This window comes from Amycolatopsis bullii (assembly GCF_014654205.1).
GTDB classification, from domain to species: Bacteria; Actinomycetota; Actinomycetes; order Mycobacteriales; family Pseudonocardiaceae; genus Amycolatopsis; species Amycolatopsis plumensis.
Map to the genome: position 1 here is coordinate 111179 of NZ_BNAW01000012.1, position 56635 is coordinate 167813.

The window sequence follows — 56635 nt, forward strand, 5'->3', positions numbered from 1 at the left end:
CGGCGGTGCTCGTGTTCACGGTGTCGGACCGGCCGCTGGCCGGGTTCATCTACCAGCTGAACACGAGTGAGCAGGCGGCGGCGACCACGCCCGGCACGCTGGCCGACTACTTCGAGGCGAGCGTTCAGCCGGGTCGGTAGGCGATCGCGCCCGCCGGTTAGAGTGGGTTCGATGCGGATCACGGTTTTCCGGCGGCTGATGGCCGAGGAGTTCGGTCCCGGGCGGGCCCAGGTGCTGGCCAGGGACCACGTCCTGAGCGGGCTCGGCGGACGCACCGTCGACCAGGCGCTGACCGCGGGAATCCCCGCCAAGGAGATCTGGCGCGAGGTCTGCGACGCCTTCGACGTCCCGGCCGAACGGCGCTGACCTGCGGTTCTGTGGACCGGCACCGACCCGGGCGGGGGAAAATCCTACCGCAAGGGTGTGTCGCTGCCGACCTCGAACAGGTGTTCGTCTAAGGTGTTGTCCACATCGGGTCCAGCGATCCACAGATTGGGCGCCGCGCCTGGAATTGTCGGTCCCCGCCGCTAGCGTCGGACCGGACAGCTGAAGAACCGACACAGAGAGCCCTCGACGGGGCCTCCGACCAGCGAGGTGGACTTTCCATGCCTGCAGCACCCGACAAGGACAAGGCGCTCGAGCTCGCGCTCGCGCAGATCGACAAGCAGTACGGCAAGGGCTCGGTGATGCGCCTCGGCGAGGACACCCGGCCGCCCATCGCCGTGATCCCCACCGGCTCGATCGCCCTCGACGTCGCACTCGGCATCGGCGGGCTGCCCCGCGGCCGCGTCGTCGAGATCTACGGCCCGGAATCCTCCGGTAAGACGACGGTCGCCCTGCACGCGGTGGCGAACGCGCAGCGCGCCGGCGGCATCGCGGCGTTCATCGACGCCGAGCACGCACTCGACCCGGAGTACGCCAAGGCCCTCGGCGTCGACACCGACGCGCTGCTCGTCTCCCAGCCGGACACCGGTGAGCAGGCGCTCGAGATCGCGGACATGCTGATCCGCTCCGGCGCACTCGACATCCTCGTCATCGACTCCGTGGCCGCGCTCGTGCCGCGCGCCGAAATCGAGGGCGAGATGGGCGACTCGCACGTCGGCCTCCAGGCCCGCCTGATGAGCCAGGCGCTGCGGAAGATCACCGGTGCGCTGTCCAACTCCGGCACCACGGCGATCTTCATCAACCAGCTCCGCGAGAAGGTCGGCGTCATGTTCGGCTCCCCGGAGACGACCACCGGTGGCAAGGCGCTGAAGTTCTACGCGTCGGTCCGCCTGGACGTGCGCCGCATCGAGACGATGAAGGACGGCGGCGAGGCGGTCGGCAACCGGACCCGCGTCAAGGTCGTCAAGAACAAGGTGGCCCCGCCCTTCAAGCAGGCCGAATTCGACATCCTGTACGGCCAGGGCATCTCCCGCGAGGGCTCGCTCATCGACATGGGTGTCGACCAGTCCATCCTGCGCAAGTCCGGCGCCTGGTACACCTACGAGGGCGACCAGCTCGGCCAGGGCAAGGAGAACGCGCGCCGGTTCCTGCGCGACAACCCGGACATCGCCAACGAGATCGAGAAGCGGATCAAGGAGAAGCTCGGCATCGGCCCGCAGCTCGACGCCGCCGCCGTCGAGGCCGTTCCGGCGCCGGTCGACTTCTGATCGGAGAAGCTGCGGGATTGGGTGAGGTGTGCTGCGGGATTGGGTGAGGTGTACTCGCGGAGTGCGCTCGCCCTTATCCCTCCGCCGTGTTCTCCGGGGGTCGAACCCCCGGACCCCCGCCAGGGGGCGAGCCCCCTGGACCCCCGGTGGGGTTGCGTTGCGCGTTGACCCGCGCGCCGGGTGCTGCGCGGCATCGGTGATGCTCGGTTTGGTCACGTGCGGGCCGGGCTGGTGAGGAGCTGCGGGATTGGGTGAGGTGTGCTCGCGGAGTGCGCTCGCCCTTATCCCTCCGCCGTGTCTTCCGGGGGGCGAACCCCCGGACCCCCGCCAGGGGGCAAGCCCCCTGGACCCCGGTGGGGTTGCGTTGGGTGGTGACCCGCGCGCCGGGTGGTGCGTGGCATCGGTGACGCTCGGCTTTGGTGGTGTGCAGCTGTGGTTGGCGTGAGAACGAGGAGTGATCTGGGTGGCCAGGGCGCCGAAGGTGCCGCCGGCCGAGCTTGCTCCTGAGGAGCGGTACAAGAAGGCCAAGGAGATCTGCTTCGATCTCCTGGCCGCTCGGCCGCGGACCCAGGAAGAGCTGCGGCAGGCGTTGCACCGCAAGGGGTTCGACGAACAGACCTGCGAGACCCTGCTCGGCAAACTCGACCGGGCAGGGCTGGTCAACGACGCGGAGTTCGCGGAACTGTGGGTGAAATCCCGGCACGCGAACCAAGGCCTGTCCCGCACCGCGCTGGTGGCCGAGCTGCGACGCAAAGGCGTCGACGGCGAGGTCGCCGCGCAGGCGGCCGGCGAAGTCGACCGCGAATCCGAGGAACAGATGGCCAGGGAACTGGTCCGCAAACGCCTCGGCTCGCTCGGCAACGTCGACGAACAGACCGCCCTCCGGCGGCTGCTCGGCTTCCTCGCGCGCAAGGGCTACCCGCAAGGGCTGGCCTACACCGTGATCAGGGAGGAACTCCGCGAGTACGGCGCGGAGTCCACCCTGCTCGACGACGCGGTCATCGACTGACCGGCACCGGACGCGGGCCGGGGGCCAGGGTGAGGTGCGCCAGCCTGCGGGCGGGGTCGGGGGCGGGAGCGAAGTCCGCCGGTTGGTGGCGGCCCTCGCTCACCTGTTGCCGGGTGCGGGGTTCGGTCGGCGAGCCGGGACTCGTGCCAGGGCGGCTGGCAGCCGGTACCCGGCGGTCCGAGCGGTGCTTGCGGACCGCCGGCAACAACTACAGGCCGGCAGCCTCCGCGGCCAGCTTCTCGATCGTGGCCGGGTCGAGCGAGGCCGTCAGCCACGAGCCGCCGATGCAGCCGACGTTCGGCAGCGCCAGGTAGGACGGCGCCGAAGCCACGGTGATCCCGCCGGTGGGGCAGAAGCGCAACGACGGCAACGGACCCGCGATCGACTTCAGGTACGCGACGCCGCCGGAGGCCTCCGCCGGGAAGAACTTCAGCGCCGTGAGCCCGCGCTCGGCCAGCCGCATCGCCTCGGACACCGTGCTCGCGCCGGGCAGGAACGGCAGCCCGGTCTCGAAGCACGCGTCGACGACGGCGTCCGTGCAGCCGGGCGTCACGAGGAACTTCGCGCCCGCGTCGGCCGCCTGCTTCGCCTGGTCCGGCGAGACGACGGTGCCGGCGCCGATGACGATGTCCGGCACCTCCGCGGCGACGCGCTCGATCGCCGACAACGCGGCCGGCGTGCGCAGGGTCAGCTCGATGACCCCGATCCCGCCGGCGAGCAGGGCCCGGGCCGTGGGCACCGCGTCGTCGGCGTCGTCGATCACCACGACGGGCATCACGGGGGACAGCTCGAGCAGGTCCTGACCGGTGGTCACTGACCAACCTCCTGGGTTGTGAAAGCGGGCGTTCCGAAGTGCTCCGGCGTCAGCCCGCCGAACACCGATGCGCCCTGGTCAGCTGGGCCGACGGCACGGCGCAACGCGGCGAACAGCTCTCGGCCGGTGCCGGTCCAGGATGCTTCGGACGGCGGGGTGTCCACAAGTTCACGCCGGGCGAGTTCTTCGTCACCGACCAGCACGTCGAGCGAACCCGCGGAAGCGTCGAGCCGGATCACATCTCCGTCCGCGACGCGGGCGATCACGCCGCCCGCCGCGGCTTCCGGCGTCACCTGGATGGCGGCCGGGATCTTGCCCGACGCGCCCGACATGCGGCCGTCGGTGAGCAACGCCACGGCGTGCCCGCGGTCCATCAGCACACCCAGCGCGGGTGTCAGGCCGTGCAGCTCCGGCATGCCGTTGGCCTGCGGGCCCTGCTGCCGGATCACCACGACGACGTCCCGGTCCAGCTCGCCGGCCTCGAACGCGGCGGTGAAGTCCTCCTGGGTGGTGAACACCCGCGCCGGCGCCTGGACGACCCGGTGCTCGGGCGCCACCGCGGACACCTTCACCACCGCGCGGCCGAGGTTGCCCTCGACCATCCGCAGCCCACCGTCCGCGGCGAACGGCCGCCACGCCGGGCGCAGGACGTCCTCGTCGAGGCTGCGGGTGGGGACGTCCCGCCAGACCAGCTCGCCGTCGGACAGGATCGGCTCGGCGCGGTAGCGGTGCAGGCCGAACCCGGCCACCGTGTGCACGTCCTCGTGCAGCAGCCCGGCGTCGAGCAGCGTGCCGACCAGGAACTGGATGCCGCCGGCGGCGTGGAAGTGGTTGATGTCGGCGCTGCCGTTGGGGTAGACCCGCGCCAGCAGCGGCACGACGGCCGAGAGGTCGGAGAAGTCGTCCCAGGTCAGCTGGATGCCCGCGGCCGCGGCGATCGCGACCAAGTGCATCGTGTGGTTGGTCGAGCCGCCGGTCGCGAGCAGCGCGATGACGCCGTTGACGAACGCCTTCTCGTCGAGGATCCGCGAGACCGGCGTGTACTCCTCTCCGCGCGAAATCGCCACGACCCGGCGCCCGGCTTCCTCGGTGAGCGCCTGGCGCAACGAAGAACCCGGCTGGACGAAGCTGGCACCAGGCAGGTGCAGGCCCATCACCTCGACGACCATCTGGTTCGAGTTGGCGGTGCCGTAGAAGGTGCAGGTGCCGGCCGAGTGGTACGACGCCGCTTCGGCGTCGAGGAGGTCTTCGCGGGTCGCGCGCCCCTCGGCGTACAGCTGCCGGACGCGCGCCTTCTCCTTGTTCGGCAGCCCCGAGTTCATCGGGCCCGCGGGCACCAGCAGAGCAGGCAGGTGACCGAAGGACAGCGCACCGATCAGCAACCCGGGCACGATCTTGTCGCAGACGCCCAGCAGCAGCGCGGCGTCGAACATGTCGTGCGACAGCGCGATCGCCGTCGACATCGCGATGACTTCGCGGCTGAACAGCGACAGCTCCATGCCCGCGCGGCCCTGCGTGATGCCGTCGCACATCGCGGGCACGCCGCCGGCGAACTGGGCGACCCCGCCGGCCGAGCGCACGGACTTCTTCAGCCACGCCGGGTACTCCTGCATCGGCTGGTGCGCCGAGAGCAGGTCGTTGTAGGACGACACGATCGCGACACCGGGAGCGCGCGCGGCCCGCAGCGCTTCCTTGTCGACGCCGTCCATCGCGGCGAAGCCGTGGGCGAGGTTGCTGCACGCGAGGCCGCGGCGGACCGGGCCGTCGGCGTGCGCGGCGGCCATGCGGTCGAGGTAGGCGGTGCGGGTCGCGGCACTGCGCGCGGCGATGCGGGCGGTGACTTCGGCGATGACGGGGTGCAACGATGGGGTCGGGCTCATGTCCGGCTCCGGATCACTGGGGATGGGGTGGTCCGCGGGACGGCAGCGCTGACGCCTCAGGGTCGTGACACTGGCCACACTACCTCGGGAAAACGCCGGATCAAAATCGATTCAGAAGATCGATTTGCGTGACCCCGATCACCTCCGGAACCGTTAGTGTGCTAGTTGTCACACTGCACGACGCGTGGCAGTGCCTTCGAAGGTTGCCTTCGCCGGTTCCCTGCCAGCCCCACCACACGGGAGGCATGATGTCCACCTCCGAGATCGCCGAGCTGCGGCGAACCATCGGCCAGCTCCGGCAGTGCGTCGGCGCACTGCGCTCTCGCTACGGCGACGCGTCGGCCGTGCGCCGGCTCGCCAACGACGTCGAGCGCCTCGACATCGACACCGCGGACCTCGACGGCGTGCCCCTCGCGGTGCCCGCGCAGGCGAAGGCCGCGGAGCGCGTCCCCGTCCCCGACACCCCCTACGACCCGGCGCTGTGGCACGGCGCCGATGACGAAGGCGTCGGCGGCTACAAGCGCGACCAGCGGTGAGCGCTCCCGCTGACAACGGCGTCGGCACCGGCGTCCGGGCTCCCAAGCGGGCCCGGATCGCCGAGCGCACCCTCCGCACGGACCGGTGGTGGCTCCAGCCGCTGCTGACCGTGCTCGGACTGTCGGCGTTCATCGTCTACGCGACGGTCCGGTCGTTCGTGCGCACCGCCTACTGGGTGCCCGACTACCACTACCTGACGCCGTTCTACTCGCCCTGCCTGTCCACTTCCTGCGTCGAAGGCTCGAGCCACTTCGGCCACTGGTTCGGCGACCTGCCCGGGTTCATCCCGCTCGGCTTCGTCGTGCTGCCGTTCCTGCTCGGGTTCCGGCTGACCTGCTACTACTACCGCAAGGCCTACTACCGGTCGGTGTGGTTCTCCCCGCCCGCCTGCGCCGTCGCGGAACCGCACGCCAAGTACACCGGCGAGACGCGGCTGCCGCTGATCATCCAGAACGTCCACCGCTACTTCTTCTACGTCGCGCTGATCGTCTCGCTGGTCAACACCTACGACGCGATCACGGCGTTCCACGGCAAGACCGGCGGCTTCGGCTTCGGGCTCGGCAACATCATCCTGCTGGGCAACGTGATCCTGCTCTGGGCCTACACGCTGTCGTGCCACTCGTGCCGGCACGTGACCGGCGGGCGGCTGAAGCACTTCTCCAAGCACCCGGTGCGCTACTGGATCTGGACGCAGGTCACGAAGCTCAACACCCGCCACATGACGCTGGCCTGGACGACGCTCGGCACGCTGGTGCTGACCGACTTCTACGTCATGCTCGTCGCCAGCGGCGCGATCTCGGACCTTCGGTTCGTGAACTAGTTCTTCCCAACAACAGACGTCCCCAGTTCCGAGGTGGAATCTCTTCATGACCGAGGTCGAACGGCACAGCTACGACGTGGTGGTGATCGGTGCCGGTGGCGCCGGTCTGCGCGCCGTGATCGAAGCCCGCGAACGCGGCTTCCGCGTCGCGGTCGTGTGCAAGTCCCTGTTCGGCAAGGCGCACACGGTGATGGCCGAGGGCGGGTGCGCGGCCTCGATGGGCAACGCGAACTCGAACGACAACTGGCAGGTCCACTTCCGCGACACCATGCGCGGTGGGAAGTTCCTCAACAACTGGCGGATGGCCGAGCTGCACGCCAAGGAGGCGCCGGACCGCGTCTGGGAGCTCGAGACCTACGGCGCCCTGTTCGACCGCACCGCCGACGGCCGGATCAGCCAGCGCAACTTCGGCGGGCACACCTACCCGCGGCTGGCGCACGTCGGTGACCGCACCGGGCTCGAGCTGATCCGCACGATGCAGCAGAAAATCGTTTCGCTGCAGCAGGAGGACTTCGCCGAAACCGGGGACTACGAAGCGAAGATCAAGGTCTTCGCCGAGTGCACGGTCACCGAGCTGCTCACCACCGAAGGCCGCATCGCCGGCGCGTTCGGCTACTGGCGCGAGAGCGGCCGCTTCATCCTCTTCGAGGCACCCGCGGTCGTGCTCGCCACCGGCGGCATCGGCAAGTCGTTCAAGGTGACGTCGAACTCGTGGGAGTACACCGGTGACGGCCACGCGCTGGCCCTGCGGGCGGGCGCGAAGCTGATCAACATGGAGTTCGTCCAGTTCCACCCGACCGGGATGGTCTGGCCGCCGAGCGTCAAGGGCATCCTCGTCACCGAGGGCGTGCGCGGTGACGGCGGCGTGCTCAAGAACTCCGACGGCAAGCGGTTCATGTTCGAGTACGTGCCCGACGTGTTCAAGGGCCAGTACGCGGAAAGCGAAGAGGAAGCCGACCGCTGGTACACCGACGCGGACAACAACCGGCGCACGCCGGACCTGCTGCCCCGCGACGAGGTGGCCCGCGCGATCAACTCCGAGGTCAAGGAGGGCCGCGGCTCCCCGCACGGCGGTGTCTTCCTCGACATCGCCAGCCGGCTGCCGTCCGAGGAGATCCGCAAGCGGCTGCCGTCGATGTACCACCAGTTCAAGGAGCTGGCGGACGTCGACATCACCGCGGAGCCGATGGAGGTCGGCCCGACCTGCCACTACGTCATGGGCGGCATCGAGGTCGACCCGGACACGGCGGCGGCGAGCGTGCCCGGCCTGTTCGCGGCCGGCGAATGCTCCGGCGGCATGCACGGCTCGAACCGGCTCGGCGGCAACTCGCTGTCCGACCTGCTCGTGTTCGGCCGGCGGGCCGGGCTCGGCGCGGCCGAGTACGTGCTGGGCCTCGAGGGCAGGCCGGTGGTGCAGGAGTCCGATGTGGACGCCGCGGCGAAGATGGCGCTCGCACCGTTCGACCCGCCTTCCGGTGCGTCCGCGGAGAACCCGTACACCCTGCACACCGAGCTGCAGCAGTCGATGAACGACCTGGTCGGCATCATCCGCAAGGCGGGCGAGATCGAGCAGGCGCTGGTGAAGCTGGCGGAACTGCGGGAGCGGATCCTGCGCGTCACCGTCGAAGGGCACCGGCAGTTCAACCCCGGCTGGCACCTCGCGATCGACCTGCGCAACATGCTGATGGTCAGCGAGTGCGTCGCCAAGGCGGCGCTGACGCGGACCGAAAGCCGCGGCGGGCACACACGCGACGACTTCCCGAGCATGGAAGCCGACTGGCGCAACAAGCTCCTCGTGTGCTCGGCCTCCCAGGGTGACAACCCGGTGGTGCCGGACATCGAGGTCGAGGTCAAGGCGCAGGAGCCGCTGCGGCAGGACCTGCTGGAGCTGTTCGAGTTCGGCGAACTCGGGAAGTACTACACCGATGCGGAGCTCGAGACGCACCCCGGGAGCAAAGCATGAGCTACAAGGCGAGTTTCCGGGTCTGGCGCGGCGACGCCGACGGCGGCGGGCTGCAGGACTTCACGGTGGAGGTGAACGAGGGCGAGGTCGTGCTCGACATCATCCACCGGCTGCAGGCGACGCAGGCCGCGGACCTCGCCGTCCGCTGGAACTGCAAAGCGGGCAAGTGCGGCTCGTGCTCGGCGGAGATCAACGGCCGCCCGCGCCTGCTGTGCATGACGCGGATGTCGACGTTCACCGAGGACGAGGTGATCACGGTGACGCCGATGCGGACGTTCCCGGTGATCCGCGACCTCGTCACCGACGTGTCGTTCAACTACACGAAGGCGCGCGAGATCCCGTCGTTCACCCCGCCGGCGGACCTGAAGCCGGGCGAGTACCGGATGCAGCAGGTCGACGTCGAGCGTTCGCAGGAGTTCCGCAAGTGCATCGAGTGCTTCCTTTGCCAGAACACCTGCCACGTGGTGCGTGACCACGAGGAGAACAAGGAAGCCTTCGCCGGGCCGCGGTACCTGATGCGCATCGCCGAGCTGGAGATGCACCCGCTGGACGTCGCGGACCGCCGTGACGCGGCGCAGGACGAGCACGGCCTCGGGTACTGCAACATCACGAAGTGCTGTTCGGAGGTGTGCCCCGAGGGGATCCACATCACCGACAACGCGCTGATCCCGATGAAGGAGCGCGTCGCGGACCGCAAGTACGACCCGATCGTGTGGCTGGGCAACAAGCTCTTCCGCCGGGACAAGTGAGCCGTCCCCACCTGGCATGGTGGGGACATGGAGATCGCACAGCTGCCGCCGTCGGCTGACCACGCCGTGATCGAACGGGTCACGGCGCTGGTCAACCAGGTCTACGCCGAATCCGAGAAGGGGCTCTGGCTCGGGAGCACCGACCGGACGTCCGTCGCCGAGGTCGCCGGGTTCGTGGCGGCCGGGGAGATCGCCGTTGCCTTCGTCGAAGGCGATGTGGCCGGGTCGGTGCGGATCCAGCGGCTCGACGAGGCGACCGGGGAGTTCGGCATGCTCGCCGCCGACCCCGCGCGGCGGGGGACCGGTGTCGGGCGGGAGCTCGTGCGGTTCGCCGAGCGGGTGAGCCGGGACGCCGGGTGCCGGGAGATGCAGCTCGAGTTGCTCGTGCCGCGGGAGTGGACGCATCCGTCGAAGCAGTTCCTGGCCGAGTGGTACGGCCGGCTCGGCTACCGCGTGACGCACCGCGCCGATCTCGCCGAGGACTATCCGCACCTCGCGCCGTCGCTGGCCACGCCGTGCGATTTCCTCATCTACCGCAAGGACCTCGGGTGACGGTGCTGGGTGGGGCGCGCGTGTTCGATCCCGAAACCGGGGAGAGCACCCGCGCGGACGTGCGGCTGGACGGCTCCCGCATCGCCGAGGTCGGCCGGGGCCTGGACGGCCCGCGCGTCGACTGCTCCGGGGGCTTGCTGATCCCCGGGCTCATCGACTGCCACGTGCACGTGGCCTTCCCGCGGCCGGTGCCGTTGCCGCGCAGCGCCCGGATCCTCGAGGCCGTGCCGGTGCTGCGGGGGCTGCTGGCGCGCGGGATCACCACCGTCCGGGACGCTTGGGGCGCCGACGCCGGGTTCAAGCACGCCCTTCGCGAAGGGTGGATCACCGGGCCGGACCTGCTGATCAGCCTGCGTCAACTGGGGCCGACCGGAGGGCTCGGCGACAGCTGGGAACCGCCCGCGGGCGCCGTCGACCACTACGGTGACCCGTCGCTGCCCGACCCGGTGTTCGACGGGCCGGACGCGGCGCGCGCGGCCGTCCGCCGGATGGTGCGGGCGGGCGCCGACTGGATCAAGGTCGGCGCGAGCGGGGCGATGCGGGCGGTGCGCACGGGCACCGACGTCCGGCCGACCGACGACGAGCTCGCCGCACTGGTCGACGAGGCCCGCCGCTGCGGCCGGGACGTGCTGGCCCATGCGCACACCTCCGCGGCGGTCGTCTCGGCCGCCCGCGCCGGGGCGCGCAGCATCGAGCACGGCACCTTCCTCGACGACTCCGCCGTCGAGGCCCTGGCCGGCGCCTGGTACGTGCCGACGCTCTCGCCGATCAGCGACAGCGAATTCGCCGAGACGCACCGCCGCTCGCTGCGGCTCGCGGTGGAAGCCGGGGTCCGTGTCGCCGCCGGGTCCGACCTCGCCCCGCGTCCCCATGTCGACTTGACGACCGAGCTGCGGCTGCTGGCCGGAGTCCTCGGCGAGGCGGCCGCCCTGAAGGCGGCCACCTCCGAGGCCGCCCGGCTGCTCCGGCTCGACGACGACCGCGGCCGGATCCAGCCGGGGTTGCGGGCCGACCTGGTGCTGCTGGACGGCACGGACCTCGACGTGACCGACCTGCCCGGGCGGATCCGGGCGGTCTGGCGGGACGGGGAGCGAGTCAGCGCAGGGAGCTGAGCAGGGCGCTCCACGCGGGGTGGGGGACGGTCAGGTGCCCGGCGGCGGGCGCCTTCGAGTCGCGGACCGCGGTGGCCTCGGAAGTCAGGGCCACCTCCACGCAGGTCTGGTGTTCCTGGCCTTCACTGTGGCTGCTCTTGAACCAAGTTCGCTCTCGGGCCACCCTCGATCACTCCCTCAGGCGTTCGTACTCCTCCGCGAACCGGACGAGCCACTCCCGTGATTGTCCCTCGGAAAGGGCCACTTGTTCCAGGCGTGTGACGAGAAGGTAGAACGCCTCCACCGCGATGCGGTCGTCCACGAACAAGCCGGCGGTGTAGGTCTCTTCGTAGACGACCGGTGCGTGTTCGGGGAACTCCATGACGGTGAAGGTGGTGCTCAGCACGCGGAACGTGGGATCCGACTCCGGCACCACCCGGATGACGCAGTGCGGCAGGTTCGCGGTCAGCACGAGGTTCTGCAGCTGCTCGTGCATGAGCGCCGGGTGCCCCACGACCGAGCGCAAAGCGCGCTCGTGCACGAAGAAGGTGCAGATCGGCGGGGTGTGGCGCTGCAGCAGCTGCTGCCGGTCCACGCGGGCCCGGGTCAGCATGCCGAGGCGGTCGGAGGTGTAGCGCCCGGTGAGTTCGAAACAGGTGCGGACGTACTCCTCCGTCTGCAGCATCCCGGGGATGGCAGCCGGGCTGTAGTAGACCATCGAACGCGCGAGGTTTTCCTGGATGATGAGGGACTTCATCGGGTCGACGAGCTTGTCGAAGTAGGGGCGCACCCAGTAGAGGTCGCCGGGCGGCTTGACCAGCTCGAGGAGCCGCGCCCGTTCGGCCGCCTTCGTGCCGCAGTGGGCGAGGTAGATCGCGGCGTCGATCGGGGAGATGCGCCGCCCGTTCTCCCAGGCCGAGACTTTCGACGCGGACCAGTCCGCGCGGCGGGCAAGCTCGCGCAGGGTCAGCCGTTTCAGCTCGCGCTGGCTCTTGAGTTCGTAGGCCATTTCCCGGGTGCGTACCGTGCTCTTTTCGGTCATGCCACGGACGGTAGAGGGGGCCTCCGACAAAACGTCGCCCGCCGCGCGCGGATTCACCGCAAGGAGGTCGCTGTTTCGGCTGTGTGACACCGGAATCGGCTCACGAAGGGCTGCGAAGCGGCTTCGCGCGGCGAAGGCGCTTCGCGGTTTCTTAAACGGTATCTCGAATATCGATTTGGAAATGTCGGGCGGCCGGTGTTGAATGCAGGCATGGCACCACCGAAACCGCGGGACCTGGCCGCGCTGCTGCTGACGCTGACCGTCGTCACCGGGGTGGTCGACGCCGTCAGCTTCCTCGGGCTGGGGCGGGTCTTCGTCGCCAACATGACCGGGAACGTCGTGTTCCTCGGGTTCGCCGCGGCGGGGGAGACGACGCTGTCGGTGCTCGCGTCGCTGACCGCCGTGCTCGCCTTCCTGGCCGGCGCGCTCGCCGGCGGGCGGCTGGCCCGGCGCGAGGACGACTACGACGCCCTCCGGCAGGCGACCGCGGTGCAGGCGGCGCTGATCGCGGTGGCCGTCGCGCTGTCGGCGACCCTCGGCGGCGGCATCCGACTGGGCGCCGAACTGCTGATCGTCGTGCTCGGGCTGGCGATGGGCCTGCAGAACGCGGCCGTCCGGCGGATCGGCGCGCCCGACCTGACGACGACCGTGCTGACGATGACGCTGACCGGCTTCGCGGCCGACTCGAAGGCCGCCGGTGGGCCGGGGTCGCACCCGCTGCGGAAGGTCGCCGCCGTGGGTGCCATGCTCGCCGGGGCCTTCGCGGGCGGGCTGCTGCAGCTGCACGTCGCGATGTGGGCCGCGCTGGGGGTGGCGCTCGTGCTGGTCCTCGGGGTGCTCGCCGTGCTGCACCACGCGCGGCGGAAGGGTGCCGAAGGGGAATCTTCGTCCACAGAGGACGTATCGGGGGAGCAGGGATGACTTACGGAAGCGTACGGCTGTACCGGCGGGACTGGTCACCGGAGCAGGTGCATCGCCGGGTGGACTCGCTCGCGGCGGCCGGGATGGTGCTGGGCCACCTCCGGACCGGGCGGATCACCGCGCTCAGCGGGGAGTGGGAAACCTGCGGCGAGCAGGTCGAAATGGACCGGGAAAGCCTGCTGGCCGCCATGATCGGGCTGGACGAGAAGCAGTTCACCTTCCAGTACTGGATGACCGGCGACGAGGACGCCGACGTCACCTGCACGCTGACGCGGCTGGGCGACGTGGTCGTCGAGGACTACGACCTCGACGGCTTCGGCGGTCCGGTCTACCGAAAGGGACAGGACACGGTGATCCGCCCGCTGCTGGCCGAGTTCCGGGCGACCGGGCCGTCCGCGGTCGGGCTGGTCGTCGACCGCTGGGGGCCCGCGCTCGACACCGACCTCGACGACATCGTGACCGGCGGGCCGACTCCGGTCACGGTGGTGCCGGAGCTGATGGTGTTGCGGCCCGACATCGCCCGCCGGAACTTCGAGCCCGGACGCCTGGTTCCGTTCGGAAGCTTCCTCGCCCGCGACACGGACGAGATCCTCGCCCTGGCTCGTTAACATGCCCGCATGGCCATCAAACTGGAGAACGTCGGCATCGCCGTTCGCGACCTCGAAGCCACGATCGCCTTCTTCACCGATCTGGGGCTCACCGTCGTCGGCCGGGACACGGTCAGTGGTGAGTGGACCGACACCGCCGTCGGTCTCGATGGGAACCACGCCCGCATTGCCATGCTTCAGACGCCGGACGGTCACGGCCGCCTCGAGCTCTTCGAGTACATCCATCCCGAAGCGATCGAAACGACGCCCACTCTTCCCAACGAGATCGGCATGCACCGCGTTGCCTTCTCCGTCGACGACATCGACAAAGCGCTCGAGACAGCCGCGAAGCACGGTTGCTTTCCGCTTCGGGGCGTCGCGACCTACGAGGACGTCTACAAGCTCACCTACGTCCGCGGTCCCAGCGGCATCATCGTGATGCTCGCCGAAGAACTGAAGAAAAACGACGGCTAACCGAGCGAGCGGCCGCCGTCGACCAGCAGGCGCTGGCCGGTGATGAAGCCCGCCTCCTCCGAGGCGAAGAAACTCACCGCCGCGGCCACGTCGTCCGGGGTGCCCAGGCGGCCCGCCGGGACCGATGCCAGGTAGGCCGCACGCTCGGCCTCCGGCACCTCCGCGTGCCGCTCCACCGGGATGAACCCGGGCGCCACCGTGTTGACCGTGATGCCGTCCGGAGCCAGCTCGCGCGCCCACGCGCGGACCAGGCCGATCTGGGCGCTCTTGGCCGTCACGTACGCCGAGCGGCCGGGTGGCGGGCGGTCCGCCACCTCCGAGTCGACGTGCACGATGCGGCCGTGGCGGCGTGCGCGCATCCCCGGCAGCACCGCGTGGCCCAGCAGCACCGGCGACCGCACGAAGAAGTCCAGCTGGGCCAGGTGATCCGGCCAGTCCACACCGGCCAGCGGGGCTTCCGGCTGGGGGCCGGTCGCGTTGAGCACCAGCACCCCGATCGGGCCCAGCAACGCCGTGACCGCGTCGACGAGGTCGCCGGCCTGGCGCCGGTCGGTGACGTCCGCGGCGAACGCCGCCGCCCGGCCGCCTTCGGCGAGGATGCTCTCCGCGGCCGTCTTCAGGTCGGCGTTGTCGTGACGGCCGTTGACCGCGACGGCGAACCCGTCGCGGGCCAGCCGGCGCGCGATCACCCGGCCCAGGCCGCGGGAACTGCCGGTCACCAGTGCGACACCCATGCCGCCGACGCTAGGGGACACCCCGGGACACGACAAGGCCCCCGGGACGTGTCCCGGGGGCCTCGAACGGGTGACTCAGGTGCCGGCGGAGACGAGGGCCGCCTCTCCCGTGGCCGGGGGTGCTTCCACGACCTTCTTGTTGCGGCGGTTGCGCCGCTCCAGGTACGTCGCCAGCGCCGTCAGCAGCAGGCACATCACGACGTAGATGGCGGTCGCCACGATCGTCGACGGCACGATCGGCCGCCCGAACGTGCCTTGCGAACCGATGTAGCGGGCGTAGTACAGCAGCTCCTGGTAGGTGATGATGAAGCCGAGCGCGGTGTCCTTCAGCAGGACGACGAGCTGGCTGATGATCGTCGGCAGCATCGCCCGGATCGCCTGCGGCAGTAGGACCAGGAACATCACCTGGGTCTTGCGCATGCCCAGCGCGTACGCGGCTTCGCTCTGGCCCTTCGGCAGCGACTGGATGCCCGCCCGGAAGACCTCGGCGAGCACCGAGCCGTTGTACAGCGTCAGGCCGAGGACCACGCCGAGGAACGGGCTCGTCGGCACGCCGACGGTCGGCAGGCCGAAGTAGAACAGGAACATCAGGATCAGCGCGGGAATGGCGCGGAAGAACTCGACGACGAACCCGGAGATCCGGCGGACCCAGGCGTGGTCCGACAGCCGGCCGGCCGCGAAGATCGCCCCGAAGATCAGCGCCAGCACGGCCGCGGCGGCGAACGCCTGGAGCGTCGAGAGCACCGCATTGCCCAGGTCGCGCTGCACCTGCGCGTACTGCAGCCACTCCCACTTGCGGGCGGTGAACTGGCCGCTGTCGTAGAAGCGCCACCCGATGTAGGCGACGAACGCGAGGACCACGAGCGTGCCGAGCACCGCGTACGTGCGGTACCGCAGCCGCGCCTTCGGCCCCGGGACGTCGAACAGCACGTTGCTCATGCGCACACCTCGCTGACGCTCGGTGCGGCCTGAGCCGCAGGCGCAGTGTTGAATGATTCGGTCGCAAGCTCCCTCATCGGGCCACGCTCCAGCGCTTCTCCAGGCTGCGTTGGACGAACGACAGCACGGCGACCAGGATGATGAAGCCGAGCGCGACCCACAGCAGGCCGACCAGCTGGTTCTCGCCGCGTTCGGACAGGTACGAGCGGATCGCGCCGGCCTCGGCGACCGAGAAACCGGCCGCGATGGTGGTGTTCTTCAGCAACGCGATCAGCGTGCTGATCAGCGGCGGGACGACCGAGCGCAGCGCCTGCGGCAGCACGACCTGGCCGAGGATCTGGCCGAAGGTCAGCCCCAGCGCCCGGCCCGCCTCGGCCTGGCCGACCGGCACGGTGTTGATGCCCGAGCGCACGACCTCGCAGATGAACGCCGAGGTGTACACGATCAGGGCGGTCACGGCGGCCGGGAAGTAGTCGAGCTTGACGATGTCCAGCAGCGGGTACGCGAACACGAAGAACGCGAACACCAGGGTGAGCGGCGTGTTCCGGGCGATCGTCACGTACGCCGTGCCGACGGCGCGGAAGACGGGGACCGGGCTCACCCGCAGCATGGCCAGGATGGTGCCCCAGATCAGGCTGCCCACGGCCGAGAGCAGGAACAGTTCGATCGTGGTGAGGAAGAACGGACCGAACAGGTCCAGGTTGTTGAGCAGGACGTCCATGGAGCCTTCCCCGCGTCCGTGGTCAGGTGGTGGATGGAGAAGGCCGGTGGACCGGGAAGCCCGATCCACCGGCCGTCACGCGAGCGTCAGTACTTCTCGAGGGTCGGCTTCTTGGCGGGCGAACCCGACTTGCCGAGCGTCGCGGCGTAGATCTTGTCCCAGGTGCCGTCGTCCAGCGCCTTCTGCAGGATCTCGTTGACCTTGTCGCGCAGGACCTTGTCGTCCTTGTTCAGGCCGATGCCGTACTTCTCCGTGGAGAACGTCTGGCCGACGACCTTCAGGTTGTCCGGGTCCTGGGCCGCGTAGCCCTTGAGGATCGCGTCGTCGGTGGTGACCGCGTCGACGTCCTTCGACAGCAGCTTCTCGACGCACTGCGAGTACTTCTGGAACTCGACGATGTTGCCCGGCTCGGTCAGGTTCTCCGAGCGGACCTTCTGGATCGGGGTCGAGCCGGTGACCGAGCAGACCTTCTTGCCCTTGAGGGTGTCCTTGCCGGTGATCGAGCTGTCGTCCTTGCGCACCAGCAGGTCCTGGCCGGCGACGAAGTACGGGCCGGCGAAGGAGACGAGCGCCTTGCGCTTGTCGGTGATCGAGTACGTGCCGACGTAGTAGTTCACGTCGCCGTTCGCGATCGTCTGCTCACGGGCGCCCGAGTCGACCGTGCGGAAGGTGATCTTCTCCGGGTCGAAGCCGAGGCCGGCCGAGACGAGCTTGGCGATCTCGATGTCGAAGCCGCCGAACTTGCCGGTCGTCGGGTCCTTCAGGCCGAGGCCCGGCTGGTCGTCCTTGGCGCCGACGGTCAGCGCGCCCGCCGACTTCATCTTGGCGAACACCGGCGAGCCCTGCAGGTCGACGCCCTGCGCGACCGGGTAGCTCAGCGCCGCCGGGGCGTTCGTGCCGCTCTGGTCGCCCGAGCCCGGCGAAGCCGGTGTGCCTTCCTTGCCACAGGCGGTCAGCGTGGTCAGCGCCAGGCCACCGGCGAGCAGTCCCACCGCAAGGGTGCGGATCCTCATGTGAATCTCTCCTGTGTGTCGTCACCCGGACGCCGACGGCGCCGCGGAACGTTGGTTCTCAGTGAGTCAGGATCTTGCCGAGGAAGTCCTTCGCGCGCTCGCTCTTCGGCGCGGTGAAGAACTCTTCGGGTGTCGTGTCCTCGACGATCTCGCCGTCGGCCATGAAGATCACCCGATCGGCTGCCCTCCGGGCGAAGCCCATTTCGTGGGTGACGACGAGCATCGTCATGCCGTCCTTGGCCAGACCGGTCATCACGTCGAGGACCTCCTGGACCATCTCCGGGTCCAGTGCCGAGGTCGGCTCGTCGAACAACATGACCTTGGGCCGCATGGCCAGCGCCCGCGCGATGGCGACGCGCTGCTGCTGACCACCCGAAAGCTGCGCCGGGTACTTGTCGGCCTGGTTGGCGATGCCGACCCGCTCCAGCAGCTCCATCGCGGTCTTGCGCGCTTCGGCCTGCGAGGTCTTGCGGACCTTCACCGGCGCGAGCATCACGTTCTCGACGATGGTCTTGTGCGCGAACAGGTTGAACGACTGGAACACCATGCCGACGTCGGCCCGCAGCGCGGCCAGTGCCTTGCCCTCGGCGGGCAGCGGGACGCCGTCGACGGCGATCTCGCCCGAGTTGATCGGCTCCAGCCGGTTGATCGCCCGGCACAGGGTCGACTTGCCCGAACCCGACGGGCCGAGCACCACGACGACCTGGCCGCGAGGCACCTCGAGCGTGATCTCCCTGAGCACGTGCAGGTCGCCGAAGTACTTGTTCACGGCGGACGCCTTGATCATCGGCGCCGCCACCTCCGCGGTCATCTGGCCTCCCGGGTCGTTCGTGCAAATCGGGCATGGGTCACCACGCGATGGCGAGAACCTACCGTTGCTTTACCGGCTGGCAAGGCCGCTTGAGCAATACTTAGGGTTTCAAGTGAGTATCGATGTCCAATTTGGCGGGTGTCCACCCGAGGTCACGGGGAGTGACCGTCCGGGTGGCCGGTGCGGGAGCCGCCCGGACGTCCTAGAGTTCGCGTCACCGGCCGGTGGAGCAGGTCACCATGGGAGGCGGACGGGTGCGGGTGCTGCTGGTGGAGGACGACGACCGGGTCGCGGGTGCGCTCATCCCGGCGCTGACCCGCCGTGGCCTGGCGATCGCCCGGCTGGCCACCGGCGCCGGCGTGCTCGACCGGGTGCACGAGGTCGACGTCATCCTGCTCGACCTCGGCCTGCCGGACATCGACGGCGTGACGCTGTGCCGCCAGATCCGCGCGGTCAGCGACGTCGCGATCATCGTCGTCTCGGCGCGCGGCGAGGTCGACGACCGGATCCAGGGCCTGCGCGCGGGCGCCGACGACTACCTGGTCAAGCCCTACGACGTCGAGGAGCTGCTCGCCCGGGTCGAGGCCGTGCGCCGCCGCCGCGGGGAGCACCCCGCCGCCGAGCCGGTGGTCATCCGGGTCGGGGACGTCACCGTCGACGTCTCGCGGCACGAGGTGCTGGTCGGCGGCAAGGCGGTCGCGCTGTCCCGCAAGGAGTTCCAGGTGCTGGCGCTGGTGGCGGGCGCGCGCGGCGCGGTCTGCTCGCGTGAGCACGTGCTCACCGAGGTGTGGGGCCACCGCGGCCCGGCGGAGAGCCGTTCGCTGGACGTCCACGTCGCGACGCTGCGGACGAAGCTGGGCCGTCCGGCGCTCATCGAAACGGTCCGCGGGGTCGGGTACCGGCTCGGCGGCCAGGTCGCCCGGAGCTGAGGGGCGTGCGCGTCCGGCTGCAGGGCATCGTGCTGACGCTGGTGGCGTTGCTGGTGTTCGGCCTGGGCATCCCGCTGGCCAGGAGCATCGCGGCCGGCGCGCAGCAGGACCTGTTCCTCGACCGGCTGACCGACACGGCCCGGTTCGCGTCGCTGGCGCAGCGGCCGCTGCTGGACAACAAGGCGTCGCTGATCGAGCCCGACTTGACCCGCTACCACGAGGTGTACGGCGTCCAGGCGGCGGTCGTCGACCAGGACGGCAAGCTGTTCGCCTCGTCGGTCGTGCCGTCCGCCCCGCAGATCGATCTGAACGACGAGCGGATCAGCGGGCCGGTCCACGAGGCGCTGGCCGGGCGCCGCTCCCAGCCCGCGGGGGTGCTGATGCCGTGGGATTCGACGCCGCTGGTGCTCGCCGAGCCGGTGCTCGCCGACGGCGAGGTGCACGGCGCGGTGCTCACCGTGTCCGACACCGGCGCCGAGCGCGCGGACGTGCTGTGGTGGTGGCTGCTGCTCACCGCGGGCGGGATCCTCGCCTTCACCTTGGCCTTGGCCGTGGCGGTCCCGGTGGTCCGCTGGATCCTGCGGCCGGTGCACCGGCTCGACGACGCGACCGGTGCGCTGGTGGCGTCGGTGGTCAGCGGCCGCGAGGCCGAGCCGGTGGGGGAAAGCGGCGGGCCGCCGGAGCTGCGGCAGCTCGGCCGCTCGTTCGACCGGATGGCGTCGAGCGTGTCGGGCGCGCTGGCGGCGCAGCGCGCGTTCGTCGCCGATGCGTCCCACCAGCTGCGCAACCCGCTGACGGCGCTGAAGATCCGGCTGGGCAACCTCGAAGGCCACGTCGACGACGAGCCGGCGGCCGCCGACCTGGAGGCGGCCCGGGTCGACGCGGGCCGACTGCACCAGATCCTGGACGGGCTGCTGTCGATGGCCCGCGCCGAGGCTTCCGGTGGCGAGCTGGACCCGGTGGTGCTGGACGAGGCCGTGGCGGAGCGGGTCGCGGACTGGTCGGTGGTCGGCGAGGCCCGCGACGTGCGGCTGGTGGTGGAGACGTCCGGCGACGGGGCACGCGTGTGCATGCCGCCGCGGGGCGCCGAGACGATCTTGGACGCGTTGCTGGACAACGCGCTGAAGTTCACCGCGTCGGGCACGGAGATCCTGATTGCGGTCGCTCGTTCGGGCGACCGGGTGCGGTTGTCGGTGCGTGACCACGGGCCGGGGCTGCCCCCGGACGAGCTCGATCGGGCACTGGACCGGTTCTGGCGCAGCCCGGCGCACCAGAACGTGCCGGGGTCGGGGCTGGGGCTGGCGATCGTGAGCGAGATCGTCGCGCATTCGGACGGGGAACTGGAGCTGGACCTGCCGGAGGGCGGCGGGCTGCGGATCTCGATGGTGTTCCCGGTGGCTTAGGTCTTCTGCGACCGGTAATACCGCAGCGCGCCCGGGTGCAGCGGGATCGGCTGGGTCTCGATGCCCGGGTGGACATCGATCGACAAGGCCGCCGAGTTCGCGCTCGCCAGCTCGTGGCGGGCGTCGAACAGGCCGCGGACCAGGGCCTCGGCCACGTCGTCCGGCATCGACTTCGGGACCACCAGGAAGTTCGGCACCACCAGCGTCGTCACCGGGAGGAGCTCCTTGTACGTGCTCGCCGGGATCGTGGCGGTGCTGTAAACCTGGCTGCGTGCCTGCACCTTCGGCATCACGTCGGCGAGGTCGAGCAGGTGGAGCCGGCCCTGGTTCTCCGGCTCCAGCAGCTTCGGCGTGGGCAGGCCGCCGGACCAGAAGAACGCGTCGACCTCGTGGTTGCGCAGCGCGAGGACGGATTCGTCGAGGCCGCGGGTGGTCGTGCTGACCGAGTCCTGCAGCCCGAGCAGGTTCAGCAGCCAGTTGGCGATGTACTCGACGCCGGACTGCGGTGAGCCGATCGCGACCCGGTGGCCCCTCAGCTGGGACACCGACCGGATGTCGGAGTCGGAGCGGACGACGACGTGCAGGTAGTCGTCGTGGATCCGGGCGAGCGCGGCGAAACCGGGCCGGTCCTGGTACTGGGCCGCGGCGACGTCGGCCGCGACGAAGGCGACGTCGGCCTCGCCGGCGAGCACCTTGGCGACGTTGTCCGGCGAGCCCTGGGTCTGCAGCACCTGCGGCCGGTCGACGTCCAGGCCGGTCTGCCACGCGCTGGCGAGGGTCTGGGCGAGCTTGTAGTAGACGCCGCCGGAGTTGCCCGCGGCGATCCGCAGCTTGAGGCCGCCGAACCCGGTGGTGCAGGCGGTGAGCACCAGCAGGAGGGCGGCCGCGATCGCGAGTCCGCGGGTCCGCCTCCAGCCGGTCACGGCCCGATCGTGCCAGACTCCCGGCCCGGCGGGGCAGGTCACCCGCGGTTCAGGAGCGGTAGCCCTCCGCCTGGGTGGCTTCGGCGGCGACGCGAACGCCGTAGCGGTAGGCCAGCTTGCCGCCCAGGTAGCCCGACACCCCGAGCGCCAGCAGCGCGACGATCGACAGCACGAACGGCCCCGCCCCGACCGGCCCCTCGTCGGTCGCCCGGCGCCAGAAGAACCCCACGACGAAGGCGGCCGTCACCGCCAGGTTGAGGCTCATGTGCGTCAACCCCGTGCGGAACGCACGGGTGCCGCGGGGGATCGCCAGCAGGTCCAGCGCGCCGACGAGGGCGGCCGCGAGCGCGCCGACGACGCCGATGGCGATCAGCCAGAGCGCACCGCGGGCCAGGTAGCCCGGGTCGTCGACGATCAGCGACCCGATGTCGAACACCAGGCTCGACACCCAGGCGCCGATCGGGACGGTGACCAGGATCGGGTGGAACGGATGCCCGTACGGTCCGGCCAGCACCGCGTTCACCGGCTGCTTCGACTGCTCGACGTGCTGGGTCATGGCGGCTCCTTTTCGCCAATGAAGTTTGGTCTTATTTGCGGGAGGGGTCAAGGCGAGCTGGTCAGCGTGACCCGATCGGAGTCAAGGGACAGCAATTCGGTGTTAGCCTGCGGGCGTGGAGCCGATCACCGCGGTGGCCGCGCTGGACGACCCGTCGCGGCGCGGCATGTACGCGCACATCCGCCGGGCGCGGCGCCCGGTCACCCGGGACGAGGCCGCCGAGGCGGTCGGGATCTCGCGCAAGCTGGCGGCTTTCCACCTCGACAAGCTCGTCGCGGCCGGGCTGCTGCAGACCCGGTACGAATTCGCCGGCGGCGTCCGCAAGGTCGGCCGCGCCCCCAAGGTGTACGAACCCTCCGGCGTCGAAGTGCGCGTCAGCATCCCGCCGCGCCACCACGACGTCCTCGCCGGAATCCTGCTGGACGCCGTCCTCGAGGAACGCGGCGGCGAGACGGCCCGCGACGCCGCTCTGCGTGCCGCGCACCGGCACGGCGAGGTGCTCGGCGCCGCCGAACGCGAGCGGGTCCGGCCCGGGCGCCTGGGCACCGAGCGGGCCCTGACCCTGGCCACGGCGCTGGTCGAGCGGCACGGCTTCGAACCGGACCGGGAAACCCCCGCCTGCCTGCGGCTGCGCAACTGCCCGTTCCACCCGCTCGCGGCGAAGGCACCCGAGCTGGTGTGCGGCATCAACCAGGCGTTCCTCGGCGGGGTGCTCGACGGACTGCAGGCGGCGACGGTCGAAGCCGTGCTCGACCCGCGGGCGGGGGAGTGCTGCGTGGAGCTGCGGCCCGCCTAGTTCACCGGTTGCGTCCAATTAGGACGGACAGCCCACGTCGTGCCCTCGGCGGACTGCTGGTCGGCGCCCGCCGTCGAAGTCCGGATCGAGTGAATTCGTCGAATTCGCAATACCCCCGCAAAAGATCAGGTTACTGACCGGCGAATTACTCCGGACGCTCCTTGACCCGGATCGGCCCGGCGCTGATCATTCCCGCAGCGATTCCCCGTGCGCTTTCCCGCGCCTTCCCAGGAGAACCCCTTGAGCCTCGCGCCCTTGGACCGGCGGACCTTCCTGCGCTGGTCCGCGCTCGTCCCCACCGTCGCCGCCGCGCCCGCCGTGCTGGGCGTGCCCGCCTGGGCGGAGGAGGCGACGGCGTTCGTCGACTCCTACCGCACCAACGTCCCGGCCAACCACACCCCGGAGACCAACGCGGCGGTCCGGATCCTGAGCGGGATGCAGCGGGTCTGGCGCACCGGGTCCACTTGGGACAGTGGTGTGGTCCTCGACGCGGCGGTGCTGCGCGCGAACGTCCGGCACTGCGTCGCCGTCACGCACGCCCGGACCGACGCCGAAGCCAAGCGCGCCTTCGTCCACGACCGCCAGCACCAGTCCTACGCCGCCATCGGCGGTCTCGGTCCCCTGGCCGACCTCTACCGCACCGGCGCCAAGGCCGTCACGAGCATCACCGCCGCGCCCGACGGCACGCCGCCGTCGAAGGTCGACGACGCCGTCCCGGCGAACGCCCCGGCGGGTTCGGCGCTCGGCGCCGGATCGCACGACTCGGAGCTCGGCCTCGTGGCCACGCTCGTGGACACCGTCCGCGGCAACTGGGCCTCGGGCAACCCGAGCAAGGCCGCCTACCAGTACCCGCGGCCGTGGCGGCTGACCGCGGACAGCGGGGTCGAGGACACCGGCCGGGTCGACGCGCTCGGCTTCCCGGTCTACCGCTCCGACGTCGTCGTCGCGCCGCAGCTGCTGCGGCAGCGCAGCACGACCCCGGCCGAGGACGGGGGCTTCCCCAGCGGCCACACCAACGCCTTCCACCTGGCCTGCCTCGCGCTGGCCTACGCGGTCCCCGAGCGGTTCCAGGAGCTGGTGGCGCGGGCCTACGACCTGTCCGACACGCGGATCGTCGCCGGGATGCACTCGCCGGTGGACGTGATCGGCGGCCGCACCCTGGCCACCGCGCTCGCCGCCGCGACGCTCGCCGACCCGGAGAACGCGACGCTAAAGGCGGCGGCGCGCGAGCAGGCGCTGAAGTACTTCACCGCGAAGACCGGCACGACTCCCGACACGCTCTTCGCCCGCGCCCACACCGGCGCCGACGAATACGGCGACCGCCGGGCCAACGCCGCGATGGTCGCCCGCGGGGCGACCTACGGCCTGCCGGCCCGCGGCGCGCGTACGCCGATGCGCGTCCCCAAGGGCGCCGAAGTGCTCCTGGAGACGCGCCTGCCGTACCTGGACGCGGCGCAGCGGCGGGAAGTCCTGCGCACGACGGCGTTCCCGGCCGGGAACCCGCTGCTCGACGGCCCCGAGCTCTGGGGGCGGCTGAACCTCTTCGCCGCAGCCGACGGCTTCGGCGCGTTCGACACGAGGGTCCGCGTCACGATGGACGCCTCCCGCGGCGGGTTCAGGGCCAACGACAGCTGGCGCAACAACATCGGCGGCGACGGCGGGCTCGTCAAGGCGGGCACCGGGACACTCACGCTGGCCGGGGCCAACAGCTACCGCGGCGGCACCCGCGTCGAGGCGGGCACGCTGGTCGCGGCGAACCCGGGTGCGCTGGGCACCGGAACCGCCGAACTCGCCGGTGGCTCGCTGCGCGCGTCCGGCCTCCGGGTGGGCGGTTACCACCAGACCGGCGGCACGCTGTCGGTGACCGCCGGACCGGCGCTGGTCGTGCACGGCGACGCCACGCTGGAGCGCGGCAGCGTCCTGGAGCTCCGGATCGACGGCTCCTGCCCGTGGCACGAGGTCGACGTGCTGCGCGCGCGGCGGCTGCGCGGCCGGTTCGCCGCCATCCGAGCCGACCGCCCGGGTTTCCGGGTGGTTCCCCGGTACACCCCCACCGGTTTGTCCGTCCGAATCCTGCGGGAGTTCTCGTGAGAAAACGCATCGTCGCGTTGGCCGCCGCCGTCACGGTGTCCACTGTGGTCAGTCCGACGGCCGCGCACGCGGCCACCGACGGCGGCAGCTTTTCCGTGCTGGCCTACAACGTCGCCGGCCTGCCGGAGAGCATCTCGAGCGCGCCGACGCCGCGTGACCCCGCCACGACGGCGATCGGGCAGCGGCTCGGCCCGTACGACGTCGTGCACGTCGAGGAGGACTTCAACTACCACGCGAAGCTCTACGCGGCCGACCAGCACCCGTACCGCACGCCCACCAGCGGCGGCGCGGGCATCGGCAGCGGGCTGAACACGCTGTCCTCGCTGCCCTACGACGTCGACGACTTCGAGCGGGTCCGCTGGACGTCCTGCCAGCTCGACTCGGGCGACTGCCTGACCCCGAAGGGCTTCACCTTCATGCGGGTGCGGCTGGCCGAGGGCGTGTACGTCGACTTCTACAACGCGCACACCAACGCCGGCACGAACGACGGCGACGAGGCGTCGCGCGCGTCGAACCTGGCCCAGCTGACCGCGTTCATCAAGACGCACTCGGCGGGCAACGCGATCGTCGTCATGGGCGACACCAACACGCGCTACACCCGAGCGGCCGACACGATCGCGCAGTTCGGGGCGGACAACGGGCTGACCGACGCGTGGGTCAAGCTCGTGCGCGGCGGGGTCGCGCCTGCTCCGGGCAGCCCCGACCTCGTGTGCAACCAGCAGGCGCCCACCAACGACTGCGAGGTCGTCGACAAGGTGCTCTACCGCGGCAGCAAGCTCGTGAACCTCGACGCGACCTTCTACAACAACGAGCACGCGAAGTTCCTCGACGACCAGGGCCGGATGCTGTCCGACCACGACCCGGTCACCGTGCGGTTCACCTGGACCCGCAACCCGGCGCTGCAGCTGTCGGACCAGTTCGGCGGCCCGCACGGCGACTACTTCACCGACGTCCCCGCGGTGCCCGCGAACGCCCGGGTGCGGACGTGGTCGCTGCGCAGCGGCAACCGCGTCGACCAGGTCGGGGTGACCCTGGAGAACGGCACCGCGCTGACCCACGGCGGCACGGGCGGCACGGCGCAGTCGCTCACGCTCGGTACCGGCGAGTACGTCACCACGGCGACCCTGTGCCAGGGCAAGTACAGCGGCACGACCCGGATCTTCTCCGCCCGGTTCACCACCAACCTCGGCCGCGTGCTGGCCGGCGGCTCGACGACCGGTGACTGCGTGACCCGCACGGCCCCGGACGGCTGGCAGCTCGCCGGCTTCCACGGGCGCACCGGCGCCGAGGTCGACAAGGTGGGATTCGTCTACACGCAGCGGTAATCGCCGGCGAGTCCGCGAGGCGCCCCGCGGTCCGGTGTTCCCGGACGGCGGGGCGTCACGCTGTTCAGCAGCGCTTCGGCGACGGCCATGGTGGGCCGCGCGGTGGGGTCGGGGTGGAGCAGGTGCACCACGGCCTCGGTGAGCGGGTGGCGGCTTCGGCCGAGGTCGCCGCCCAATGCCGCGTAGAGGGTGGCGCCCAGGGAGTACACCTCGGCCGGGAAGTCGGGGAAGCCGCCGTCGAGCACTTCGGGGGCGAGGAAGGCACCCAGGGCCTGCCCGCCGCCCACGATCCGGGCGTGGCCTTCGGCGGAGACGACGACGTGGTCCGGGTCGACGGCGGCGTGCAGGACGCCTTCGTCGTGCGCGGCGGCCAGCCCGGCGGCCAGCTGGGCCCCGAACCGGGCGACGAGCCCGGGGGCGAGCGTGCCGTGCTCGCCGAGGAGCTCGGTCAGCGTCCGCGCCCCCGGGTACTCGAGCACCAGGTAGGTGGTGCGGTCGTCGTCGACGACGTCACAGATGGCCGCTCGCGGCGCGGGGATGGTGGGCGCCGCGAGCGGCTCGTCGAACAGCGGCTTGACGGCGACGATCCGGTCGAGCCGTTCGTCCTGCGCGTGCCAGACCACCGTGCCCTGCCCGGCCGGACCGAGCAGGCGGTACCGGTCGCCGATCAGTGTCCCTTCGCGCGCCACGTCGCGCTCCCTCCGTCGTCCACCGTCCTGCTGGGAGATACGGCCGGAAAGCGAATCCGGTTCGCTTGATCGCCACGTTTTCCCCCACCCGGGTGGCGCCGCGCCCAGCCCCCAACGCAGTGAATGACTCATTCCTGGCATCGGAGGCCAGGAATGAGTCATTCACTGCATGCGGGGAAGCTCACCTGAGCGGGCGGACGCTCCCCAGGGTGGGCACGACCTTGGCGATCGTCCCGTCGGCACCGAACCGCAGCCGGTCGATCGTCACTTCCCGGTGCGTCCCGTCGCCACCGGGGATCGCGAACCGGTGGTAGGCGATGTACCACTCGTCCTTGCCCGGCACCTGCACGATGCTGTGGTGGCCGGTGCCCAGGATGCCGAGCGACGGGTCCTTCTCCAGGATCACGCCCCTGTTCACCAGCCCGTCGCCCAGCGGGCTGGTCGCCGTGGCGTAGCCGACGCGGTAATTCTCGCTGCCCGTGTCGTCGATGGACCACGTCAGGTGGTACGTGCCGGCGCGCTTGGTCATGAACAGCCCCTCGCGGAAGCCGTCGAGGCCGGTCAGGCGGGTGATCTTCGCCGGGTCGTACGACGTCAGGTCGGGGTTCAGCGGCACGACGTAGGCGTTGCCGTTGCCCCAGTACAGGTAGGTCTGCCCGTCGTCGTCGGTGAACACCGCCGGGTCGATCGCCTGGCCACCCGCCGGGTTCGCCGCGATCAGCGGCTTGCCCAGCGCGTCGGTGAACGGACCGGCCGGGGACGAAGACACCGCGACGCCGATCTTGGCGTCCGCGCAGAAGTAGAAGTAGTACTTCCCGTTCTTCTGCGTGATCGTCGGCGCCCACGCCCGGCTGTCCGCCCAGGACACGTCCGGGCCGAGGTCGAGGATCTTGGGGTGCCGCGTCCAGGTGACGAGGTCCGTGCTCGACCACGCGTCGAACGTCGTCCCCGACCAGCCGGGGTACCCGTCCGTCGTGGCGTAGATGTAGTACGTGTCGCCGAAGCGGACGATGTTCGGGTCCGCGTTGAAGCCGGGCAGCACCGGGCTGTTCATCACCACCGCGCTGACCGTCCAGGTCCGCCTCTGCCAGCCGGAGCCGACGACGGAATAGCCGACCGGCCCGGTGAAGTCCTGCCGGGAACCGTTGTGGGGGAACACCTGCGTGCCGTCGGCCACCTGCAGCACCGGCGCCAGCCGCCGCACGTCCGTGCCCGGCTTCACCGGCAGGACGATCGTGCCCTTCGCGCTGTCGATGATCGCCGGCACCTTGAGCGAGTCGAGGGTCACCGAGCCGACGGCCGTCTCGTTCCCCGGCGCGCCGAGCACCTCCTTGGCCGTCAGGCCGCGGTTCCACACGGTGAACCGCCGCATCTTGCCCTGGAAGTACTTGTCGGCGCCGTAGGCCGACCGGCCGAGGTAGTTCGACGTCGTGATGCCCGCGCCGAGGTCGCCCGGTTTCGCCGTGACACCGTCCACTCGGGACACTTCGACGCCGTTGTCGTAGAGCCGCGCGGTGCCGTTGTCCAGGGTGTACGTCAGCGTGTGCCAGGCGCCGCGGGTCAGTGCCCGTTTGCTGTCGGCGTTCTGCTCGGTCGACCAGTTGCCGGCGGCGATCGCGGCGCGGTAGGTGTCCCCGGTCGCGAAGAGGTAGCCGTCACCGGCGTTGTCCGTGCTGTTGCCGAGGTTCCAGAGGAAGTACGGCGTCTGCTGAGCGGGGTCGACCCAGACCTGCGCGGACACCGTGATCCCGCTCAGGCCGCTCATCAGGTTGTTCGGCAGCGCGACGTAACCGTCCTTGCCCGCGAAGGAAAGGCCGTCCGCCGAACGCGTGACGCCACCGTGCATCGAGGCGTCCCGCCCGTTCCCGGAGACGTCGGTGACCGTGTCGCCCGAGCCCGCCGCCGTGAGGTCGTAGTCGGCGACGACGCCCTTCGCGTCGGCGGTCACCGGCGGCGGCCCCTGGCGCAGCCGGGCGAGTTCGGCCTTCGTCACCGGCAGGACCGTGCCGTGGCGCGGGCTCTTCGGGAGCTGGTACTCGGCCGGGATCGACCAGTTCGGCTTGGCGAGGGAGTCGGTGACGAACGGGACGTACCCGCGGCGCGGCGTCTCGTCCATGAAGGCGTAGACCTTGGTGCTGTCGTTCGCCTTGAACACCGTCGGGCCCTCGACCCAGTCGGTGCCGAGCTTGGTGCGGATGCAGTCGGAGACGAGCTCCCAGTTGCGCGGCTTCGTCGCCGGGAGGTCCACCGCGCGCAGGTTCTTCGACCGCTCGAGCACGATGTCGCGCTCGCAGGAGCCGATCACCTTGCCGTCGGTGGTCAGGCGGTAGTAGTAGTCGCCGTCCTTGATGGCGGTGGAGTCGATGACGCCTTCGCCGGGGTCGTTCCAGACCTTGGGCTTGCTGAAGGTCCGGAAGTCGCGGGTGGTCGCGTACATCATCCGCGGGTACGTCGCACCGGTGTGGTCGACGTCCGTGGGGGCGTACGGGCTGGTGGCCCAGTAGACGACGTACGCGCCGATCGTCGGGTCGTAGGTCGCCTCGGGCGCCCACGTCATGCCGGCCGTGTCGTCGGAGACGCGGACGTGCCGCTGGTTCGACCAGGTCACCAGGTCGGTCGACTCCCAGATCTCCAGGTACTGGCTGCCGTGGCGCTGCGCCTGGTCCCAGCCGCGGCCGTCGTTGATCTGCAGGTCGGTGGCGACGATGTAGAACCGGTCGCCCTCCGGGCTGCGGACGATGAACGGGTCGCGCACGCCGGTCTCGCCGTAGTTCGAGCGCAGGACGGGCTTGCCGCCGTTGAGCTCGTCCCAGTGCAGCGGGTCGTTGCCGCGGCTGGCCGCGAAGTGGATCTGCTCGGTGTCCTGCGTCGCCTCACCGGTGAAGTAGGCGAACATGTACCCCTCGAGCGCTTCCTTCTTCGGCAGCGGCAGGACGGTGAGGGTGAACGCGCGTTCCGCCGTCGCCGAACCCTTCGTCGCGCGGACCGTGAGACGCGCCTTGGCCGGGCGCGCTCCGGCCGCGGACCGGGTCACCTCCCCGGTGGCGGTGACCACCCGCGGGTCCTGGCTGCGCCAGGTCAGCGTGACGTCGCGGGCGCCCTTGACCGGGAGGGTGATGTTGCCGCGGATCGCGTCCTGGTCGGGGATGACGATGTCCTTGAGCGCGTTGTCGACCTTCTGCCGGTCGGTGATGTCCTGCAGCACGGTGACGGTGAAGGTGCGGCTCGCGCTCTGGCCGGCGTAGGAGACGGCCGCCGTCAGAGTCACCTTCGCGTTGCCGGCGCCGGGCGCGGGCCGCGTCACCACACCGGCCGGGGACACGACGGCCGGGTTGCTCGACGTCCAGGTGATCGCCGAGCCGCCGGCGCCCGTTCTGGGCAGGGAGAGGTTGTCCGTGACAGCGGAGGTGTCGCCGAGGTCGAGGGCGGCCGCGTCGGCCGTCGCGCGCCCGGCGGCGGTGCGCTCGCCGAGGGCGCGGGCTTCGTCGGCGGTCACCGCGCGGTCGTAGACGCGGAAGTCGCGGACGCTGCCCTTGAGGTACTTGTCGCCGTCGTAGACCGACCGGCCCAGGTAGTCGGCGGTCGTGGTGCCCCCGCCGATCGAGCCGGGCGTGATCGTGATGCCGGTCTTGCGGGCGGCCTCGATGCCGTCTTCGTACAGGACCGCGGTTCCGCCGCCGAGGGTGTAGGTGATCGTGCGCCAGCTGCCGCGGGCGAGGGTGCGGCCCGCGCTCGCGGTCTGTTCGGTGGACCAGTTGCCGGAGGCGATCGAGCCGCGGAAGGAATCGCCCGTGGTGAACAGGTAGCCGTTCCCGGCGCCGCCGGCCGTGTTGCCCATGCCCCACAGGAAATACGGCGTGCCCTGGTCGGTGGCGACGTTGACCTGTACCGAAACCGTGATGTCCGTGAGATCCCGCATCAGGTTGTCGGGCAGGCGGACGTGCCCGTTCGTGCCGCCGAGGCGCAGGCCCTCGTCGCCTTGCCAGGTCGTGTCGCCGCTGATGGTGGCGTTCCGGCCGTGCCCCGACGCGTCGGGCACGGTCGTGCCCGAGCCGCCGGTCAGGTCGTAGCGGACGACCAGGCCGTCGTCCAGGGTCGCCGCGTGGCCGGAAGCCGCGAGGGCGGTGGTGGATGCCGCGGCCACGGCCAGGGTGGCGAGGATCGCGGTCAGCGGGCGGGACCGCCGGAAGAACTTCGGCGACGACGTCGTCGCCGAAAGTCGAACGGGCATACCGGTTCTCCAGGAGGTGGGCGCCGACGGCGCGGGAAAGGGTGATGCGGCTGGTTCCGGGACCTGGGAACGGGTCGCCGAGCGCGGAGTGAGCGCTAACATAGCTGCCGATCCCCGCGGGGTCAATCGGCTGTTTTGCCTGGTGGTGTCCCGCGTCCCGACGATCGGCCCCTTGACACCGTGTGGCGCGGGTCACCTACACTACGACGGATTGTTAACGCTAACAATCCGGTTTGTTGCCCGGTACTCGACGGCGAGATGGGTGGACGATGATCAGTCGACGCGGACTGATGGCGGGCGCGGCGGGAGCCGCGGTCGCCGGCGTGCTCAGTGGCGTGCTCGGTGGCAGAGCCTCCGCCCAGGCGGCTTCCGGTTCCTACGTCATGGCGTACTTCACCGAGTCGCCGTCCATGACGGGCGCGGACTACGGGCTGCACCTGGCGGTCAGCGCCGACGGCCTGGACTGGATGCCGCTCAACCAGAACAACCCGGTGGTGACGCCGACGGCGGGCACCGGCGGGCTGCGCGACCCCTTCGTGCTGCGCAAGAAGGACGGCCGGTTCGTCGTGCTGGCCACCGATCTCAAGGGCACCGACTGGTCGCTGCAGAACCAGTACGTGCACGTCTGGGACTCCGCCGACCTGCGCGGGTTCACCGGCTACCGCCGGATCAAGCTGCACTCGATGGCCACGCACAGCTGGGCACCCGAGGCGTTCTGGGATCCCTCGCGCAACCAGTACGCGATCATCTATTCGGCGGCGTCCGGCGGCCACGACGTCATCATGGTCAACTACACCACCGATTTCGTGACGGTCAGCGCGCCGCAGGTGTTCTTCGACCCCGGCCACGCCACGATCGACGGGACGATGGCCACGATCGGCGGCGTCAACTACCTGTACGTCAAGAACAACACGAACAGCACCCTGGTCGGCCAGCGCTCCGGCTCGTCGGCCCCCGGCAGCTTCACCACCTACAAGACCGGAATCTCGCCCGGGCGGGGGGTGGAGGCGCCGCAGATCGTGCCGGCGCCGTCGGGGAACCGCTGGTACCTGTGGGGAGACACGTGGAGCCCCAACGGCCGGTTCTTCTGCTGGGAGACCACCGATGTGGCGGCCGGGAACTGGACGCTGCTGAACGACCGCGCCTACACCCAGCCGCTGAACTCCAAGCACCCCGGGATCACGCCGATCACGGCCGCCGAGCGCTCCGCCCTCGTCGCGCAGTGGGGTGCCCCGGCGTGGCGGCGGCTCAAGTCCTACAACTTCCCCGACCGCTACGTCCGGCACGCGGACTCCGTGGGGCGCATCGACGCCTACCCGTTCGACCCGTACCAAGACCAGCTGTGGAAGCTCGTGCCGGGACTGGCCGACGCGTCCGGTGTGTCGTTCGAATCTTTCAACTACCCGGGCCGGTACCTGCGGCACTACAACTACGAACTGCGCCTGGCGGCCGACGACGGCTCGGCGACGTTCCAGGCGGACGCCACCTTCCACCAGGTGGCGGGGCTCGCCGACGCGAGCTGGTCGTCGTTCCGCTCGCACAACTACCCGGATCGGTACCTCCGGCACTACGCGTACGTGCTGCGGATCGACCCGCTCGGCAGCACATCCTCCACTGTGGACAAGCAGGACGCGACTTTCCGCGTCGGCTACTGACCCGCTCGCGAAGGAGCCGTCATGCTACGACGACGTGGCACGGTGTTGTCCCTGCTCCTGCTCGTCACCCTGCTGCTCGGCGCGCCCGGTGCGCACGCCGCGCCGGTGACGGTGACCAACGGGAGCCAGTTCACCGACACCTCCGGCGCCCTGGTGCACGCCCACGGCGGCGGGCTGCTCAAGGTGGGCGCGTACTACTACTGGTTCGGCGAAAATCGCAACGCCGACGACACCTTCCGTGCCGTCTCGGCGTACCGCTCGACCGACCTGAAGACGTGGGAATTCCGCGGCGACGTGCTGACGCAGTCGTCGGCGGCCGAGCTGGGCCGGGCGAAGATCGAGCGGCCCAAGGTGATCTACAACAGCTCGACCGGGCAGTACGTGATGTGGATGCACAAGGAGAACGGCGACGACTACGCCGAAGCCCGCGCGGCCGTGGCCACCTCTTCGACGGTCGACGGCAGCTACGCCTACCGCGGCAGCTTCCGCCCCCTGGGAGCGCACATGTCGCGGGACATCACGCTGTTCAAGGACGACGACGGAACCGCGTACATGGCGTCGGCGGCCCGCGAAAACGCGGACCTGAACGTCTACCGGCTCACCGCCGACTACACCGGGGTTTCGGCGCTGGTGAAGACGCTCTGGCCGGGCTCGTACCGCGAGGCACCGGCGCTGTTCAAGCGCAACGGCGTCTACTTCCTGCTCACCTCCGGCGCCACGGGCTGGCAGCCGAACCAGCAGAAGTACGCCACGGCCACGAGCGTCACCGGGACGTGGACCGGGTTGACGAACGTCGGTGACTCCACCGGTTTCGGCAGCCAGACCGCGTACGTGCTGCCCGTGCAGGGTTCGCAGGCAACGTCGTACCTCTACCTGGGTGACCGCTGGGCGGGTGCCTGGAACCGTCCGGTCAACGAGTCGCGGTACGTGTGGCTGCCGCTCTCGTTCCCGAGCGCCACGACGATGTCGATGAGCTGGTACCCGAAGGTCAGCGTCGACGCGGCGACCGGCGTGGTCGCGGGCGTCGGCTCCGGCAGCGCGTACGAGACGATGGTGGCGCGCCACAGCGGCAAGTGCGCGGACATCCCGGGTTCGTCCCGCAACGACGGCGTGGCGCTGACGCAGTACACGTGCAACAACGGCGGGAACCAGCAGTGGAGCGTGCTCGACCTCGGCGACGGCTACGTCACCCTGATCGCCCGCCACAGCGGCAAGTGCCTCGGCATCGCGGGCGCCTCGACGGCGGACGGCGCGGCGGCGGAGCAGAGCACGTGCACTTCGGGCGCGAACCAGCAGTGGCAGGCGCAAGCCGTTGGCGGCGGGTACGTCCGGTGGGTGGCGCGCCACAGCGGAAAGTGCCTGGACGTCGTTTCGGCGTCGACGGCCGACGGCGCCGCGGTGAAGCAGTATCCGTGCACCGGCGTGACGAACCAGCAATGGCAGCGGAAGGCGGCCTGAACGCTCCGTTCGGCCCTTGACGACCGGGTGGCGGCTCGCTAGCTTTTGCGAAACTCCTTCATGTTTGGAGCCGCCATCATGCGCATGCTCGTGGCTTTGCTCACCGCCGTGGCCATGACCTCCGGCGTCGTCGCCTCCGCCGTCGCCGAAGACGTTCCCCAGCACCGCTTGACCGTCCGCGGGTCGGCCTTTGTCGACGAGTACGGCCGCGAAGTGGTCTTGCGCGGCTTCAACGTCTCCGGGGAGACGAAGCTCGCTGAAAACGGTTTCCTGCCGTTCGCCAACGCGGTTGACGCGCGCCGCTCGGCCCAGTCGATGCGGGCGCTCACCGGCGCGAACGCCGTGCGCTTCCCGATCGCGTGGGCGGGAACGCAGCCGGTGCGCGGGCCGGTGAACACGCAGTACCTGGCGGCGCTGACCGACCAGATGAAGGCGTTCCTGGAGGAGGGTTTCACCATCCTCCCGGACTTCCACCAGGACCTGTTCTCCCGCTACCTGTTCAACCGCGGCAGCTGGTACACCGGCGACGGCGCGCCCCAGTGGGTCGTCGACCTCGGCGGCTACCCCGCGGAAAGCTGCGGCATCTGCGCGCACTGGGGCCAGAACATCACCCAGAACGGCGCGGTCCAGGACGCCACGAAGGACTTCTGGCACAACGCCCGCGGCGTCCAGGACGAGTTCGTCGGCATGGCCATCCAGACGATGTCCTACCTGCGCACGAACCTGAGCGCCGCCCAGTTCGCGGGTATCGCGGGCATGGACCCGTACAACGAGCCCTTCGCCGGCCGGTACGACTCCGGTCAGGACAGCAAGGCGTGGGAACAGAACGTGCTGTGGCCGTTCTTCCAGCGGTTCCGCGCCGCGATGGATTCCGCCGGCTGGCAGGACAAGCCCGCGTTCGTCGAGCCGAACATGTTCTGGAACGCCAACATCTCCTTCCAGCTCCACCCCGGCGGCTTCCAGGACACCGGCGTCATGGGCCCGCGGTACGTGTTCAACACGCACTTCTACGACCAGCTCGCCCAGTCCGGTGTCTTCATGCCGGGCAAGGCGGGCGACGGCCAGTACAGCGCGAGCTTCGGCACGGTCCGGGACCGCGCGACCGCGCTGGGCACGACGGCGATCGTCACCGAGTTCGGCCACCCGATGACCGGCTACACCTCCGACAAGACCCCGACCGTGGACAAGGCGATGTACCAGGCGCTGGATTCCCGCGTCTCGGGCGCGAACTGGTGGCGCACGCCGGCGCAGTCGGGCCCGGTGCTGTCGGCGACGCAGTGGCAGTGGGACATCTACAACGGCCGCCACCACGAGCTGATGAACGACAACCCGGACAAGATCAAAACCGACGGCGACGCCTGGAACGGCGAGGACTTCTCCTCGGCCCGCACGGCGGACGACGGAACGGTCCAGCTCCGCCAGGACGCGCGGCTGCTCGACCGCCTGTACCCGGCCGCGGTTGCGGGCCACACGCTGGCGTTCACCTACGAGGACCGCTCACGGGACGGCAGCCAGACGCTGACGTGGAACCGGATCCCGTCGACGATGCCGGCCACCGCGGCGCTGACCGGCACGGGCCGGTACGGCGTCCTCGTGTGGCAGGGGACCGACGCCGGGGCGCCGACCGAACTGCACGTTCCGGCGGGGATGACCCCGACGGTGGTCACCGACCTGGCCTCGGCCACCCGCGTAGGCGACCGCCTGCGCCTGCCGGCCACCCCGGGCCTGCACTACGCGCTGATCGCGGAACCGGCGGCGGCCCCGACCGCGGCCCAGCTCGCGGCGGTCCGCGCGGAACTAGCGGCCTGGGCGCCCACGGCGGTCCGCTAGCCGGTCCGGTCGGGCAGGGCCGCGATCCCGGCCAGGAAGATGTCGACGCCCGCGAGGAACTGCTCGCGGTCGTCGTGCTCCCGCAGGTGGGTCGCGGCCTTGTGGACGAACGGGTACCGGGCGGGGTCGAGCGAGGCCCACTGCGCCGACACGCCGGCGAGGAACGCCGAGCGATCCCCCTGGTCGACGGCGAGCAGCCGCGCGTTGGCGGCGTTCTGCCCGGCGACGCCGAGCACGTAGTTGACGAGCGCGCCCGCGGCGTCGAACAACGCCCGCTCGGGGACGCCGAGCGCCTCGAGCAGCCCGCCGATGCGCTCGTAGATCTCCACCAGAGCGGGCCGCCACGGCTCGCGGGACAGCTGGGCGCCGACCCACGGGTGGGCGTCGATCGCGTCGAACAGGCCGAGTGAGACCGTGCGCAGCGCTTCCCGCGGCTCGGCGTCGACGACCGCGTTGCTCGTCACGCGTGTGATGACGGCGTCGGTCGCCGCCGCGAGGAGGTCGCTCTTGTTCGCGACGTGGTGGTAGATCGCGCCGTAGCCGGTCGACAGGCGGGCGGTGAGCGCGCGGAAGGTCAGCGCGGCCTCGCCGCCGTCGTCCAGGATCGCGGCCGCCGCCTGCACGATCAACTCCTTGGACAGCCCGTCCGTGCGCCGTTTCGCCATGGGCTGATCATCGCACGATTGGAACGTCGATCCAAACTCGTGCTAGCGTGGTCGTTGGAACGGCAATCCAATCGGAGGAAACCATGACTGTCACGATCATCGGAGCCGGCCTCGGCGGCCTCGTCCTGGCTCGCGTCCTGCACCGGCACGGCATCGCGGCCGAGGTCTACGAAGCCGAAGCCTCACCGGCCGCACGCCGCCAGGGCGGGATGCTCGACATCCACCCCTGGAACGGCCAGCCGGCGCTCGAAGCGGCCGGGCTGAACGAGGGGTTCCGGAAGCTCGTCCTGCCGGGCCGGGAGTCCTCGCGCGTCGTCGACCGCCACGGCACCGTGCTGCTCGACCAGCCCGACGACGGCACCGGCGAACGTCCCGAAGTGCAGCGCGGCGAGCTTCGGCAGCTGCTGCTCGACTCGCTGCCGCCCGGCACCGTCCACTGGGGACACAAGGTCGTCGGCGTGCGGTCCCTCGGCGACGGCGGCCATGAGGTGCACCTGGCCGACGGGACGAGTTTCGGCACGACCCTGCTGGTCGGTGCGGACGGTGCGTGGTCGAAGGTCCGGCCGCTGCTCTCCGCCGCCGTCCCGGAGTACGTCGGCGTGTCGGTCGTCGAGACGTTCCTCTTCGACGGCGATGCCCGGCATCCCGCCGCCGCGAAGGTCGCCGGTGCCGGTGCGCTCTACGCGCTGGCGCCGGGCAAGGGGTTCGTCGCGCACCGGGAAAGCGGCGGGACCCTGCACACGTACGCGCAGCTGTTCAAGCCTCAGGACTGGCTCGCCGGGGCCGACGCCGCGACCGTGACGGCGCGGGTCGCCGAGGAGTTCGCCGGCTGGGCCCCCGAGCTGACCGCGCTGATCACCGAAAGCGACACGCCACCGGTGCTGCGCCGACTCTGCACCCTGCCGGCCGGGAACCGCTGGGACCGCGTGCCGGGAGTGACCCTGCTCGGCGACGCGGCCCATCTCATGCCCCCGAACGGGGAAGGCGCCAACCTGGCCATGCTCGACGGCGCCGAACTCGGGCAGGCCCTCGCCGCCCACCCCGGCGACGTGGAGACCGCGCTCGCCGAGTACGAGCGGGCGATGTTCGCGCGCGCGGCCGCGGAAGCGGAGGACGAGGACATCTACGCGATCATGTTCGGCGAAGACGCCCCGCACGGGATGGTCGCCATGCTGACCGGGGCTTAGCTACCCGGCGTCGGCGCCCTCGCCGATGCCTGCTCCGATGCCTGCTCCGATGCCGTCGAGCAGGAAGTTCAGGCCGGCGCGGAAGGTCTGGTCGGCGTCGAGGTGGACGGCGTCGCGGACGACCGTCTCCAGTGCGCGGAACCGGCCGGTGGCGAACATCCGCTCGAGGTAGGGCCCGTGGGTGCGCTGCCACTGCCGCTGGTCCATGCCGCTGGCGCGCTCGGCCCGCCGTTCGGAGATTTCCCGGCGGACCGCGCCGATCACGTACGCGTCGACGGCGGCGGCCACCGGCATGACCACGTCCACGTCGACGCCGTCCAGTGCCGCCAACACCGCCTCGCCCCTGGCCAGCGCGTTCGGGCCGAGCTGGGGGCGTCCGCCGATGAGGTCGGCGAACCACTCGTGCCGGTGGACGGCCCGGCGGGTGGCTTCGGCCACCGAAGTCAGCACCTCCCGCCAGTCTTCGCCGGCTGGGCGGATCTCGGCGTGCACCGCGTCGACCATCAGGTCGAGCAGCTCGTCCTTGGTGTCGATGTAGCCGTACAACCGCATCGGCCCGACGTCCAGCGCGGCGGCGATCTTGCGCAGCGACACCGCTTCCAGCCCGGCTTCATCGGCCAGTTCCACCGCTGTCCGGACGATCAGGTCCCGGCTCAGCGGGGCCGGCGCCGGCCGGTTCGCCGGCTCCGGCCGCTCCCACACCAACATGGGGGTGACAATACATCGGCTGCCGCGATACAGTGTATCGAGACGGACGGCGTATCGGAGGGGGATTCATGACCATCGCCATCGTGGGAGCCGGCATGGGCGGCTTGGCCCTGGCCCGGGTCCTGCACGTGAACGGCATCGAGGCCGTGGTGTACGAGCGGGACGCCGCGCGCGGCGCCCGCCGCCAAGGCGGCATGCTCGACATCCATTCCGGGCAGCGGGCGCTGCGCGAGGCCGGGTTGCTCGAGCGGTTCCTGGCGATCGCTCGCAGGGAGGGGCAGGACATGCGCCTCCTGGAACCGGACGGCACCCTGCTGCTCCAGGAGGACACACCCGAAGACGCGCCGATGGCGCGGCCCGAGATCGACCGCACCGACCTGCGCACCCTGCTGCTCGACTCGCTGCCCGAGGGAACGGTCCGCTGGGGCCACGCGTTCGACCACGCCGAAGACGGCGTCGTGCACTTCGCGAACGGCAGCAGCGCGCGCTACGACCTGCTGGTCGGCGCGGACGGCGCGAACTCCCGGGTCCGGTCCCTGCTGACCGACGCCCGTCCGGCCCACCTCGGCCAGAACGCGGTCGAGCTCGCGATCCCCGACATCGACCGCACCCACCCCGACCTCGCGGCCATGGTCGGCCGCGGCAACTACTGGGTGTTCGGCGACGGCAAGTCCCTGGCGGCCCAGCGCAACGGCGACGGCTGCGTCCGCATCGGCGTCAGCTTCTACAACACGGGAGAAGACTGGTTCACCACAAACGGAATCCGCTTCGACGACCCACCGGCGGTCCGCGCCCGCCTGATCGAGTTGCTGGCGGGCTGGCACCCCCGGATCACCGCCCTGATCGCCGCAGCTTCCGACGACACGGTGGCACCCCGCCCCCTCGCCACACTCCCGGTCGGCCTGACCTGGCCATCGAACCCGACCGTCACCCTCGTCGGCGACGCGGCCCACCTGATGCCCCCGGTGGGAGAGGGAGCAAACATGGCCCTCCTCGACGGCGCGGTCCTGGGCGCGGCCCTGGCGGCGCACCGGGGAGATTTCGGAGCGGCGGTGGCGGAGTACGAGAAGGAGATGTTCGAGCGCACGGGCAAGGCCGCCCGCATGTCGGCGGACATGCAGGAGCTGCTGATGTCCCCAGACGCGAGCCGGAGGCTGCTGGAGTTCTTCCAGCCGAGCTGAGGGAAGGTCTCGTTTGGTCGCTGTGGCGCGGGACTGCCGGGCTGTAGGTCTGCTGGCTGCCGGGCCGTTGGGCTGCGGGGCCTGCCGGGTTGCGGGCCGCCGTGCTGCTGAGCCGCCGGGCGGCAGGCCGCTGGGCCGCCGGGCCGTCGCGCTGCGGGGCCGCCGCGCCCGCGGGCCTCGACCAAGGGCGCCGCGACGCTGGTGGTGGCCCTGCTCGTGCAGGACGGCGCGCTGGAGCTCGATCGCCCGGTCGGCCGGTCCTGGCCGGAATTCGCCGCGGCGGGCAAAGGCCGGATCACCGTGCGGAACCTGCTCACCCACCGGTCCGGCGTGATCGGGGTCGACGGCGGGTTCACCGCCGCCGAACTCGCGGACGACCAGCTGATCGCGCGGCGGCTGGCCGGGCAGCGGCCGTACTGGCGGCCGGGTTCGGCCTACGGTTACGGCGGGTTCGTGACGTTCGCGATGGTCGGCGAGGTGGTCCGCAGGGCCACGGGCCGGTCGCTGGGGAGCACTACGAACAGCGGGTGTGCGCGCCCTACGGCCTGGAGCTGTCCCTGGGGTTGCCGGAGACGCTGGAGGACCGGTACCGGGAGGTGCTGCCGGGCCTGGCCGACCCGGATCGGCTGGCGGCGTTCTGGGCCACCGTCCCGGGACCGCACAGCCTCACCGGGATCGGCTACGGCCTCGATTCGACCCCGCCGCTGGATCAGGTGGCCTTCCTCAACACCCGGCGGGTGCGCGCTGGGCCAGGCCTCCGCCGGCGGGGTGGGCAACGCGCGGGCGCTGGCCGAGATGTACGCGGCCCTGGCGTTCGGCCTGTCCGGCCGGCCCCCGTTGCTCGAACCCGCCACCCTGGGCGAGTTCGCCATGCTCCACTCCACCGGTGTCGACCTGGTCACCGGGGCGGCAGGCCAGTACGCCCTGGGATTCCAGGCCAAAGGGGCCCGCTACCCGTTCCTGAGCGCGAACGCCTTCGGGCACAACGGTTCCGCGGGCTCGGAAGCGTTCGCCGACCCCGTCAGCGGGATCGCCTTCGGGTACACCCGCCGTCGCTTCTCCTTCGACTGGTCCTACCCCGAACACGACCGGCTGGCCGCCGCGGTCCACCACGCCGTCACGGCTTCCTGAGGCGCCCTCCCGGCCGGGAGCCCACACCGGCCCGCCGCCAGCACTGTTACCTCCACGACCCGTCGGCCGTCAGAGCGGTGACAGCACCGATGTCCGGAAAGGACACCCACACCATGACCACCGACCAGCCACCGGACGGATCGTGGCGGCCGCCCTCTTCCCCGGCCCCCGCGGCGAGCGAACTCGACGAGCTGTACGCCGAGGCGGCGATCCGTTTCCAGCGGCAGGAAAGACCCCTGCCCACCCGAGTGTGGCCGAACCGGCTGCGCGCCGCGTGCTACTGGTTCCTTGCCGCCGAATTCGCCGTGGGCGCCGTGACCAAGTTCTGGCCCGGCCCCACCTTCGCCGGGCCGGCGTACTCCGTGAAGTTCGCCGATTGGGGCTACCCGGTCTGGTTCCGGTTCGTCGTCGGCGCGCTGGAAGGGATCTGCGCGGTGCTGCTCGTCGTGCCGGGCAAGCGGCCCCGGTTCCTCGCCGCGGTGATCCTGGTCCTGGTGCTCACCGGCGCCGTCACCACCCACCTCGTCAACCACGACGAGCTCTACCAGAGTGTCGCGGCACCCACCCACCTGGTGATCATGGCGGTCGTCGGCCTGGCGAACTGGCCAACGGACTGGCGGGACCTGCTGCGGAGATCGCCGCGGATCCCTGCGGCGGCAGGAGACGCGCGGTGAAGCTCACGGTCTTCGACTGCGGGCGCGCCTCCTGCTCGACCAGGCCACCGCCGCCGGGCACCCCGGGCGGGGTCTGCCCGCCGACCTGCCCGCCGCCGGCCCGGCGGCCCTCGCCGGCGTCGTCTCCGGTGCGGACGCGGTCGGCCCGGCGGGCAACGCCACGCCGGAGTCGTGTCCCCGGCGCCGCCCCTGAGCGACAGCGGGCTGGACCGGACCGCGGTCCGGCCGGTGCAGCTCACCGGCAAGCCGCTACCGCACCGCCCTCGGCCACAACCTCCCGGGCGGCCGGTACGTCCGTGCCGACGTCGCGGCCTGTCTGCTGTGCGTCCTCGACCGCCGGAAACCATCGGGCACACCGTCGGTGTCGCCGACTGACCCGTGGGCGGGTACCGCACGTCGGTGCGGACGGGCGGCGGCTTTGCCTGGTGAGGCGAGGGTTACCCTGGAAGCCGATGACCGAGAACCAGGCACCCAGGGCGTACCAGATCCGCACCTTCGGCTGCCAGATGAACGTACACGACTCCGAGCGGCTCGCCGGGCAGCTCGAGGACGCCGGCTACGTCCCGGCCACCGCCGGGGCCAAGCCCGACCTGATCGTGTTCAACACCTGCGCCGTCCGGGAGAACGCGGACAACAAGCTGTACGGCACCCTCGGGCACCTGCGCCCGGACAAGGTCGCGAACCCGGACCTGCAGATCGCCGTCGGCGGGTGTCTCGCGCAGAAGGACCGCGGGGAGATCGTCAAGCGGGCGCCGTGGGTCGACGTCGTGTTCGGCACGCACAACATCGGGTCGCTGCCGACGCTGCTCGAGCGCGCCCGGCACAACGCCGAGGCCGAGGTCGAGATCCTCGAATCGCTCGAGACCTTCCCCTCGACGCTGCCCGCGCGCCGCGAATCGTCCTACGCGAGCTGGGTGTCCGTTTCGGTCGGCTGCAACAACACCTGCACCTTCTGCATCGTCCCGGCCCTGCGCGGCAAGGAACGCGACCGGCGGCCCGGCGAGATCCTCGCCGAGGTCGAGGCGCTCGTCGCCGAAGGCGTGCTCGAAGTCACCCTGCTCGGCCAGAACGTCAACTCCTACGGCGTCGAGTTCGGCGACCGGCTGGCGTTCGGCAAGCTGCTGCGCGCGTGCGGCACCGTCGACGGCCTGGAGCGCGTCCGGTTCACCTCGCCGCACCCGGCGGCGTTCACCTCCGACGTCATCGACGCCATGGCCGCGACCCCGAACGTCTGCCACCAGCTGCACATGCCGCTGCAGTCCGGGTCGGACCGGGTGCTGCGCGAAATGAAGCGGTCCTACCGCTCGGCGCGTTTCCTGAACATCCTCGACGAGGTCCGCGCGGCCATGCCGGACGCGGCGATCACCACCGACATCATCGTCGGTTTCCCCGGCGAGACCGAAGAGGACTTCCAGGCGACGCTGGACGTCGTGGCGCAGGCCCGTTTCTCCAGCGCGTTCACGTTCCAGTACTCGAAGCGCCCGGGCACGCCGGCCGCGACGATGGACGGCCAGCTGCCCAAGGAGGTCGTGCAGGAGCGCTACGACCGCCTGGTCGAGCTGCAGAACGCGATCTCCTGGGACGAGAACAAGAAGATCGTCGGCCGCCGCGTCGAGCTGCTCGTCGCCGCGGGCGAAGGTCGCAAGGACGCCGAAACGCAGCGCATGAGCGGCCGCGCCCGCGACGGGCGCCTGGTGCACTTCACGCCGACCGGCGCCCACGTCGACCGCGCGGTCCGCCCCGGCGACGTCGTCGAGACGATCGTCACCTACGCGGCACCGCACCACCTGGTGGCCGACGGCGACCTGCTGTCCCACCGCCGCACGCGCGCCGGCGACAACGCGGAGGCCGGGCTGCGGCCGAAGACGAGCGGCGTCACGCTGGGCCTGCCGGGCTTCGGTGCCCCGGCCGCCCAGCCCGAACCGGTGAGTGGGTGTGCGCTGTGACGGAGTCCCGAGGCAACGGCGAGCTGGCCGAACTGGCGGCCGAGATCGACGAAGCGGGCGCGCGCGCGTCCCGCACGGTGGAGCTGGGCCGCCGCGGGTTCACCATCGCGGTGTTCACCTTCGTGCTCCTGATCTGCCAGATCCTCCCGTGGGTCGGCGACCACGCGGGCTGGCAGGTCCTGGCCGGCGAGGGCGGCGGCATCCCCCAGCTGTTCGCGGCGACGTCGACGGGTGTCGGCATCCTGGCCTCGGCGCTGGCCCTGGTGACCCGCCGCTGGTGGCTGTCCTGGGTCTGCGCGGCGGGCGGCTGGTTCGCCTCGGTGGACGGGCTGCTGGCCATCTGGTCCCAGCAGTCGTCCCACGCCCCGGGGTCAGCGGGTGGCGGCCCGGGGTTCGGCATGGTGATCGCCTGGATCGCGATGATCTGCCTGGCGGTCTCGTGGATGCGGACGGCGTTCTCGCGGTCCTGAGAACCGGTGGGGACCGGGGTCAGCCAACGCGCAGGGTGAGCGTTCCGGTCGAGTAAGCGGCGGCGTAGAGCGTGGTCTCGGGGTGGTAGAGCCGCAGCGAGACGGTGGCGCTCACGCTGAAACTGAGGCGCAGGGAGAAGCCTCCGTTGGGCCGGCAGGTGGTGTCGGCGATGTTCACCCAAGCCCCGGCCTGCAGCTGCTGCACGATGACGGTTTCGACGGTCTGATCGGTCCGGGCCGCGTCGAGCACCTGCAGGGTGCCCTTGAGGTCGACCTTCTCGTTGACCTTGACGTGGTCCTTGCCGAGCTTCCCTTCGACCTTCACCTTCCCCTTGCCGGCTTCCGTGACGGAGGAGAGCGAAGCGGCCCCGGCCGGGCCGGCGAGCGCGGGGGCAAGCCCGGCGAGGGCAACGGCGACAGCCAGAGCGGCGAGGATCTTGCGGGGTGTCCTGATCATGATCGACAGTGGAGCACCGGCGGTGGCTCGGAGCGCGCGGAAACCCCCGGTCGGGGCGCGCGCGACCCCGCTTCGGGTGACACGGAGACCCACCCGGCCCCTCGTGAGTGGTAAAGCGGGTCAGAACCCGCCTTACCACTCACGACCGTGGACAGGTTCAGCGGTCCGCGACCGCCGCTTCCGCGGCCTGCAGCCACTCACGCCACTGAGCCGCCTGCTCGTCCGCCTTCTTCGCCCGCCGCTCGTCTCCGGCGGCGCGTGCCTTGGCCGCCTGCGACTCGAACTGCTCCACCCGCTCGCGGAACTGCGCCGCCCGGGCCTGGGCCTCCGGGTCCGTCTTCCGCCAGCGGGAGTCCTCCGCCGACTTGACCGCGTCCTGGACCGCCTTCAGCCGGCCGTCCAGCTCGCGGATGCGCTCGCGGGGGACCTTGCCGATCTCGTCCCACTGTTCCTGGATGCGCCGCAGGGCGCTCTTCGCCGCCTCCAGGTTGGCCGCCGGGTCGATCTTCTCGGCCTCGACCAGCAGCTCCTCCTTGCGGGCCGCGTTCGCACCGAACTCCGCGTCGCGCTCGGAAAACACCGCGGACCGGCGGGCGAAGAACTTGTCCTGCGCCGCGCGGAAGCGCTGCCACAGCGCCTCGTCGCTGTCCTTCGGCGCGCGCCCGGCCGCCTTCCACTCGGTCATCAGGTCCTTGTAGCGACCCGCCGTCTCGCCCCAGTCCTCCGACTCGCTGATGGCCTCGGCCTCGGCGATGAGCTCTTCCTTGCGCTGCTTGGCCGACGCGCGCTGCTTGTCCAGCTCGGCGAAGTGCGAGCCGCGGCGGCGGTTGAACGCCTCGCGGGCCTTGGAGAACCGCTTCCACAGGTCGTCGTCGGTCTTGCGGTCGACGCCCTTGACCGTCTTCCACTCGTCCAGGATCGCGCGCAGCCGGTCGCCCGCCGCCTTCCACTGGGTGGAGTCGGCCGCGATCTTCTCGGCCTCCTCGGCGAGCGCCTGCTTGCGGGCGACCGCCGCCGCCCTGGCCTCCTCGCGCTCCGCCTTCGCGCTGGCCAGTGCCTTCTCGGCGTGCCCGATGACGTACTCCAGCCGCGCGGCGAGCGCGGCCAGGTCACCGACCACGGCCGCCTCGGCCAGGCCGTCGCGGATCTGGGTGGCGCTCGACAGCGCGTGCTTCGGGTCGCCTGCCCCGGAGATCAGCCGGGTCTCCAGCAGCTCGACCTCGGTGCGCAAGTCGTCGAAACGGCGGGCGTAGTGCACCAGACCCTCGTCGGGGCTGCCGGCCTGCCAGACGCCGACGGCGCGCTCGCCCTCGGCGGTGACGACGTAGACGGTTCCCTCGTCGTCGATCCGGCCCCAGGTCGACGGGGTGGGTTCGGCGGGCGGCACGGGCGGGGCGGCGTGCCCGGCGTGCAGCGCGTGCGGCACCGGGTGCGGGGCCGGGGTACCGGTGGAAGTGTTCTCCTGGGCCATCGCAGGCTCCTTATCGCCTGTACGCCCGCGGGTGCGGGCGCCCCGCCGCGAAGCGGGGCCGGGTAATGCGGTCGTCACGGGCCGTGCTCGGATGCTACGGCCCCACGCGGCATTCAAGCAGCTCAGCGCGCACCGTGGTACTGGATGGGCCACTCGAAGCTCGTGATCCTACTTCCGGTGGACGCTCTCGATCGGCCCGCAGGTATCGTCAGCCGCCGTGAACAGCCCCGTCGCGGTGGTCGGCCCGACGGCCACCGGCAAGACCGCGCTGGCCGTGGACCTGGCCCGCGAACTCGGCGGCGAGGTCGTCAACGCCGACGCGATGCAGCTCTACCGGGGCATGGACATCGGCACCGCCAAGGCCACCGAAGCCGAGCGCCGCGGCGTCCCCCACCACCTGCTCGACGTCCTGGACGTGACCGAGACGGCGTCCGTCGCGGCCTACCAGCGGCACGCGCGGGCCGAGATCGAGCGGCTCCTGGCCGCGGGCAAGGTCCCGGTGCTGGCCGGCGGCTCCGGCCTCTACGTCCAGGCCGTGCTCGACGACCTGCGGTTCCCCGGCACCGACCCGGCCGTCCGGGCCCGGCTCGACGCGGAAGCCGAGCAGCTCGGCACCCCGGCGCTGTACACCCGGCTGGGTGAGCGCGACCCGGCGGCCGCCGCCAAGATCCTGCCCACCAACACCCGCCGGATCGTGCGCGCCCTCGAGGTCATCGAGATCACCGGCGAGCCGTTCTCGGCGAACCTGCCGAAGCCGGGGCCCGCCCGGTACGGCACGGTCGTCATCGGTGTCGACCGCACGCCCGAGGAGCTCGACGAGCGCGTCAACGAGCGCGTCGGGCGGATGTTCGAGGCCGGCCTGGTCGACGAAGTGCGCGAACTGGAGAAGCGGGGCCTGCGCGAGGGGAAGACGGCGTCGCGGGCGCTCGGCTACCAGCAGGTGCTCGCCGAACTGGACGGCGACGGCGACTTCGAGGCGGCCGCCGCGGCAACGGCGCAGGCCACCCGGCGCTTCGTCCGCAAGCAACGCTCCTGGTTCCGCCGCGACCAGCGGATCCACTGGTTCGACGGCGCCGATCCCCGGCTGGCCGCGCGCGTCCTGGATACCCTGGGCCGGTAATCTTGCCCCCATGGGCGGAATCGAGTTCCTCAAGGGGCACGGCACGCAGAACGACTTCGTGCTGCTCCCCGATCCGGATGGCCGCCTCGAGCTGACCGAGGCGAGGGTCGCCGCGCTGTGTGACCGCCAACGCGGCCTCGGGGCCGACGGCGTGCTGCGCGTCGTGCGCGCCGACGCGCTCGGCGAGCCGTCCGCGGGCGAGTGGTTCATGGACTACCGCAACGCCGACGGGTCGATCGCGGAGATGTGCGGTAACGGCGTGCGCGTGTTCGCCCGCTACCTGGTCGACTCGGGCCTGGCCGCCGAGGGCGAGTTCGTCGTCGGCACCCGCGCGGGCGACCGCCCGGTCGTGGTGCACCCGGACCGCTCGGTCACCGTCCACATGGGACCGGCGACGATCACCGGCACGTCGGTGACGGTGGTGGCCGGCCGCCCGTTCTCCGGCGTCGCGGTCGACGTCGGCAACCCGCACCTGGTCTCGCTGCTCGACGACGACGTGGCCGGGCTGGACCTGCGCGACCAGCCCGACTTCGACCACGACGTGTTCCCGAACGGCGTGAACCTCGAGTTCATCAACCGCCTCGGCGAAGGCGCGCTGCGGATGCGCGTGCACGAGCGCGGGGTGGGCGAGACGCGGGCGTGCGGCACGGGCACGGTCGCCGCGGTGGCGGCCGCGTTCCACCTGGCGGGCACCGACACCGGCAGGTCCACTGTGGACATCCCGGGCGGCCGGGTCGAGGTGACGGTGTCCCGCGGCGCGTCGACGCTGTCCGGGCCGGCGGAGATCGTGGCCCGCGGCGAGCTCGACGAAGCCTGGTGGGCCGCCGCCGGTTCCTGACGGCGGCCCACCGGCGTCAGGTCATCCGGGGCGATTCAGCCCTCGCCCCGTCTTCGAATTCCCCGATCGACGCCGCTGTGAGGTCGACGGGTTCATCCGTCTTGCCGCGGACGACTTCAAAGCCGAGAACAGGCGGGTCAGTGCGCTCTTTGCGGCGGTGACCACCAGGCCGATTCCGATACCGACGAAGAATATGACGCGCTGACCGGCGGTCTCCTGGCTGATCTGAACGAAATTCCCGTCGACTTCCAGGGGATCCTCGGATTCCCAGTCGAGGGTGCCGGACCTGACCGGTGCCGGCGAGACGTAATCTGCTCGTAAATCGCCGGGAATTCCGATTTCTCCTCGTTCACTGTTCAGGACCACGGCTGCTGCTTGGGTCGACTTCCCGGACCAGGCGAACAGGTATTCGCACTCGGCTGCCAGCCTTCGCTCACGTTCCTGTGCGCTCATCGACTCGAGGTCTCGCGCGGTGGCGGACTTCAAAAACGGGCACGCGGACGGTCGTTCGACGCGGGGCGTGTGCAGCACGACCCGGGAGTTGCGCTTCCGCTCGATGTCGCGATCGAGCTTCAAGTGCAGCCATTTGTCGGCAAACGGCTTACCTTCCGCTTCGAACAGGTCTTCGCTGGTGAAGGTGATCGGGTAAGCCGACTGCCTCAGTGGATCGTCGACCGGCGGAATGGCTCCGTCATGAGCGATCGGAAGGGCCGGCTCTGCAGGGCCGTCGAAGGGAATTGACTGCTGAGCCCACGACGGTCCGGTCAAGAGGATGACGGCTGCGGAGCCGGCCGTATCCACGCCATCGATGCGCACGTTGATGTCGACCGTGGTTTCGCCGTCTTCGTGCTCGCTGTCGATCGCGAAGGATGCCGATGTCTTGATCACCGCCCCGGGCGGCCCCAGAACGGAGATCGATGTCGTGCGGGCCGCATCGAGCAGGTCTTGATGCTCCGGGGTACCCGGACTCTCCTGCATGTAGATGGTGTAGCCAAGAAAGGCAAAGGGTGCCGTGGCGATCAGGGCCACGATGGCCCTCCGCACTTCTCGCTTGTGGCTCGGCTTGCCCGCGCCCCTGCCAGGACCGTGGCGAAGGCGACGATTGGAGAGTTTCGGCGCTCTGCTGCCCAGCCGTGATCCAGCCGCCGCCGAATTCGCCGAAGAAGATCCGGCCAAACTGCTCCCCCGTAGCTGTTGCTCGACGTACGCACGGTGGGGCGGAGCGGCAGAACGGCGCTCCGCCCCACCGGCGTCAGACCTTCGCCTCCACCGCGAAGCCGCCTTCACGGGTCGTGACGTTCGCGATCGCGCCCGCGGTGCGGATGTCCGGCTCGATCTCGCCGAACCGTGCCAGCACGTCCGCCGGGCCGGTCACCGTGAGGCTCTCCACCGCCGTGCGCATCGACACCTTCGCGTCGGTCTTCGCGCGGCGGACCGCCGCGATCACCTGGCTCGCCAGCGCCAGCAGCTCCGGGTCGCCCTCGGACGAGGACGCCGTGGGCCAGTCGGTCCGGTGCACGGACCCGGGACGCCACCACGACCAGACCTCCTCGGTCGCGAACGGCAGGAACGGCGCGAACAGCCGCAGCAACGCCGAGAGCGCCGTCACCAGCGCCGCCCGGGCGGACTGGGCCGCTTCGGGACCGCGATCCCCGTACGCGCGGCCCTTCACCAGCTCGACGTAGTCGTCGCAGAACGTCCAGAAGAACGTCTCGATCGCCTGCAGCGCCCGGGCGTAGTCCAAGGCCTCCAGCGCGGCGGTCGCGGACGAAACGACGGCGGAAAGCGCCGCCAGCAGCGCCCGGTCCAGCGGCTCCGTGGCGACCGCGCCCGGCATCGGCACGCCGAGGCCGAGCACGAACCGGCTCGCGTTGAGCAGCTTCGTCGCCAGCCGCCGCCCGACCTTCATCTGGCCTTCGTCCACCGCCGTGTCGACGCCCGGGCGCGCGCTCGCCGCCCAATAGCGCACGGCGTCCGAGCCGAAGCGCTCCAGCAACTCCGCCGGCGTGACCACGTTGCCGACGGACTTCGACATCTTCTTGCGGTCCGGGTCGAGCACCCAGCCCGCGATCGCCGCCGCCCGCCACGGCAGCACGCCGTGCTCCAGCTCCGCGCGCACCGCCGTCGAGAACAGCCAGGTGCGGATGATCTCGTGCGCCTGCGGCCGCAGGTCCATCGGGAAGACGCGCGCGAACAGGTCGTCGTCGATGCTCCACCGGCCGGCGATCTGCGGCGTCAGCGACGACGTCGCCCACGTGTCCATCACGTCGGGATCGGCGGCGAACCCGCCCGGCACCCCGCGCTGGTCCTCGGTGAAGCCCGGCGGGACGTCGCTGCTCGGGTCCACCGGCAGCGTGTCCGGCAGCAGCCGCGCGCCGTGGTCCGGCTCGCCGTTCGCGTCGAGCCGGTACCAGAGCGGGATCGGCACGCCGAAGAACCGCTGACGGCTGATCAGCCAGTCGCCGGCCAGGTTCTCCACCCACGACGAGTACCGCACGCGCATGTGCTTCGGCACCCAGTCCAGCTCTTCGCCGCGCGCCAGCATCTTCTCCCGGAAGGCGGTGTCGTTCCCGCCGTTGCGCAGGTACCACTGCCGGCTGGCGACGATCTCCAGGGGCTTGTCGCCCTTTTCGTAGAACTTCACCGAGTGCGTGATCGGCCGCGGTTCCCCGCGCAGGGCACCGGCTTCGCGCAGCAGACGCACCATGATCTCGCGTCCGGTGTGGACGGTCTTGCCCACCAGCGGCGCGTAGGTCTCGGAAGGCACTCCGGACGGCGCGTCGGGCAGGAACCGGCCGTCGCGGCCCAGCACCACCCGCGTGGCCAGCCGCAGCTCCCGCCACCACGTGACGTCCGTGGTGTCGCCGAAGGTGCACACCATCGCGATCCCGCGGCCCTTCTCCGGATCCGCGAGGTGGTGCGCCACCACGGGCACCTCGACGCCGAACACCGGCGTCCGCACGGACTTCCCGAAGAGCGGCTTGAACCGCTCGTCGGCCGGGTGCGCCACCAGCGCGACGCAGGCGGGCAGCAGCTCCGGCCGGGTCGTCGCGATCACGACGTCCGCGCCGTCCGGCCCGGTGAAGGCGAGGTCGTGGAAGGCACCCGGGCGTTCACGGTCTTCCAGCTCGGCCTGGGCGACGGCGGTCCGGAACGACACGTCCCAGAGCGTCGGCGCTTCGGCCTGGTAGGCCTCGCCGCGCTCGAGGTTGCGCAGGAACGCGCGCTGCGAGATCAGCCGCGACGCACGTCCGATCGTCTGGTACGTCGTCGTCCAGTCGACCGACAACGCGAGCCGCCGCCACTGCTGCTCGAAGACCTGTTCGTCGGTCACGGTCAGGGACTCGCACAGCTCGACGAAGTTCCGGCGCGACACCGCCACGACGTCCTTGCCCGGCTTCTCCGGCGGCCGGAACCCCGGGTCGTACGGCAGCGACGGCTCGCAGCGGACGCCGAAGTGGTTCTGCACCCGGCGTTCCGTCGGCAGGCCGTTGTCGTCCCAGCCCATCGGGTAGAAGACCTCGAGCCCGCGCATCCGCTTGAACCGCGCGAGCACGTCGGTGTGGGTGTAGGAGAACACGTGCCCGATGTGCAGCGACCCGCTGACCGTCAGCGGGGGAGTGTCGATCGAGTAGACCTCTTCGCGCGTCTTGGTGCGGTCGAAGCGGTAGGCGCCGGTGGACTCCCATACGGGTACCCACTTGGCCTCCAGACCGTCGACACCGACCTTGTCCGGGACTCGCGGGCGTTCGTATGGGGTACTCATGAAACAACTCTAGGCGGCGGCGGAATCGCTTTTCGCTTCGGTCGGTAGATCACGCATGCGCCGCAGGGGCGAGCAAACCACCCACAGCACGGCCGCCGCCTCGCCGATCACCGCCACCCACATCGCCCCGCGCAGCCCGAGTCCTTCGCCGAGCCCGCCGCCCAGCAGGCCGCCGAGCGGGATGACGCCCCAGACGACGAACCGCACGCTCGCGTTCATCCGGCCGAGCAGCCGGTCGGGACAGATCACCTGCCGGTAGGAGACCGAGGCCACGTTGTAGACGATGATCCCGAACCAGCCGAGCGCCGCGCCGAACCCGGCGAGGACGAGCCGCCAGCCCGGCGCGGCGAGCGGGAGCACCAGGTGGCCGGGCAGGGTGCACAGCGGGACCAGCCAGATCGACCGCGCCTGGCCGATCCGCCGCGTGAGCGCCCCCGAGCAGAGCGCGCCGAGGATCCCGCCGGCCCCGCCGACCGCCAGCAGGACGCCGACCACGGCCGGCGGCAGTCCCACCGTCCGCGTCAGGAACAGCACGTACACGGCGGTGAACGCGCCGCCGAAGAGGTTCGCCGTCGCCGTCGTGCCCACCGTCGCCCGCAGCGGCTTGTCGGAGAAGACGAACCGCAGCCCTTCGGCCATCTGCGGGAGCAGCCGGGCGTGGCGGTCGTGCTCCGGCTCCGGCTCGACCGCGCGGATGCGCAGCAGGAACAAAGCCGACGTCAGGTAGCCGAGGCTGGTGACCAGGACCGTGTTGGCCGCGGTCACCAGCTGGACGAGCACGCCGGCCGCGCTCGGCCCGGCGATCTGGGCGGTCGACTGGACGGCCTGCAGCTTCGCGTTGCCCTCCAGCAGGTGCTCCCGCCCGACGAGCGAGGGCAGGTAGGACTGGTAGGCGACGTCGAAGAACACCGTCGCGACGCCCACGAACAGCATGACGACCAGCAGCTGGACGAGCGTCAGCACCCCGGCCCACCATGCGAGCGGCACGCTGAACAGCAGGCCGAAGCGGGCGAAGTCGGCGGTGAGCATCACCCGGCGGCGGCTCAGCCGGTCCACCCAGACCCCGGCGGGCAGCCCGATCAGCAGGAACGCCAGCGTTTCGGCCGCGGTCAGCAGCCCCATCTCGAACGGCGTCGCGGCCAGCGTCACCGCCGCGAGCAGCGGGACGGCGGTGTACCCGACGGCGGTGCCGAGCTGGCTGGCCGCGTCGCCGGCCCAGAGCTTCCGGAAGTCGGCGTGGCGGAAGAGTGACCCCCTGTGCATGGCTCCCGAGTCTGGCGGGAGTGATTGGAAAGTGTCAATCAGTGTTCGCTCTAGGCTGTTGCGGTGCTCCCCGCGAAACGACGTCCCGCGACCGAAGCCGAGGCCGCCGCGCTGGCCTCCGGAATACGGCTGCGCATCATCCGGTTGACCTTCTCGGAGGCGCTGACGAACAAGGAGCTGGCCGAAAGGCTGGGCCGGGACCCCGCGACGACGCTGCACCACGTGCGCAAACTCGTCGAGACCGGCTTCCTCGCCGCGCAGCCGCCGCGCCGCGGGGCCAGGGGCGCCCGGGAAATTCCGTATCTTTCGACGGGGCTTTCGTGGACACTCGACTCATGCGGTGACAAGGGCGTGGAACAGGCGGTTCTCGAGGCCTATCTGGCCGAGATCGCCGAGACCGGATTCGAGGGCGTGCACCAGTCGCGCCTGGTCGTCCAGGTGGCCCCCGAGGAACGGGCGGAGCTGGAAACACGGCTCAACGCCCTGCTCGAGGAGTTCCGCGCGCGCCCCCGCCGTCCCGGCGCCGAGCGCACCGCGGTCTACCTCGCCACCTATCCCAGCACGTAAAAGTTCGGTTCCCGCGGCGAATCGTGGGAACATGGAGGCACGATGACAGAACTGACACACACCGAAGACCACGACGACGACCTGTACGACGGCGACCCGTCGACAGGCGAAATGGAGCTCGAGGACCGGGCGTCGCTGCGCCGGGTCAGGGGACTGTCCACGGAGCTGGACGACGTCACCGAGGTCGAGTACCGGCAACTGCGGCTCGAGCGCGTCGTGCTGGTCGGCGTGTGGACCGAGGGCACGGCCCTGCAGTCCGAGGCGTCGCTGGCCGAGCTGGCGCGCCTGGCCGAGACGGCGGGCTCGGAGGTCCTCGAAGGCCTCATCCAGCGGCGGACCAAGCCGGACCCGGCCACCTACATCGGCTCGGGCAAGGTGCGGGAGCTGCGGGACATCGTCGGCTCCACCGGCGCCGACACCGTGATCTGCGACGGCGAGCTCTCGCCGGGCCAGCTGCGGCAGCTCGAGGAGAAGGTCAAGGTCAAGGTCATCGACCGGACCGCCCTGATCCTCGACATCTTCGCCCAGCACGCCCGGTCGAAGGAGGGCAAGGCGCAGGTCGAGCTGGCCCAGCTGCAGTACCTGATCCCGCGGCTGCGCGGGTGGGGTGCGTCGCTGTCCCGGCAGGCCGGTGGCCGCGCCGGTGGCGCGAACGGCGGCGTGGGCCTGCGCGGTCCCGGTGAGACCAAGCTCGAGACCGACCGGCGGCGGATCAACAAGCGCGTGGCGAAGCTGCGCCGGGAGATCGCGGCCATGGACACCATCCGCGAGACCAAGCGCGGGCGGCGGCTGGCCAACGAGGTGCCCAGCGTGGCGATCGTCGGCTACACCAACGCCGGCAAGTCGAGCCTGCTCAACGCGCTGACCGGCGCCGGGGTGCTGGTGGAGGACGCGCTGTTCGCCACCCTCGACCCGACCACCCGGCGCGCGCAGACGCCGGACGGCCGCGGCTACACGCTGACCGACACCGTCGGGTTCGTGCGGCACCTGCCGCACCAGCTGGTGGACGCGTTCCGCTCGACGCTGGAGGAGGCCGCCGACGCGGACCTGCTCGTGCACGTGGTGGACGGGTCCGACCCGGCGCCCGAGGAGCAGGTCAGCGCGGTGCGCGAGGTGCTCGCCGAGATCACGCGCAAGCGCAAGGAGCCGCTCCCGCCGGAGCTGCTGGTGATCAACAAGACCGACGCGTCCGATGAGGTCAGCCTGGCCCGGCTGCGGCACGCGCTGGCCGGGTCGGTCCAGGTCTCGGCCCGGACCGGGGCGGGCATCCCGGAGCTCGTCGAGGTGATCGCCGACCGCCTGCCGCGGCCGGAGGTCACGGTCGACGTCCTCCTGCCGTACTCGCGCGGCGAACTGGTCGCACGGGCGCACGCGGACGGCGAAGTCCTCGAAGAGGAGCACCTCGAGGAGGGCACGCGCCTGCTGGTGCGGGTCCGCCCGGAGCTCGCGGCGGCTTTGCGCGAGTACGAGACCAACTCGACCAGGGCCTGACACGTCTCCGTAGTGTGCGACCGAAGGGGTCGCACACTACGGAGGTGGCTGGGTGCGCTGGGCTGTCGTTCTGGTCTTCATGGCCGTGCTGGGCGGGGCGGCCCCCGCTTGGGCGGCTCCGGCTCCGGAGCCGTTGTGCACGATGAAGGACTCCCGGATCGGCGAGCTGTCCGGCCTGGTCTCCGACGGGTCCAAGCTGTACGCGATCAACGACGGCGGCACGAAGGTCCAGGTGTTCGTGCTCGGCCGGGACTGCAAGGTGCAGAAGGTCCTCACGGACAAGACCGACCCGTTCGACGTCGAGGACCTGGCCCGGACGCCCGACGGAACGCTGTGGCTGTCCGACACCGGTGACAACCAGAAGGGCAGGCTGACGGTCGCCCTGCTGGAGATGAGCCCGCAGGGCAAGGTCACCGTCCACCGGCTCACTTACCCCGACGGCCAGCACGACACCGAAGCGCTGATCATGGACAAGGCGGGCACGCCGTACCTGATCACCAAGGACGTCCTCGGCGAGGCCCGGGTGTACCGGCCCTCGGGTCCCCTGGCCAGCCCGGGACCGACCAACCTGGAGAAGGTCGGCACGGTGAAGATCGCCACGACGGACACCCAGGGCGGTCCGGTGGGCTCGATCGGCTCGGTGCTGGTGACGGGCGGTGCTTCGGCGGCGGACGGCAGCGTGGTCGCGTTGCGGACTTACACGGATGCCTACGTGTACGCGGCCCCGGACGGAGATGTGCTGGCCGCGTTGCAGCGCAACCCGGTGCGGATTCCGCTGCCGGGCGAGAAGCAGGGCGAGGCGATCGCGTTCGACCCCGACGGGACCCTGATTTCCGGCAGTGAAGGCGTCGGTCAGCCCCTCCGCGCGGTGCGGGGCGCGGCGGCACTGGCCGCGCAGTCCGGCGCACCGGCGGAGGGAACGACCTCGGCCGGCGCGAACGCGTCGTCCGGTTCGGCGGAGAACGGGGCCGGGCTCCCCGTCCTGCCTGCCGCCGGGATCACGCTCGCGGTGGTCGGCCTCGGCTGGTTCGGCTTCAGCAGGCTGCGCCGCCGAGCCCGCCGCTGACCTTCGGCTCCCCACGGCCGAAGATCATCCGATCAGGTGGTTCTCCCGGGCCGTGCGAAAGCCCGGGTGTCCCCTCAAAGGCGCCGTAGGACTGCCACGACCTTGCCGAGCACGGTGGCGTCGTCGCCCGGGATCGGCTCGTACGCCTCGTTGTGCGGCATCAGCCAGATGTGGCCGCCCTTGCGCTTGAACGTCTTGACCGTGGCCTCGCCGTCGATCATCGCCGCGACGATGTCGCCGTTGTCCGCGTCCGGCTGCTGGCGGACCACGACCCAGTCGCCGTCGGTGATGGCCGCGTCGACCATTGAGTCACCGGTGACCTTCAGCAGGAACAGTTCGCCCTCGCCGACGATCTCCCGCGGCAGCGGGAAGACGTCCTCGATGGCCTGCTCGGCCAGCACCGGGCCACCGGCCGCGATCCGGCCGACCAGCGGCACGT

52 protein-coding genes and 1 pseudogene (2 of these 53 cut by a window edge) are annotated in these 56635 nt (G+C 70.9%); 32 read left to right on the plus strand and 21 right to left on the minus strand.

What is annotated here, in order from left to right:
- From IE317_RS16770 to IE317_RS16785, 4 genes are all read left to right on the plus strand, one after another.
- Positions 1–140: the final stretch of an Hsp70 family protein gene (locus tag IE317_RS16770; protein ID WP_191311140.1), read on the plus strand. Its footprint begins 1699 nt before the window's first position; only the last 140 of its 1839 coding nucleotides appear in the window; its start codon lies beyond the left edge, outside the window; the stop codon is at positions 138–140.
- 31 nt (positions 141–171) lie between these two features.
- Entirely contained in the window at positions 172–366 is a 195-nt protein-coding gene (locus tag IE317_RS16775; protein WP_176175862.1) for a DUF3046 domain-containing protein, read from the plus strand.
- 239 nt (positions 367–605) lie between these two features.
- Positions 606–1652 carry a recombinase RecA gene (recA, locus tag IE317_RS16780; RefSeq protein WP_086845885.1) on the plus strand — a complete coding sequence of 349 codons (1047 nt, stop codon included), beginning with the start codon at positions 606–608 and terminating at the stop codon, positions 1650–1652.
- 481 nt (positions 1653–2133) lie between these two features.
- Complete coding sequence (locus tag IE317_RS16785; protein WP_191311142.1) at positions 2134–2661, plus strand: regulatory protein RecX; 528 nt, start codon at positions 2134–2136, stop codon at positions 2659–2661.
- A gap of 208 nt (positions 2662–2869) precedes the next feature.
- On the opposite strand, the gene eda is transcribed toward IE317_RS16785, so the two are convergent.
- Positions 2870–3475, minus strand: a complete 606-nt coding sequence (eda, locus tag IE317_RS16790; protein ID WP_191311027.1) for a bifunctional 4-hydroxy-2-oxoglutarate aldolase/2-dehydro-3-deoxy-phosphogluconate aldolase — start codon at positions 3473–3475, stop codon at positions 2870–2872.
- Complete coding sequence (gene edd, locus IE317_RS16795) at positions 3472–5355, minus strand: phosphogluconate dehydratase (protein ID WP_191311029.1); 1884 nt, start codon at positions 5353–5355, stop codon at positions 3472–3474. The genes eda and edd overlap by 4 nt, the downstream gene beginning before the upstream one ends.
- Positions 5356–5603: 248 nt before the next feature.
- On the opposite strand from edd, the gene IE317_RS16800 reads away from it, so the two are divergent.
- Genes IE317_RS16800 through IE317_RS16825 form a run of 6 tightly spaced genes read left to right on the plus strand, consistent with a single transcriptional unit; the run spans position 5604 to position 11088 of the window.
- Positions 5604–5891, plus strand: coding sequence for a hypothetical protein (locus IE317_RS16800; protein ID WP_003054488.1), 288 nt, complete (start codon positions 5604–5606; stop codon positions 5889–5891).
- Entirely contained in the window at positions 5888–6712 is an 825-nt protein-coding gene (locus IE317_RS16805; protein ID WP_191311031.1) for a hypothetical protein, read from the plus strand. The genes IE317_RS16800 and IE317_RS16805 overlap by 4 nt, the downstream gene beginning before the upstream one ends.
- A 46-nt stretch (positions 6713–6758) precedes the next feature.
- Complete coding sequence (locus IE317_RS16810; RefSeq protein ID WP_191311033.1) at positions 6759–8675, plus strand: fumarate reductase/succinate dehydrogenase flavoprotein subunit; 1917 nt, start codon at positions 6759–6761, stop codon at positions 8673–8675.
- A complete protein-coding gene (locus tag IE317_RS16815; protein WP_043783250.1) occupies positions 8672–9424 on the plus strand; it encodes a succinate dehydrogenase/fumarate reductase iron-sulfur subunit in 753 nt (250 codons plus the stop codon). The genes IE317_RS16810 and IE317_RS16815 overlap by 4 nt, the downstream gene beginning before the upstream one ends.
- A 27-nt stretch (positions 9425–9451) precedes the next feature.
- Positions 9452–9976, plus strand: coding sequence for a GNAT family N-acetyltransferase (locus IE317_RS16820; protein WP_191311035.1), 525 nt, complete (start codon positions 9452–9454; stop codon positions 9974–9976).
- Positions 9973–11088: an amidohydrolase family protein gene (locus tag IE317_RS16825; RefSeq protein WP_191311037.1), complete on the plus strand. Its 1116-nt coding sequence runs from the start codon at positions 9973–9975 to the stop codon at positions 11086–11088. The genes IE317_RS16820 and IE317_RS16825 overlap by 4 nt, the downstream gene beginning before the upstream one ends.
- Here IE317_RS16825 and IE317_RS16830 read toward each other — a convergent pair.
- Both IE317_RS16830 and IE317_RS16835 read right to left on the minus strand, forming a co-directional pair.
- Positions 11072–11251, minus strand: coding sequence for a DUF397 domain-containing protein (locus tag IE317_RS16830; protein WP_191311039.1), 180 nt, complete (start codon positions 11249–11251; stop codon positions 11072–11074). The genes IE317_RS16825 and IE317_RS16830 overlap by 17 nt on opposite strands.
- 6 nt (positions 11252–11257) lie before the next feature.
- Positions 11258–12109: a helix-turn-helix domain-containing protein gene (locus tag IE317_RS16835; RefSeq protein ID WP_191311041.1), complete on the minus strand. Its 852-nt coding sequence runs from the start codon at positions 12107–12109 to the stop codon at positions 11258–11260.
- 210 nt (positions 12110–12319) lie between these two features.
- Between IE317_RS16835 and IE317_RS16840 the strand changes: the two genes are divergently transcribed.
- From IE317_RS16840 to IE317_RS16850, 3 genes are read left to right on the plus strand one after another with little or no spacing between them, the layout of a single operon-like run.
- On the plus strand, positions 12320–13030 hold the full coding sequence (locus tag IE317_RS16840; protein ID WP_191311043.1) for a YoaK family protein: 711 nt from the start codon (positions 12320–12322) through the stop codon (positions 13028–13030).
- The gene (locus tag IE317_RS16845) at positions 13027–13638 is read left to right on the plus strand and encodes a hypothetical protein (protein WP_191311045.1); all 612 of its coding nucleotides are present in this window, start codon (positions 13027–13029) and stop codon (positions 13636–13638) included. The genes IE317_RS16840 and IE317_RS16845 overlap by 4 nt, the downstream gene beginning before the upstream one ends.
- 9 nt (positions 13639–13647) lie before the next feature.
- On the plus strand, positions 13648–14091 hold the full coding sequence (locus tag IE317_RS16850; protein WP_191311047.1) for a VOC family protein: 444 nt from the start codon (positions 13648–13650) through the stop codon (positions 14089–14091).
- Here IE317_RS16850 and IE317_RS16855 read toward each other — a convergent pair.
- The 5 genes from IE317_RS16855 to IE317_RS16875 form a co-directional block, all read right to left on the minus strand.
- Complete coding sequence (locus tag IE317_RS16855) at positions 14088–14825, minus strand: SDR family NAD(P)-dependent oxidoreductase (protein WP_191311049.1); 738 nt, start codon at positions 14823–14825, stop codon at positions 14088–14090. The genes IE317_RS16850 and IE317_RS16855 overlap by 4 nt on opposite strands.
- 75 nt (positions 14826–14900) lie before the next feature.
- A complete protein-coding gene (locus tag IE317_RS16860) occupies positions 14901–15764 on the minus strand; it encodes an amino acid ABC transporter permease (protein ID WP_191311051.1) in 864 nt (287 codons plus the stop codon).
- Positions 15765–15837: 73 nt separating this feature from the next.
- Entirely contained in the window at positions 15838–16485 is a 648-nt protein-coding gene (locus IE317_RS16865; RefSeq protein WP_191311053.1) for an amino acid ABC transporter permease, read from the minus strand.
- 86 nt (positions 16486–16571) lie between these two features.
- On the minus strand, positions 16572–17498 hold the full coding sequence (locus IE317_RS16870; RefSeq protein WP_191311055.1) for a glutamate ABC transporter substrate-binding protein: 927 nt from the start codon (positions 17496–17498) through the stop codon (positions 16572–16574).
- A 58-nt stretch (positions 17499–17556) separates the two neighbouring features.
- Positions 17557–18285, minus strand: a complete 729-nt coding sequence (locus IE317_RS16875) for an amino acid ABC transporter ATP-binding protein (protein ID WP_003054447.1) — start codon at positions 18283–18285, stop codon at positions 17557–17559.
- Positions 18286–18563: 278 nt separating this feature from the next.
- Here IE317_RS16875 and IE317_RS16880 point away from each other — a divergent pair, with 278 nt between their 5' ends.
- On the plus strand, positions 18564–19238 hold the full coding sequence (locus tag IE317_RS16880) for a response regulator transcription factor (RefSeq protein ID WP_191311144.1): 675 nt from the start codon (positions 18564–18566) through the stop codon (positions 19236–19238).
- A 5-nt stretch (positions 19239–19243) separates the two neighbouring features.
- Entirely contained in the window at positions 19244–20641 is a 1398-nt protein-coding gene (locus IE317_RS16885) for a sensor histidine kinase (protein WP_191311057.1), read from the plus strand.
- Here the strand turns inward: IE317_RS16885 and IE317_RS16890 are convergent.
- Together IE317_RS16890 and IE317_RS16895 are read right to left on the minus strand one after the other, a co-directional pair.
- A complete protein-coding gene (locus IE317_RS16890; RefSeq protein ID WP_191311059.1) occupies positions 20638–21564 on the minus strand; it encodes a TAXI family TRAP transporter solute-binding subunit in 927 nt (308 codons plus the stop codon). The two genes, IE317_RS16885 and IE317_RS16890, sit on opposite strands and share 4 nt — an antisense overlap.
- Before the next feature lie 49 nt (positions 21565–21613).
- Entirely contained in the window at positions 21614–22120 is a 507-nt protein-coding gene (locus IE317_RS16895; RefSeq protein WP_191311061.1) for a DUF2231 domain-containing protein, read from the minus strand.
- 115 nt (positions 22121–22235) lie between these two features.
- On the opposite strand from IE317_RS16895, the gene IE317_RS16900 reads away from it, so the two are divergent.
- The 3 genes from IE317_RS16900 (at position 22236) to IE317_RS16910 (ending at position 26332) form a co-directional block, all read left to right on the plus strand.
- Entirely contained in the window at positions 22236–22916 is a 681-nt protein-coding gene (locus IE317_RS16900; RefSeq protein WP_268246873.1) for a helix-turn-helix transcriptional regulator, read from the plus strand.
- 240 nt (positions 22917–23156) lie between these two features.
- Complete coding sequence (locus IE317_RS45310; protein ID WP_191311063.1) at positions 23157–25007, plus strand: autotransporter-associated beta strand repeat-containing protein; 1851 nt, start codon at positions 23157–23159, stop codon at positions 25005–25007.
- The gene (locus IE317_RS16910; RefSeq protein WP_191311064.1) at positions 25004–26332 is read left to right on the plus strand and encodes a jacalin-like lectin; all 1329 of its coding nucleotides are present in this window, start codon (positions 25004–25006) and stop codon (positions 26330–26332) included. The genes IE317_RS45310 and IE317_RS16910 overlap by 4 nt, the downstream gene beginning before the upstream one ends.
- Here the strand turns inward: IE317_RS16910 and IE317_RS16915 are convergent.
- Together IE317_RS16915 and IE317_RS16920 are read right to left on the minus strand one after the other, a co-directional pair.
- Positions 26317–27021: a serine/threonine protein kinase gene (locus IE317_RS16915; protein WP_191311066.1), complete on the minus strand. Its 705-nt coding sequence runs from the start codon at positions 27019–27021 to the stop codon at positions 26317–26319. The two genes, IE317_RS16910 and IE317_RS16915, sit on opposite strands and share 16 nt — an antisense overlap.
- A gap of 181 nt (positions 27022–27202) precedes the next feature.
- Positions 27203–31252 carry a family 43 glycosylhydrolase gene (locus IE317_RS16920; protein ID WP_191311068.1) on the minus strand — a complete coding sequence of 1350 codons (4050 nt, stop codon included), beginning with the start codon at positions 31250–31252 and terminating at the stop codon, positions 27203–27205.
- A gap of 269 nt (positions 31253–31521) precedes the next feature.
- On the opposite strand from IE317_RS16920, the gene IE317_RS16925 reads away from it, so the two are divergent.
- The 3 genes from IE317_RS16925 to IE317_RS16935 all read left to right on the plus strand — a co-directional run bounded on the left by IE317_RS16925 (position 31522) and on the right by IE317_RS16935 (position 36195).
- Positions 31522–32907 (plus strand): glycoside hydrolase family 43 protein, encoded by a 1386-nt coding sequence (locus tag IE317_RS16925; RefSeq protein ID WP_229902743.1) that lies wholly within the window; start codon positions 31522–31524, stop codon positions 32905–32907.
- A gap of 21 nt (positions 32908–32928) precedes the next feature.
- Complete coding sequence (locus IE317_RS16930; protein WP_191311070.1) at positions 32929–34365, plus strand: RICIN domain-containing protein; 1437 nt, start codon at positions 32929–32931, stop codon at positions 34363–34365.
- A gap of 78 nt (positions 34366–34443) precedes the next feature.
- Positions 34444–36195: a cellulase family glycosylhydrolase gene (locus tag IE317_RS16935; protein WP_191311071.1), complete on the plus strand. Its 1752-nt coding sequence runs from the start codon at positions 34444–34446 to the stop codon at positions 36193–36195.
- On the opposite strand, the gene IE317_RS16940 is transcribed toward IE317_RS16935, so the two are convergent.
- Positions 36192–36860 (minus strand): TetR/AcrR family transcriptional regulator, encoded by a 669-nt coding sequence (locus IE317_RS16940; RefSeq protein WP_191311086.1) that lies wholly within the window; start codon positions 36858–36860, stop codon positions 36192–36194. The two genes, IE317_RS16935 and IE317_RS16940, sit on opposite strands and share 4 nt — an antisense overlap.
- An 83-nt stretch (positions 36861–36943) precedes the next feature.
- On the opposite strand from IE317_RS16940, the gene IE317_RS16945 reads away from it, so the two are divergent.
- Entirely contained in the window at positions 36944–38047 is a 1104-nt protein-coding gene (locus tag IE317_RS16945; protein WP_191311088.1) for an FAD-dependent oxidoreductase, read from the plus strand.
- Here IE317_RS16945 and IE317_RS16950 read toward each other — a convergent pair whose 3' ends face one another.
- Entirely contained in the window at positions 38048–38755 is a 708-nt protein-coding gene (locus tag IE317_RS16950) for a TetR/AcrR family transcriptional regulator (protein WP_191311090.1), read from the minus strand. It abuts the gene before it with no gap.
- Positions 38756–38823: 68 nt separating this feature from the next.
- On the opposite strand from IE317_RS16950, the gene IE317_RS16955 reads away from it, so the two are divergent.
- From IE317_RS16955 to IE317_RS16975, 5 genes and pseudogenes are all read left to right on the plus strand, one after another.
- A complete protein-coding gene (locus IE317_RS16955) occupies positions 38824–39936 on the plus strand; it encodes an FAD-dependent oxidoreductase (protein ID WP_191311092.1) in 1113 nt (370 codons plus the stop codon).
- A gap of 192 nt (positions 39937–40128) precedes the next feature.
- Positions 40129–41067, plus strand: a pseudogene (locus tag IE317_RS16960) (serine hydrolase domain-containing protein); the annotation flags it as partial.
- Between the two features lie 113 nt (positions 41068–41180).
- Positions 41181–41741, plus strand: coding sequence for a DoxX family protein (locus tag IE317_RS16965; protein WP_191311097.1), 561 nt, complete (start codon positions 41181–41183; stop codon positions 41739–41741).
- A 452-nt stretch (positions 41742–42193) separates the two neighbouring features.
- Entirely contained in the window at positions 42194–43687 is a 1494-nt protein-coding gene (gene miaB / locus IE317_RS16970; RefSeq protein WP_191311098.1) for a tRNA (N6-isopentenyl adenosine(37)-C2)-methylthiotransferase MiaB, read from the plus strand.
- Positions 43684–44157 carry an Rv2732c family membrane protein gene (locus IE317_RS16975; protein WP_191311101.1) on the plus strand — a complete coding sequence of 158 codons (474 nt, stop codon included), beginning with the start codon at positions 43684–43686 and terminating at the stop codon, positions 44155–44157. The genes miaB and IE317_RS16975 overlap by 4 nt, the downstream gene beginning before the upstream one ends.
- A gap of 19 nt (positions 44158–44176) precedes the next feature.
- Here the strand turns inward: IE317_RS16975 and IE317_RS16980 are convergent, their stop codons facing one another.
- Both IE317_RS16980 and IE317_RS16985 read right to left on the minus strand, forming a co-directional pair.
- Positions 44177–44614, minus strand: a complete 438-nt coding sequence (locus tag IE317_RS16980; protein WP_191311103.1) for a hypothetical protein — start codon at positions 44612–44614, stop codon at positions 44177–44179.
- A 157-nt stretch (positions 44615–44771) separates the two neighbouring features.
- Positions 44772–46085, minus strand: a complete 1314-nt coding sequence (locus IE317_RS16985; RefSeq protein WP_191311105.1) for a DUF349 domain-containing protein — start codon at positions 46083–46085, stop codon at positions 44772–44774.
- 217 nt (positions 46086–46302) lie between these two features.
- On the opposite strand from IE317_RS16985, the gene miaA reads away from it, so the two are divergent.
- Both miaA and dapF read left to right on the plus strand, forming a co-directional pair.
- On the plus strand, positions 46303–47205 hold the full coding sequence (miaA, locus tag IE317_RS16990) for a tRNA (adenosine(37)-N6)-dimethylallyltransferase MiaA (RefSeq protein WP_191311107.1): 903 nt from the start codon (positions 46303–46305) through the stop codon (positions 47203–47205).
- 10 nt (positions 47206–47215) lie between these two features.
- A complete protein-coding gene (gene dapF, locus IE317_RS16995; protein ID WP_191311109.1) occupies positions 47216–48043 on the plus strand; it encodes a diaminopimelate epimerase in 828 nt (275 codons plus the stop codon).
- A 21-nt stretch (positions 48044–48064) separates the two neighbouring features.
- Here the strand turns inward: dapF and IE317_RS17000 are convergent, their stop codons facing one another.
- From IE317_RS17000 to IE317_RS17010, 3 genes are all read right to left on the minus strand, one after another.
- Positions 48065–49072 carry a hypothetical protein gene (locus tag IE317_RS17000; protein WP_191311111.1) on the minus strand — a complete coding sequence of 336 codons (1008 nt, stop codon included), beginning with the start codon at positions 49070–49072 and terminating at the stop codon, positions 48065–48067.
- A gap of 223 nt (positions 49073–49295) precedes the next feature.
- Complete coding sequence (valS, locus tag IE317_RS17005) at positions 49296–51809, minus strand: valine--tRNA ligase (protein ID WP_191311113.1); 2514 nt, start codon at positions 51807–51809, stop codon at positions 49296–49298.
- Positions 51810–51818: 9 nt separating this feature from the next.
- Positions 51819–53072 carry an MFS transporter gene (locus tag IE317_RS17010; RefSeq protein ID WP_191311115.1) on the minus strand — a complete coding sequence of 418 codons (1254 nt, stop codon included), beginning with the start codon at positions 53070–53072 and terminating at the stop codon, positions 51819–51821.
- Between the two features lie 63 nt (positions 53073–53135).
- Between IE317_RS17010 and IE317_RS17015 the strand changes: the two genes are divergently transcribed.
- From IE317_RS17015 to IE317_RS17025, 3 genes are read left to right on the plus strand one after another with little or no spacing between them, the layout of a single operon-like run.
- On the plus strand, positions 53136–53639 hold the full coding sequence (locus IE317_RS17015) for an ArsR/SmtB family transcription factor (protein ID WP_191311117.1): 504 nt from the start codon (positions 53136–53138) through the stop codon (positions 53637–53639).
- Between the two features lie 42 nt (positions 53640–53681).
- Positions 53682–55130, plus strand: a complete 1449-nt coding sequence (gene hflX / locus IE317_RS17020; RefSeq protein WP_191311119.1) for a GTPase HflX — start codon at positions 53682–53684, stop codon at positions 55128–55130.
- 52 nt (positions 55131–55182) lie between these two features.
- Complete coding sequence (locus tag IE317_RS17025) at positions 55183–56196, plus strand: hypothetical protein (protein WP_373309060.1); 1014 nt, start codon at positions 55183–55185, stop codon at positions 56194–56196.
- 74 nt (positions 56197–56270) lie between these two features.
- On the opposite strand, the gene lexA is transcribed toward IE317_RS17025, so the two are convergent.
- Positions 56271–56635, minus strand: the 3' portion of a protein-coding gene (lexA, locus tag IE317_RS17030; protein ID WP_191311152.1) for a transcriptional repressor LexA. The gene runs 295 nt beyond the window's last position; 365 of the gene's 660 nt are visible here — the last part of the coding sequence; its start codon lies beyond the right edge, outside the window — the gene reads right to left on this strand; the stop codon is at positions 56271–56273.

What these genes read in the sequence shown, in the direction of transcription:
- IE317_RS16775 (WP_176175862.1), top strand. Translation starts at nt 172, where the DNA reads ATGCGGATCACGGTTTTCCGGCGGCTGATGGCCGAGGAGTTCGGTCCC.
- recA (WP_086845885.1), top strand. Translation starts at nt 606, where the DNA reads ATGCCTGCAGCACCCGACAAGGACAAGGCGCTCGAGCTCGCGCTCGCG.
- edd (WP_191311029.1), bottom strand. Translation starts at nt 5,355, where the DNA reads ATGAGCCCGACCCCATCGTTGCACCCCGTCATCGCCGAAGTCACCGCC.
- IE317_RS16800 (WP_003054488.1), top strand. Translation starts at nt 5,604, where the DNA reads ATGTCCACCTCCGAGATCGCCGAGCTGCGGCGAACCATCGGCCAGCTC.
- IE317_RS16810 (WP_191311033.1), top strand. Translation starts at nt 6,759, where the DNA reads ATGACCGAGGTCGAACGGCACAGCTACGACGTGGTGGTGATCGGTGCC.
- IE317_RS16815 (WP_043783250.1), top strand. Translation starts at nt 8,672, where the DNA reads ATGAGCTACAAGGCGAGTTTCCGGGTCTGGCGCGGCGACGCCGACGGC.
- IE317_RS16820 (WP_191311035.1), top strand. Translation starts at nt 9,452, where the DNA reads ATGGAGATCGCACAGCTGCCGCCGTCGGCTGACCACGCCGTGATCGAA.
- IE317_RS16835 (WP_191311041.1), bottom strand. Translation starts at nt 12,109, where the DNA reads ATGACCGAAAAGAGCACGGTACGCACCCGGGAAATGGCCTACGAACTC.
- IE317_RS16840 (WP_191311043.1), top strand. Translation starts at nt 12,320, where the DNA reads ATGGCACCACCGAAACCGCGGGACCTGGCCGCGCTGCTGCTGACGCTG.
- IE317_RS16845 (WP_191311045.1), top strand. Translation starts at nt 13,027, where the DNA reads ATGACTTACGGAAGCGTACGGCTGTACCGGCGGGACTGGTCACCGGAG.
- IE317_RS16850 (WP_191311047.1), top strand. Translation starts at nt 13,648, where the DNA reads ATGGCCATCAAACTGGAGAACGTCGGCATCGCCGTTCGCGACCTCGAA.
- IE317_RS16855 (WP_191311049.1), bottom strand. Translation starts at nt 14,825, where the DNA reads ATGGGTGTCGCACTGGTGACCGGCAGTTCCCGCGGCCTGGGCCGGGTG.
- IE317_RS16860 (WP_191311051.1), bottom strand. Translation starts at nt 15,764, where the DNA reads ATGAGCAACGTGCTGTTCGACGTCCCGGGGCCGAAGGCGCGGCTGCGG.
- IE317_RS16865 (WP_191311053.1), bottom strand. Translation starts at nt 16,485, where the DNA reads ATGGACGTCCTGCTCAACAACCTGGACCTGTTCGGTCCGTTCTTCCTC.
- IE317_RS16870 (WP_191311055.1), bottom strand. Translation starts at nt 17,498, where the DNA reads ATGAGGATCCGCACCCTTGCGGTGGGACTGCTCGCCGGTGGCCTGGCG.
- IE317_RS16875 (WP_003054447.1), bottom strand. Translation starts at nt 18,285, where the DNA reads ATGATCAAGGCGTCCGCCGTGAACAAGTACTTCGGCGACCTGCACGTG.
- IE317_RS16895 (WP_191311061.1), bottom strand. Translation starts at nt 22,120, where the DNA reads ATGACCCAGCACGTCGAGCAGTCGAAGCAGCCGGTGAACGCGGTGCTG.
- IE317_RS16920 (WP_191311068.1), bottom strand. Translation starts at nt 31,252, where the DNA reads ATGCCCGTTCGACTTTCGGCGACGACGTCGTCGCCGAAGTTCTTCCGG.
- IE317_RS16925 (WP_229902743.1), top strand. Translation starts at nt 31,522, where the DNA reads ATGATCAGTCGACGCGGACTGATGGCGGGCGCGGCGGGAGCCGCGGTC.
- IE317_RS16930 (WP_191311070.1), top strand. Translation starts at nt 32,929, where the DNA reads ATGCTACGACGACGTGGCACGGTGTTGTCCCTGCTCCTGCTCGTCACC.
- IE317_RS16935 (WP_191311071.1), top strand. Translation starts at nt 34,444, where the DNA reads ATGCGCATGCTCGTGGCTTTGCTCACCGCCGTGGCCATGACCTCCGGC.
- IE317_RS16940 (WP_191311086.1), bottom strand. Translation starts at nt 36,860, where the DNA reads ATGGCGAAACGGCGCACGGACGGGCTGTCCAAGGAGTTGATCGTGCAG.
- IE317_RS16945 (WP_191311088.1), top strand. Translation starts at nt 36,944, where the DNA reads ATGACTGTCACGATCATCGGAGCCGGCCTCGGCGGCCTCGTCCTGGCT.
- IE317_RS16950 (WP_191311090.1), bottom strand. Translation starts at nt 38,755, where the DNA reads ATGTTGGTGTGGGAGCGGCCGGAGCCGGCGAACCGGCCGGCGCCGGCC.
- IE317_RS16955 (WP_191311092.1), top strand. Translation starts at nt 38,824, where the DNA reads ATGACCATCGCCATCGTGGGAGCCGGCATGGGCGGCTTGGCCCTGGCC.
- IE317_RS16965 (WP_191311097.1), top strand. Translation starts at nt 41,181, where the DNA reads ATGACCACCGACCAGCCACCGGACGGATCGTGGCGGCCGCCCTCTTCC.
- miaB (WP_191311098.1), top strand. Translation starts at nt 42,194, where the DNA reads ATGACCGAGAACCAGGCACCCAGGGCGTACCAGATCCGCACCTTCGGC.
- IE317_RS16980 (WP_191311103.1), bottom strand. Translation starts at nt 44,614, where the DNA reads ATGATCAGGACACCCCGCAAGATCCTCGCCGCTCTGGCTGTCGCCGTT.
- IE317_RS16985 (WP_191311105.1), bottom strand. Translation starts at nt 46,085, where the DNA reads ATGGCCCAGGAGAACACTTCCACCGGTACCCCGGCCCCGCACCCGGTG.
- dapF (WP_191311109.1), top strand. Translation starts at nt 47,216, where the DNA reads ATGGGCGGAATCGAGTTCCTCAAGGGGCACGGCACGCAGAACGACTTC.
- valS (WP_191311113.1), bottom strand. Translation starts at nt 51,809, where the DNA reads ATGAGTACCCCATACGAACGCCCGCGAGTCCCGGACAAGGTCGGTGTC.
- IE317_RS17010 (WP_191311115.1), bottom strand. Translation starts at nt 53,072, where the DNA reads ATGCACAGGGGGTCACTCTTCCGCCACGCCGACTTCCGGAAGCTCTGG.
- hflX (WP_191311119.1), top strand. Translation starts at nt 53,682, where the DNA reads ATGACAGAACTGACACACACCGAAGACCACGACGACGACCTGTACGAC.